Genomic DNA, 43326 nt, shown 5'->3' on the forward strand with positions numbered 1-43326 from the left:
GGACAGTAACTCATTAAAAAAGCAAAAAGTACAATAAGCTAAATAAGGGCGTATGGGGAATGCCTAGGCTCTCAGAGGCGAAGAAGGACGTGATAAGCTGCGAAAAGCCGCGGGGATCGGCACACACGAATCGATCCGCGGACATCCGAATGGGGCAACCCAGCATATTGAAGATATGTTATCCGAAAGGAGGCAAACCCGGGGAACTGAAACATCTAAGTACCCGGAGGAAGAGAAAACAAAAGTGATTCCGTTAGTAGTGGCGAGCGAACGCGGATTAGCCCAAACCGGTACTGTTACGGCAGTACCGGGGTTGTAGGACCACGACATTCGAAACACAATGAACTAGAACCCTTTGGAAAGAGGGGCCATAGACGGTGATAGCCCGGTATAGGCAAGGCGTGCGTAGATAGTGGTATCCTGAGTAGTGCGGGACACGAGTAATCCTGTATGAATCCACCGGGACCATCCGGTAAGGCTAAATACTCCTGAGAGACCGATAGTGAACTAGTACCGTGAGGGAAAGGTGAAAAGAACCCTGAATAAGGGAGTGAAATAGAACCTGAAACCATACGCTTACAAGCGGTCGGAGCCCTTCTGGGGTGACGGCGTGCCTTTTGCATAATGAGCCTACGAGTTACCGTTGCTGGCAAGGTTAAGTGATTAAGTCACGGATCCGTAGCGAAAGCGAGTCTGAATAGGGCGCTTTAGTCAGTAGTGGTAGACGCGAAACCGTGTGATCTACCCATGGGCAGGTTGAAGCTGTAGTAACATACAGTGGAGGACCGAACCGGTTGACGTTGAAAAGTCTTCGGATGACCTGTGGGTAGGGGTGAAAGGCCAATCAAACTCGGAAATAGCTCGTACTCCCCGAAATGCATTTAGGTGCAGCGTTGATCCATAGTTTTATAGAGGTAGAGCTACTGATTGGATGCGGGGGCTTCACCGCCTACCAATTCCTGACAAACTCCGAATGCTATAAAATGTTAATCAGCAGTGAGGGCATGGGTGCTAAGGTCCATGTCCGAGAGGGAAAGAACCCAGACCATCAGCTAAGGTCCCAAAATATATGTTAAGTTGAAATAACGAGGTTGGACTGCCCAGACAGCTAGGATGTTGGCTTGGAAGCAGCCATTCATTTAAAGAGTGCGTAACAGCTCACTAGTCGAGCGGTCCGGCATGGATAATAATCGGGCATAAACATATTACCGAAGCTATGGCATCGAAAGATGGGTAGGGGAGCATTGTAGTGTCGTCGAAGGTGTGATGTGAGTCATGCTGGAGAAGCTACAAAAGAAAATGTAGGCATAAGTAACGATAATGCGGGCGAGAAACCCGCACTCCGAAAAACCAAGGTTTCCTCAGCTATGCTAATCAGCTGAGGGTCAGTCGGGGCCTAACGCGAACCCGAAAGGGGTAGTGGATGGACAACAGGTTAATATTCCTGTACCTGCTCACGCTAAAAGTGACGGAGGCGTAAATTTGGTGCGAACTGACGGAATAGTTCGTTGAAGCCAGTGGCAACACGGCGATAGTACACTGAGGCCTCGGCCAAGGTGATAATCCAGAGTAGCGACTTCCAAGAAAAACAAGTGAAGCAGCCCGTACCCCAAACCGACACAGGTGGTTGGGATGAGAATTCTAAGGAGCTCGAGAGATTCATGGCTAAGGAATTAGGCAAAATAGACCCGTAACTTCGGGAGAAGGGTCGCCCATCCTCGGATGGGCCGCAGTGAAAAGGTCCAGGCGACTGTTTATCAAAAACACAGGGCTATGCTAAATCGAAAGATGACGTATATGGCCTGACACCTGCCCGGTGCTGGAAGGTTAAGTGGAGGGCTTAGGGGCAACCCGAAGGTCTTAAATGAAGCCCCAGTAAACGGCGGCCGTAACTATAACGGTCCTAAGGTAGCGAAATTCCTTGTCGGGTAAGTTCCGACCTGCACGAATGGTGCAACGATCTGGACACTGTCTCAGCCATGAGCTCGGTGAAATTGTAGTATCGGTGAAGATGCCGATTACCCGCTGTGGGACGAAAAGACCCCGTGCACCTTTACTATAGCTTAGTATTGGTTTTGGATAAGTAATGTGTAGGATAGGTGGGAGACTTCGATCCTGCGTCGCCAGGCGTAGGTTAGTCATTGTTGAAATACCACCCTTTGCTTATCTAGAGTCTAACCCTTGAGAAAGGGGACAGTGCTTGGTGGGTAGTTTGACTGGGGTGGTCGCCTCCAAAAGAGTAACGGAGGCTTCTAAAGGTACCCTCAGCACGCTTGGTAACCGTGCGCAGAGTGCAATGGCATAAGGGTGCTTGACTGAGAGACCTACAAGTCGATCAGGTTGGAAACAAGAGCATAGTGATCCGGTGGTTCCGCATGGAAGGGCCATCGCTCAAAGGATAAAAGGTACGCCGGGGATAACAGGCTGATCTCCCCCAAGAGCTCATATCGACGGGGGGGTTTGGCACCTCGATGTCGGCTCGTCACATCCTGGGGCTGGAGAAGGTCCCAAGGGTTGGGCTGTTCGCCCATTAAAGTGGCACGCGAGCTGGGTTCAGAACGTCGTGAGACAGTTCGGTCTCTATCTACAGTGGGCGTTAGAAATTTGAGTGGATCTGACTCTAGTACGAGAGGACCGAGTTGGACCAACCTCTGGTGTATCTGTTGTTCCGCCAGGAGCATTGCAGAGTAGCTACGTTGGGAAGGGATAAGCGCTGAAAGCATATAAGCGCGAAACCCACCACAAGATGAGATTTCTTTAAAGGGCCGTGGGAGATGACCACGTCGATAGGCCATAGGTGTAAGGGCAGCAATGTCGTAGCCGAGTGGTACTAATAGCCCATAGGCTTATTGTACGGCCCCCTCTAACTCCCCCATTGGGGGAGGACACTTGCCCGAGAGGGCAACGGGGGGGCGGATGTTTTTTTATAGGTTTAAAATAATTATTGTTGTGTTTCATGATCTTGTTTCAGTATGTTAAGATATTTGTCCATCGTTTGATGGACGCTGGATGCTAAAGGCCAAAAGCCAATAGCGGACAGCTATGACCTAAGGTGGTTATAGCGACGGGGCTCACCTCTTACCATTCCGAACAGAGTAGTTAAGCCCGTTAGCGCCGATGGTACTGCGAAAGTGGGAGAGTAGGTCGTTGCCTTTTTTGGAAGCCCTTCATAGAAATATGAAGGGCTTTTTTGTTTTTAGGGGGGTAAGGAAAAACTAAAAAGGTATTATATAGGATTAATCTCTTAAAATACTTCTAGAAATAACAATTTTTTGGATTTCAGAGGTGCCTTCATAGATTTGGGTGATTTTGGCATCACGCATTAAGCGTTCTACGTGATAATCTTTCACAAAACCATTACCACCATGAATTTGAACGGCTTCAACCGTATGTTCCATAGCCACTTTTGAAGCATATAATTTGGCTGTTGCGCTAGATATATCATAGTTGTTACCTTGATCTTTATCCCAAGCAGCTTTCATCACCATATGTCGGGCAGCAGAAATGTCTGTATACATATCTGCCAATTTGAAAGCAATGGATTGGTGATTAGAAATCTCTGTTCCAAAAGTTTTGCGTTCTTTAGCATATTTCAAGGCTAATTCATAAGCACCTTGGGCAATTCCTAATGCTTGTGATGCAATACCTATACGTCCGCCAGACAACGTTTTCATAGCAAATCTAAAACCAAACCCGTCTTCACCTATTCTGTTTTCTTTTGGGATTTTGACATCATTAAATTGCAACGTATGCGTGTCACTTCCGCGTATACCTAATTTATTTTCTTTAGGACCAATATGAAAGCCTTCCTTGCCTTTTTCAACAATAAAGGCATTGATACCGTGTGATCCTTTTTCTTTATCAGTTTGAGCTATCACTAAATATACATCGGCCCTACCTCCATTAGTAATCCAATTTTTTGTTCCATTAAGTAGATAATAATCACCTTTATCAATTGCTGATGTTTTTTGGGATGTCGCATCACTTCCAGCTTCTGGTTCACTCAAGCAAAAGGCTCCAACAAACTCACCAGTAGCTAATTTTGTTAGATATTTTTGTTTTTGCATATCATTACCAAATGATTCTATACCATAGCAAACCAATGAATTGTTTACGGAAACTATTACAGAAGCAGAAGCATCAATTTTAGATAATTCTTCCATAACTAATACATATGATATGGTATCCATACCACTTCCTCCATATTTCGGGTCAACCATAATACCCATAAATCCGAGTTCTCCCATTTTTTTTACTAATGTATCTGGGAAATGTTGATTTTCATCACGCTCGATAACACCCGGGAGTAGTTCATTTTGAGCAAAATCTCTAGCAGTATCTCGTATTATAATATGTTCTTCAGTAAGGTTAAAATCCATAATTTCTAGTTAGCTAATAAATTGGCATGAATAAACTCAAATATACCTTTTTATAAGGATATTATCAATGAGTATTATTATTTTTACCTCATATGACAAAAGCAAACTATAAAGTTATTGGTGTTATGTCTGGCACGTCGCTTGATGGTATCGATTTAATTTATGTGGAGTTTAGGAAGCGTTCTAAATGGGATTTTATTATTTTAAAAGCGGAGACTTTTGAATATGATGCCATTTGGAGAGAAAGACTCAGGAATTTGGTTGTGGCTTCTATTGAAGATTTGAAAACCATAGATAATGATTATACACATTATCTTGCTAATGTTATTAATAATTTTATTGAAACAAATCATATTAAAGATTTAGATGCTATTTGTTCTCATGGACATACAGCTTTACATCAACCACAAAATAAACTCACTTACCAAATAGGAAATAAATCCATTTTAGCTGCCTTAACAAAAAACACAGTAGTTTGTGATTTTAGAGTTCAAGACGTCGAGTTGGGCGGGCAAGGAGCGCCGCTTGTACCTATTGGAGACGAACTACTTTTTTCAGAATATGATTTTTGTTTGAATTTAGGAGGCTTTGCAAATATTTCAACAAAAATAAAAGATGAACGAATTGCCTATGATATTTGCCCAGTAAATATTGTTCTGAATTATTATATAAAAGCAACAGGGTTTAATTATGATGATAAAGGAAGCATGGCTTCTACAGGAATGTTAAACTATTCATTATTAAATAAATTGAATGATTTAGATTTTTATAAACTGCCATACCCTAAATCGTTAGGACTAGAATGGGTAAACGAATATGTTTTATCTTTAATTAATTCATATAATTTAGAGATAAAGGATGTTTTAAGAACTTTTGTAGAGCATATTGCTATTCAAATTTCAAAAGAGATCAACAGAACGAACAAAGCATCGGTATTGATATCTGGAGGTGGTGTTTATAATGAATTTCTTATAAACAGAATAAAATCTTTAACAGAAAATGGAATTATAATCCCTTCAAAAAATATAATAGAATTTAAAGAAGCATTAATTTTTGCTTTCTTAGGGGTGTTAAGGCTTAGAAATGAGGTAAATACCTTAAAAAGTGTTACTGGTGCTATGAAAAATCATAGTGCAGGTAACATTTTTCATTATTAAAAATAACCAAAAATTAATCTTTAAGGACTATAGTTTTTTATATTTGTTTAATCAATAAAAATATTAAACCAATCAATTTTATACAGTGGTAAAATACACCTATCTGAATCGGGTTACTGCCGATAAACAACATTAACTTTATGGAAACAGCAATTATTTTGGTATTTGTAATGGGGTATTTAGCCATTACGTTAGAGCATAATTTGAAAATAGATAAGTTGATTCCGGCTTTAGTCATGATGGCTATTTGTTGGGCATTAATAGCTCTAGGATTAGAAAGTTTTCCGCAATGGTTCGATTCTGCCAATCATAGTTTGATGGAAGGATTTGGTTTATTTACTCCAGACGAAAAATTGCACCTCATGGAGGAAACACTATTACATCACCTTGGGAAGACCGCTGAAATATTAGTGTTCCTTTTAGGTGCTATGACTATAGTTGAGATAATTGATTATTTTGATGGGTTTTCTACAATTAAAGACTTTGTAAAAACAAAAAAGAAAACAAAAATTTTATGGATTTTTTCTATTCTGGCATTTGTATTATCAGCAATTATTGATAATCTAACAGCTACTATTGTTTTAATATCCATTCTTCAAAAAATTGTTAAGGACAGAAATGTACGTTTGTATTATGCTGGGTTAATTATTATTGCAGCAAACGCAGGGGGGGCTTGGTCTCCTATTGGAGATGTGACAACTACCATGTTATGGATAGGTAAAAAAGTAAGCACGGGACACTTGGTAGGATACTTACTTCTTCCATCTTTCTTATGTATGGCTGTGCCCACGTTTATTGCTTCTTTTTTACCAATTTTCAAAGGAAACTTAGATATTGATGAAGTAGCCATAGAGCCAAAGAAATCTAAATACAGTGCTAGAATGCTTTATATTGGTCTTGGTGCTATTGTTTTTGTGCCTATTTTTAAAATGGTAACCCATTTACCTCCTTATGTTGGGATGATGTTATCTTTGGGTATTGTTGCTACTTTTGCGGAACTTTATAGTAAAACAAAGTTTAGTTTGACTGAATTTGGAGATGAGGAAAGCGAGGCTCATGCTAGCCATGGTCCCGTTCATCATTCACTATCAAAAATTGAATTACCAAGTATATTATTCTTTTTAGGAATATTGATGGCTGTGGCAGCATTAGAATCTCTTGGTATTTTGTTCAATTTTGCTGGAACATTAGAAAGAACGATGCCCATGTTAGGTACAGAGATACATGTAGGTGAAGGAGTTTCAGATTTGGTGGTTTTATTATTAGGCGTTGCTTCCGCAATTATTGATAATGTGCCACTAGTTGCAGCTAGTTTAGGAATGTTCCACGAACCTATGGATAATGAACTTTGGCATTTTGTAGCCTATTCCGCAGGAACGGGAGGCAGTATGCTTATTATTGGGTCGGCTGCAGGAGTAGTAGCTATGGGCATGGAGAAAATTGATTTTTTCTGGTACTTAAAAAAGATTTCTTGGTTAGCTCTTATTGGCTTTCTGGTAGGTGCAGTAGCCTTTATGTTTACAAGAACTTTATTTTAATATACTTTAACAAAAAAACATACGTTATACAATTCAAGAAATAATTTTATATGCTAAATACCTTAATACAAACTACCCAAGAAGGCCCAGAGTTACTTACAGATGTGGAACCTGTTGAAAAATCACTTTCAATAATAGAATTAATTAGTAGTGGAGGGCTTGCTGGACAACTCATAATTGCCGTATTATTTTTAATGCTTGTTTTGGCAATCTATATTTATTTTGAACGTTTGTTTGCCATTAAGGCAGCTTCAAAAGTAGATTCTAATTTCATGAATCAAATAAAAGACCATGTAACCCATGGAAAAATTGACGCAGCCCAAATACTTTGTGCCCAAGTTAATTCACCAGTATCAAGATTGATAGGGAAAGGCATATCTAGAATAGGAAAACCTCTTGCAGACATTAATACTGCTTTAGAAAATGCTGGAAGATTAGAGATTTACGGATTGGAGAAAAACGTTAGTATATTAGCTACCATTTCTGGCGCTGGACCTATGATAGGATTTCTTGGTACAGTAATTGGAATGATATTAGCCATATTTGAACTTGCAAATGCTGGAGGTACCATTCAAATGGATGTTTTAGCTAGCGGATTATATACCGCCATGACAACTACTGTTGCAGGACTTATTGTCGGTATTGTTGCTTTTATGGCATTTAATCATTTGGTAGTAAAAACAGATAAGGTAGTGTATCAAATGGAAGCAAACTCATTGGAGTTTCTGGATCATTTAAACGAACCATCATAGTATGAATATTAGAGGAAGAAATAAAGTATCGCCAGAATTCAATATGTCATCCATGACAGATATTGTTTTTCTGTTACTTATATTTTTTATGATAGCTTCTACATTGGTATCTACAAGTGCTATTGATATTTTATTACCAAAAGCTAGCGGTAAAACCGAAAATAAGAAGTCAATTGCTGTAAGTATTCAGAAAGATTTAACCTATTATATTGATGAAAAAAGAGTAGGGGAAAGTGTTTTAGAATCCGAATTGATTGCAGCACTTTCCAACGAAGAAAGCCCTACAGTTGTTTTACGTGCCGAAAAATCGGTACCAGTAGAAAATGTTGTGAAGGTAATGGACATTGCTAATAGAAACAAGTTCAAGATCATATTGGCGGTGAAGCCAAATAATTAATTCTAATTTTAGATTTTAATTTCCTAGGACAGCTGTTTGGTAATAATTATCATGCTAACGGCATCTCACAAATAAAAAACAATAAGCATTAACAGATGAAATTTTTAGAAACAAAACATGAAAGGGATTCTGCTAAATTAACCACGTTAATTACAGTGATATTAATTTTGTTATTGTTTGTTGTGGGGGCTCCTTACATGGATCCACCTATAGAATATGGAGTTGCTGTAAATTTCGGAACAACTGATTTTGGTAAAGGAGATGTCCAACCTTTAAAACCAATAAAATCTGAACCACAAGAAATAAACGAACCTTATCAACCGGATGTTTCAAAGGCAGAGCCAACAAAAGCTTCAGAATCAAAAGAAGAAGTGTTAACCCAGGACAACGAAGAAGCTATTGCCATAAAAAAGCAAAAACAAGCAGAAGCAAACGCCAAAGCCATTGCGGACGCCAAAGCTAAAGCAGAAGCGGATAGAATTGCTAAAGAAAAGCAAGAGCAAGACGATAAGAAACGGAAATTAGATGCTTTAATTGGAGGTGTTAGTAAATCTGAAGGCACTGCCACTGGAGGAGAAGGTAATGACAATAAAGCTGGTGATAAAGGCCAATTAGATGGAAATCCTTATGCACCAAGTTATTTTGGTTCTGGAGGTTCTGGAAGTGGTGGTGTTGGTTATGGATTAAATGGCAGAGGAAGACCAGAAAGAACAATTTTCAAACAAGATTGCAACGAATACGGGATGGTAGTTGTAGAAATTGAGGTTGATAGAAGCGGTAAGGTGATAAGTGCAAAACCAGGAATAAAAGGTACCACTAATACGGCTGCATGTTTGTTAGAACCTGCTAGAAAGATTGCGTTATCTCACAAATGGCCTGAAGAGCCTAAAGCACCTATTAGGCAAATTGGATACGTGAGTGTCAATTTTGAAAGTAACTAGAATGATTTATAGTGATACACTAAATTGGATGTTTTCACAACTGCCAATGTATCAAAGACAGGGTAAATCTGCTTTCAAAAAAGATTTATCAAATACTTTAAAACTATCAGAGCATTTACATTTTCCTGAAAAGCATTTTAAGTCTGTTCATGTGGCAGGCACTAATGGTAAAGGTTCTACAAGCCATATGTTAGCTTCCATTCTTCAAGAAGCAGGCTTTAAAGTTGGATTATACACCTCGCCGCATTTAAAAGACTTTAGAGAACGAATAAAGATTAATGGAACCGTTGTAAGCAAACAGTTTGTTATGGGTTTTATTAAACGAAATAAATCGTTTTTTGAAACCAATGATTTATCATTTTTTGAAATGACGGTAGGTATGGCATTCGAATATTTTTCAAACGAAAAGGTTGATATTGCTATTATTGAAGTTGGTCTCGGTGGGCGATTGGATTCCACAAATATCATAACCCCAGAAATTTCTGTTATTACTAACATAGGGTTTGATCACATGCAATTTTTAGGAAATACACTAGAAGAAATAGCTTTTGAAAAAGGAGGTATTATAAAACCAAACATCCCCGTAGTTATTGGTGAAACACAAACGGAAACACAACCTGTTTTTGTAAACTTAGCATCCAAAAATAATTCTGAAATCACTTTTGCAGATAAAGAAATTAAAGCTGTTCATGAAAGTGATTTAAAAGGTATATATCAAGAAAAAAATATTAAAACAGTTCTTCAAACGATAAAGAAACTTCAGGAAGTAGGTTATAAAATATCTCAAAACCATATTAAAGAAGGTTTATTAAACGTAGTAGGTAATACAGGTTTAATGGGACGTTGGCAAATTTTACAACAAAATCCTAAAATAATTTGTGATACGGCACATAACAAAGAAGGCCTCAGTTATGTTATGAAACAACTTTTGAACGAACCCTATAAGACACTCCATATTGTTTTTGGAGTAGTCAATGATAAAGATGTCACATCTATTTTACCGTTATTACCAAAAAAAGCGATCTATTATTTTTGTAAACCAGATATCCCAAGAGGTTTAGATGCTAATCAATTAAAGCAAATATTTATTGATTCTGGATTTAATGGAGAAGCTTATGGTTCTGTAAAAGAAGCATATATCGCATCAAAAAATAAAGCGACCGCTAATGATTGTATTTTTATTGGCGGAAGCACATTTGTAGTTGCAGAAATAGTTTGATTTTTTATTGAAAAAGTTTTTGCAGATTAAAAATCTAGCTTATATTTGCACACCTAATTAAAGGGCGACTAGCTCAGCTGGTTCAGAGCATTTGGTTTACACCCAAAGGGTCAGGGGTTCGAATCCCTTGTCGCCCACAAAGAAATCCTAAAGTGAAAGCTTTAGGATTTTTTATTTTTATAATAGTTTAGTTATAAAAATTAATATATTTATATAAAATGGGTCATTAACTCAGTTGGTTCAGAGTGTCACGTCGACAACGTGGAAGTCACTGGTTCGAATCCAGTATGACCCACATTTTTTTATAAAATATATAATATTCTTTCCATCGTCAGCATTTCAAAATCTAGAAAGATTTAATTTAATATTCATAATTTTAAAATGATTAGAAATAGCTAACTTGTGACTTATTCTTAACCGTTAAATTTATATAGATGAAACAGTTTTTCACCATTTTTTCAATAGTGTGTATTTGTAATATGTATGCCCAGAAAAAAGTAGATTCAACTCAAATATTTAAAATTAATAATCAAGAATATTTAGAAATGAGGGGTGCCAATGTCATGTTAGCTCACGATTTTTATCCAGAAAGCCATCAAGGTGGTGTGGGTATTATTCAAAATGGTTTAAGGGTTGCAACAAATGGAGACTTAAGACTAGAACCTACTCCCGGACAATGGCAGCCTGTTCCTAAAGTTGGTGAACGCAAAGTAGATCTTGGTAAACAGGAAATTAGTGTGCATATGGAATATCCAGATGCATCAATAAATGGTGTTGGTTTTAATCCCATTTTCTATCCAGATTTAAATATGTCCTATACGCTTAAAGTGATTCCGCAAGGAAAATCTTTTAAAATTGTGGTGGATTTAGATAAACCTATTCCACAGGAATGGGTTGGTAAAGTAGGGATGAATATCGAACTTTTTCCAGGTATATTATTTGGGAAATCTTATTATATGGATAATGAATTTGGGATTTTCAACCGTCAGGCAAATGGTCCAGGGTATAAAGACAGTGATAACGAATTTCAATTAACCCCAATGGCAGAAGGGAAGGTTCTAGTAATTGCTCCAGAAACGACTTCGCAAACTCTTACTATCAAGAACTTGAAAAATGGCAATTTACAATTAATAGATGGCCGTGCAAAACATTCTAACGGGTGGTTTGTTGTGCGCTCTCTAGTTCCTGCTGGTGCTACTAAAAATGCTATTGAATGGTTGGTAACCCCTAAAGTAGAGGAGAACTATACCTATAGCCCAGTGGTTCAAGTGTCGCAAGTAGGTTATCATACCAATCAACCCAAAGTTGCTATTATAGAAACAGATAAAAATGATGTTGATATTAAAAATATAAAACTGTTGAGAGTTAGTACAGAAGGCGGATTTAATGAAGTGATTTCTGAAACACCCAAAGAATGGGGTGCCTTTTTACGTTATAAGTATTATCAATTCGATTTTTCTAAAATTACTGAACCAGGCTTATATATCGTTGAGTATGGAAATTATAAAACAAATCCTTTTCAAATAAGCGATAATGTTTTTAAAAGAGACGTTTGGCAACCAACACTAGAGTATTTTTTGCCCGTACAAATGTGTCACATGCGCGTTAATGATAGATATAAAGTGTGGCATGGCCGTTGTCATTTAGATGATGCTCGAATGGCACCCATAAACACCAACCATTTTGATGGGTATTTGCAAGGTCCTGAAACACTAACAAAATATAAATCTGGAGAGCATGTGCCCAATATTAATGTTGGAGGATGGCATGATGCAGGTGATTATGACTTGCGTGTTGAATCTCAAGCATCAACAGTACAAGGATTATCTCAAATATATGAACTCTTTAATGTAGATTACGATAACACAACTATCGATCAAGCAACCAAGACGGTCGAAATATCACAGCCTGACGGAAAACCTGATATGCTGCAACAAATTGAGCATGGCGCATTATCGATTGTTGGAGGCTATAAATCAATGGGACGTTTTTACAGAGGCATTATCGTACCGCATAAAAGACAATATACATTATTAGGGGATCCTGTAAACCATAGTGATAATGAGATTTATTCACATGAAATGAAAACATCGGCAGTGGATACAGTTGGAATTGAAATGGGTAAACCCGGAATTGGTGATGATAGATGGGTTTTTACAGAGCAAAACCCTAACAGGGAACTAAATGCAGCAGCGGGATTAGCTGCAGCATCAAGAGTATTAAAAGGATATAATGATGCTTTGGCAAAAGACTGCCTTGAAATAGCCAAAGAAATTTGGGATATAACTAAAACAAGTAACCCAATAATTAAAACAAATTTGGCTGTAGAACTATTGAAAACAACCAATGATGAGAAATATGCAGAATTTTTGGTAGAGAATACAGATGCCATTGCAGAGAAAATTGAGCAAACTGGTTGGGTTGTAGGACCAATCATTCAGTTAATTAAAAATGAAAATTTTAAAATTAAAATCACAGCAGCGGCTAAATATTATTTTGAGAAAGTAAAAGAATTAGGGAAGAAAACACCCTATGGAATGCCTTACGAACCTAATATTTGGGGAGCTGGTTGGGGTATTCAAAATTTTGGAGTGCAACAATATTATTGGCATACTAGTTTCCCGGAAATATTCCCTAACACCTATATGCTTAATGCCATGAATTTTGTTCTTGGCGTGCACCCAGGTGTTAATACATCGTCATTTGCGTCGGGTGTTGGGTCAAGATCATTAACGCAGGCATATGGCGTAAATAGAGGGGAATTTTCATTTATTCCTGGAGGTATTGGTTCTGGTACAGCTTTAATACGACCAGATTTTCCTGAATTATTAGAATGGCCTTTTTTGTGGCAGCAAACAGAATATGTTTTAGGTGAAGGTACAACAGATTATATTTTTTTGATTCTAGCAGCAGACCAGCTATTGAATAAATAGTTAGATTTAAAAGAAACGAAGCAAACTTGTTTTTATATTAAATCTAAAACACGCTCTAAGGCCATGCCTCTAGAGCCTTTAATTAAAAGCGTGTAATTTTCTATAGATGAAGGCTTAAATGCCTCTTTAAAGTCTGAAAAAGATTTGTACTTACTTATTTTATCAGAATCCATTTTAGTTTGAAAAAAGTTTTCTCCAATAAAAATGAGTTTATTTATTTTTAATGAGTTTGCCAAATCCACAATATATTGGTGTTCTTGTTTGGCTTCAATGCCTAATTCAAACATATCACCTATAATAGCTACTTTATTTTCTGTTTGTTTTTCAAAATTATGTAAAGCGGCCGCCATACTAGTCGGATTAGCATTATAAGCATCTAAAATTATTTTATTTGAGTTTTTTTGAATAATCTGAGATCTATTATTAGCAGGGATATAGTTTTCAATAGCTTGTTTTATAGATTTATCATCTACTTTAAAATAGTTTGCTATGGCAATTGCCGCCGCTATATTGCTAAAATTATAATCTCCAATAAGTTGACTTTTAATAGAAAGATCATTATAAGAGCAAATTACAAAAGGTTGAGCTTCATTAAAATTGACACAAACATCAGGCGTTTGGTCTTTATTTCCAAAAGTAAAAGTGGTAGTTTTTTTTGTTTTTTCTAATTGAATGGGGTCGTTTGTATTAACAAATATGGTTTTATTATGTTCCATTAAATAATCATACATTTCACTTTTTCCTTTAATGACACCTTCAACACCACCAAACCCCTCTAAATGCGCTTTTCCAAAGTTTGTGATATAGCCATAATCTGGTTTTGCCATTTGGCATAAAAACGCTATTTCTTTTAAGTGATTGGCCCCCATTTCTACAATACCAATCTCTGTGTTTTTATCCATAAAAAGCAATGTTAATGGAACGCCTATATGATTGTTTAAATTGCCGACCGTAGCTGTGGTTTTATATTTTTTTGATAAGGTTGCATTAATTAACTCCTTAGTAGTTGTTTTTCCATTACTGCCCGTTAATGCAATAATTGGGATATTTAAAAAAGTTCGATGAAATGATGCTAATTCTTGGAGTGTTTCAAGTACATTATCCACTAGAATGGTCTGAGAATTTTTATAATACGCGGGTTCGTCAATAATAACATATTTTGCGCCAAGATTTATAGCTTGTGCAGCATAGGTGTTTCCATTGAAATTATCGCCTTTAAGAGCGAAAAACATATCATTTCCTTTGATTTTCCTAGTATCTGTGCTTGCTGAATGACATTCTAAGAATAAAGTGTGCAGTTGTTGAATTTTCAAGAGTAAAGTCTTTTTATTATAAAATTAAATGTATAAAAAAAGTCCTAACATTTGCTAGGACTTTTTAATATTATAAAAGATTATTAATTCTTCGTTTTATTTTTTTCTTTGCTTTTTGAACCTACTCGAGACATAGCACATCTAAACCCGATGTAATCGGTTGCCATATCTTGAGGGAAATAGCGTCTTTGAGCTGGGTCTAACCAATATTCCCTGTCTTTCCATGAACCACCTTTGTAAACTCTTACTTCATCATTAATTAAAGATGTTCTATTGTTGTCTTTGTCAAACTCTCTAACAATATTACCTAAAGAATCCCTTGTTACAGAATGTTTAGGAGCGTTGTACATTTTTCTAGTTTCGGCGTCTTCTTGATTTCCATCTTCTGTCTCATCATCGTTAAAACTTTCAAAGTATCTAGAAGAACGTTTGTCACCATCTCTAAAGTTAATCTGGTTACTTTTGTCAAAGTTTGTTCTTAAATAGGTTTCATTTTCATCAACAGGAACTTGCTTTATTTCTCCTGGAAGATTTCTTGCAACTAATTTACCAGTAGACAGCGTATCGTAAACAATATCTTCAGTGGTTACAATTTCTACGGTGCCATCATCATTAATGGCATTTTTTGTATAAACGTTACCTCTGTAGTAATTAAAATCATTAAATTCGTCATCTATAATAGGTCTGTATACATCGGCAACCCATTCAGCTACGTTACCCGCCATATCATATAAGCCATAATCATTAGGGCCATAAGACTTTACTTTGTTGGTAATATCAGCACCGTCATCAGACCATCCCGCAATTCCGCCGTAATCTCCTTTACCTTGCTTGAAATTAGCTAATTGATCACCACGGGTTTTACGTTTTCCAGAACGTGTATATTGTCCGTCCCATGGATATTTTTTACGGCCTCGGTATAAATTATAAGCTCTTATATCACTTAAGCCTAAAGCAGCATATTCCCATTCTGTTTCGGTTGGGAGTCTGTATTTTGGAGTAATGATACCAGTTTCTCTTGTAGCATATATGCCTACTGGATTTCCATCGGCATCTGTTTGCACATTTCTTCTTCCGCTATCAGGGTTGATAACTTCTTCATTGCCACCATACGTTAACGTTGGCGCAGTGATATAGGTATCTGTACTAAATGTAGCGTCTGCGTTAACATCTGTAGTTTTAGCATCACGTTTTAAATAACCTTCACTTTCAAGGTTATACTCATTAACACGATCTGTTCTCCAATTAGCAAATTCTACAGCTTGAATCCAACTAACACCAACAACAGGATATTCAGCATAACCAGGGTGACGTAGATAGTTTTCTGTCATAATTTCATTAAATCCTAAACGGTTTCTCCAAACCAATGTATCTGGCAACGCGCCGTGATAGATAGCTCTAAAATTTTCTTCGGAGGGTGGATAAACCCTCTTAATCCAATCTAGGTACTCTAAATACATTATATTGGTAACTTCTGTTTCATCCATGTAGAAAGATTGCACATGTTGCTGGGTTGGTGTATTATTCCAATCATGCATAACATCATCTTGAACTCTACCTTTTGTAAAAGTTCCACCTTCTACAAAAACTAAACCTGGTGAAGTTTCTTGTTCTTTAAAGCTAGTATTGTACTGAAAACCCCCTTCTTTGTTGTTAATTTGCCATCCTGTGGCCCTTGAACTATTCTTGGAACTGGATGATTTTTTACAACCAATCAAGACTACAGATAATGTCAGGATTAATAATACTTTGATTGTCACTACTTTTTTCATATCCATACGTTTAAGTAAGCTAATAATGTTTTTGGTGCTGCAATATAGTAATTAAACCGAACACAGCAAGCGATTTTTTGCATTTTGACCAAAAAAAAGTGCATTTCACCCTATTTTTAATGCATTACACCGATGTTTTTGAATTATTTCACGCTTATTTAGTGTTGCTATAACGACTATATTCCGATTAATATTGTATTTTTGAATCAGTTTTAAAAAAATGTTGATTATTTCCAGTAATAAGAGATGCGCAAATACGTTAATTAATCGATGAAAAGGAAATTTTTACTTTTATTTTTATTTTTTACTATTGTTTGTTTCTCTCAACAAAAAAATTATACTGTTAATTGGGATGGAAAACAAGCATTATCTGCTGGAAATCAAACTATAGAAATCCCTTCTTTTAATAAAGAATATTTTAGTTATGAGTTTGAGGAAGGATTGCAGTTTGTCGATCAATGGAAACTAACCAATCCAATTAATGAGTCTTCTTTAGTTGTGAATAATGTTTCTTATTCTAACATATCGAAAAGCGAATTAGGTGATTTCGATATTAGCAAATTGCCTAATGAATTAAAGTTTAGCTTAAAAAATTCCAAATCACGTGATAAACAATACGCCTTTTTTAAATTATCACCCATAATAAAAAGTGAGGATGGTACTTTAAAAAAGGTCACTTCGTTTCAAATTACCTATAATGAAACTACAAATACCAATAGAACAGCAGTAACTAGTAAAACATTTGGTTCTTTGGCTGTTTCCAATTCTGTGCTAAGCACGGGTAAATGGTTTAAATTTTATGTGGATAAGACAGGGGTTTTTCAATTGTCCAAAAATTTTATAAGGCAATTAGGAGTAGATGTAGATAATGTTGACCCACGTACTATCAAGATATATGGTAATGGCGGACAAATGATACCGTATTCCAATTCAATTACGCAGCCGTTTGATGTTATTGAAAATGCCATAAAATTTGTTGGAGAAGCAGATGGTGTGTTTAATAATGAAGATTATATATTATTTTATGCTCAAGGTCCTAAAGAATTTAATTTAGAAAGCAACACCAATATAAACTGCTACACAGATAAAACATACTATTATATAAATGTAGGAACTGGTAATGGTAAGCGCATCCAACCATTTATTCAACCCGTTGGTGTGGTAGATTTGGTTATTAATACGTTTGAAGATTATCAATTTCATGAAGTAGATGATTATAACTTAGCGTCTTTGGGAAGAAGATGGTTTGGGGATAGGTTTGATATTCAGAATCAAAAAGCATTTCAATTTGATGTCCCCAATTTGGTTACAACATCCCCAATAAGACTTAAGGTTTATTTTGCTTCAACGTCTACAACCCAAAGTTCTTTAAGGATTGATGTTAATGGAACCGCCGTTTCTACCTTATTAATAAGTGGCGTTTCCGGAACAAATTTAGCGAATGAAGCATCCTATATAGGAAATGTAAATGTAGCGTCTTCAGCAATTTCAGTAAATCTTAATTTTGATAACCAAGGAAATCCAAGTGGCATAGGGTATTTGGATTATGTTTCAATAGAAGCGCTTAGGAATTTGAATTTTTCAAATAAGCAATTTCAATTTAAAAACAATCTGGTAACAACCGCTTCTGGCATTGGTCAATATAATATTACCAATGCATCACAAATATCAGAAGTTTGGGATGTAACCGATAAATTTAACATTGCTAATGCGGAGAACACAAATGCCAGTTCTACCTATAGTTTCACATCCACATTAGGTACTTTAAAAACCTATGTGGCTTTAACACCAACAGATTATTTTGTGCCTAAAGCAGATGCTAACACATCATTAAGTAATCAAAATTTAAAAGGGACTTTGTTTTTAAATAGTTCTGGGCAATTTCAAGATGTAGATTATATCATAGTGTCTCCCAATAATATGCTTACACAAGCGGAACGTTTGGCTCAAATAAATAGAAATCAATATAATTTGAATGTTAAGGTTGTTGGCTTGAACGAGATTTATAATGAGTTTAGCACAGGAAATCAAGATATTGGTGCCATTAGAAATATGGTAAAATATGTTTATGATAATGCCAGTACACCAGAAAATAGGCTAAAGTATTTGTGCTTATTTGGTGATGGCTCTTTTGATTATAAGGATAGAATACAAAACAATACAAACATAATGCCTTCGTGGTATTCCTATAATAGTTTTAATCTTACCAGTTCGTTCGTTTCTGATGATTTTTATGGTATGATGGATGCTAATGAAGGCACCATGGGAACAAGTGATAGACTCGATATTGCTGTTGGAAGAATTATTGCCGATACGCCACAACAAGCAAAAGAAATGGTTGATAAAGTTGAAACATATTATACAAAAGAATCTTTTGGCAGCTGGCGTAATAATTATGTTGTGGTTTCAGATGATGTTGATCGAGATTGGGAGGGGATTTTACAACAAACCACCGACAATATTGGCAATTTAGTTACCCAAGAAAAATCGTTTATAAATGTTGTTAAAATACATTCTGATGCTTTTAAACAGGAATCTTCGGCTGGTGGAAATACCTATCCAAAAGTAAATGAGGCTTTTGTAAATGCTATTGATAATGGGGCGTTGGTGGTAAATTATTTTGGTCATGGTGGTGAAGATGGTTTAGCGGGCGAGCGTATTTTGTTAAAGCCAGACATACAAGGATTAAGAAATTTTAATAAGCTAAATTGTTTTGTTTCGGTTACTTGTGAGTTTACTAAGTTCGATAATCCATTTAGGCAAACAGCTGGCGAATTTACTTATTGGAGTAAGCAAGCAGGAGCTATCGGTCTCATTACAACTACCAGACAAATATTTGTAAATTTTGCTATCAATTTTAATAACCTCTTAGGACAGTATTTATTTTCATATAGTGATGATGATAATTATGGAGATTTTGAATATCCAACAATGGCCGAATCATTGCGATTGACAAAAAACGAACCTTCAATTTCATCGAACAGCCAAAATAGGTTGGTATTTTTTATAGGTGATCCCGCGATGAAGTTAGCGTTTCCTAAACCAAATATTCGTTTAACAAAAATTAATGATGTTGATATAACACAAGCTACAGATACCTTAAAGGCATTAAGCCATATAAAGCTATCGGGTGAAGTAACCGATTTGTCCGGAACTGTTTTAAATAATTACAATGGGATACTTTCAACCACGATTTATGATAAAGATATAAATAGGCAAACACTTGCTAATGATGGTACAAGAGATACAAATGGGCAAATAGTAAGATTGGATTTTACGACCCTTGGTGAAATTATTTTTAGAGGTCAGGCATCTGTTACAAACGGACAGTTTGAATTTAATTTTGTGGTTCCTAAAGATATTGGTATCCCAGTTGGTTTTGGTAAAGTGAGTTTTTATTCAGAAAGGGATGAACTCCTGGAAGACCAAACAGGTGCTGCCATCAATACGGTGAAAATAGGAGGTTTAAATGAAAATGCCGAAGAAGATAATATAGGCCCCATCATAACATTGTATATGAATGACGAGAATTTTGTATCAGGAGGTATTACTAATGAATCGCCCACACTATTGGTAAAACTGGAAGATATTAATGGTATTAATACGGCAAGTGGTATTGGTCATGATATTGTTGCTATTTTAGATGGTGATGAAACAAATCCGTTTATACTGAACGATTATTATCAAACCGAAGTAGATGATTATCAAAAAGGAGTGGCTACGTATCCGTTTAGGGATTTATCGCCGGGGCTTCATACTTTAACACTCAGAGCTTGGGATGTGTACAATAATTCTTCGACAGCTGAAATCCAGTTTATAGTATTTGATAAAGATCAAGAATTGGTCATAAATAATGTGTTGAACTATCCAAATCCGTTTGTGAATTACACGGAATTTTGGTTCAATCACAATAGTTCAGATGCTTTAGACGTTTCAATACAAATATTCACTGTATCAGGGAAGTTGGTTAGAACCCTTAATGGGCAAACCCTAGGCGGCGGTATTGTAAATAGTACATTGTCTAGAGATATAGTTTGGGATGGTAGGGACGATTTTGGCGATAGAATAGGAAAAGGCGTTTATATTTATAAGCTAACCGTTCATTCCAATTTATTAAATAAAAAAGTGGAAAAAATCGAGAAACTTGTAATACTATGACCTCACTTAGACTTTTTGGATTGAAGCGAAAATTATTCATTTTGTGTTCATTTGAAGGATTTTTTGATCCCGATTGCTATCGGGAGCATAGCAGAGCTATGGAGGGAAAAGAAGACGAAAAATGGGTGCAGAAGGGCAATTTTTTAGCCAATTGTAAAAGTTTAAATGAGTTCAATAATAAAAAATTATATTTGTTAAATAAAAATTGATACATGAAGAATAAAATATGCGTTTTAATTCTATTGGTAACTGTCTTTAATTTAAGTGCACAAACTACCATAATACCCAATGATAACGATTCTAGAGTAATAACCACAGGAATGCCTTTCGTTCTAATAGCAGCAGATGCACGTGCCGCTGCTATGGGTGATATGGGTGTCGCCACTTCGGTAGATGGTTTTTCGCAACAATGGAATTCATCAAAATATGTTTTTTCTGAAACTAAATCGGGAATAGCGGTTAGTTACACGCCCTATTTAAGCAAATTAGTAAATGATATTTTCTTAGGAAATGTTACTTATTTTAATCGTTTGGATGAACGTAGTGCGTTCGCCGCTAGTTTTAGATATTTTTCTTTGGGGGATATTGAATTTAGAGATAATGAAATTTCACAAGCATTGATACAAAGGCCTAATGAACTAACTATAGATGCCTCGTATGCCCTAAGATTAACTGATCAATTCGGTATGTCTGTTGCTATGCGATATCTGCGTTCGGATTTGAGATTGCCGGGTGTTGATGGCAATGTAACTGCGGCAAATACCTTTGGAGTAGATATTTCAGGATATTATCAAAGCGAAGAAGAAGCTTACTCCGATTTTAACGGACGATGGAGAGCAGGGTTTGCTATTCAAAATTTAGGTCCTAAATTTAAATATGATGAAGGTGGTACAGAAAATTTTCAACCAACAAACCTGCGTTTAGGGGCTGGTTTTGATTTCATTTTTGACGAGTATAATAAAGTAGCAGTTACTGCTGAAATTGCCAAACTCTTGGTACCAACGCCTCCAATATATGGAGATGAGTATAATTACGTTGATACAAATAATAATGGTGTATATGATGACGGAGAAGAAACGACTTTAGTGCAAGAAGGGGTTATATACAAAGGTCAAGATCCTAATGTAGGCTTTTTATCTGGTATTTTTCAATCCTTTGGAGATGCGCCAGGAGGTTTTAGTGAAGAGTTAAAAGAGTTTACTTGGGCGTTAGGAGCAGAATACACCTATCAAGACTCTTTTGCTTTCAGGGCAGGTTATTTTAATGAGAGTGAAGAAAAAGGCGCTAGAAAATTTTTAGCATTAGGCGCCGGTTTTAAGTATAATGTGGTCAATATAGATTTATCGTATTTATTTTCTACTTCAAAAGTGCAAAGTCCTTTAGAAAGTACGCTGCGTTTTGCATTAACATTTAATATAGGTGCAGGCGAGTACAGAGAATATTAATAAAAAAGGAACAATTAAATGATATCTAAAAAACTATTACAAAACGTAATGGTTTTTTTGTTTAAAATAGTATATTAACTTTATTGAAATAGTTTAGCACATGAAAGAACTCAAAATAGAATCTATCTTCCAAGTCTATAACGACTTAAATGAACTTCCTAGTGATATTTCTGTATTAATGAATAAAGCCATTATAGCTAGAACCAAGGCCTATGCGCCATATTCTAAATTTAAAGTGGGAGCTGCCATATTATTAGATAATGGAAAAATAGTAACAGGCAATAATCAAGAAAACGTCTCTTATCCGTCGGGGTTGTGTGCCGAACGTACTGCTATTTATTATGCAGGAGCCGAATATCCAGATTCCAAAATATTAAAAATGGCCATAACGGCAGCTTCAAGTAATCAAATAACTAAAAATCCTATTCCGCCCTGTGGAGCATGTAGACAAACAATAGCCGAATATGAAGTAAAACAAGACTCCCCCATAGAAATCTATTTCATGGGAGAAGTTGGCAGTATTATGAAATCTAATTCCCTGGGCAACTTGCTACCCTTGCTTTTTGATAAAACAGCGTTGTAATTATTGTGGTAATCATTTCAATAATGCATCAAATAATTAAAATTTCCCAAAAAGACATCAAATTCAATATTTTTTCTACTTTAATGAATTTACGTTTTTGCAATCCCTAGCAATGTATTACTTTTGTGTTTCGCTTAAGTAAAATCTAATATTATATTAGTCAATGCAAAAAATCACAAAAGAAGTTTACCTCAAATGGTACGAAGACATGTCATTCTGGAGAAAGTTTGAAGACAAACTAGCTGCAGTATATATACAACAAAAAGTAAGAGGGTTTCTTCACTTGTATAATGGTCAGGAAGCAGTGTTAGCAGGTGCTTTGCATGCTATGGACTTAACAAAAGATAAAATGATTACCGCCTATAGAAACCACGTACAGCCCATTGGTATGGGTGTAGATCCAAGACGTGTTATGGCAGAACTTTTTGGAAAAGGCACAGGAACGTCACAAGGTCTTGGGGGTTCTATGCACATTTTTTCTAAAGAATTCCGTTTTTATGGCGGACATGGTATTGTTGGTGGCCAAATTCCATTAGGTGCAGGTCTTGCATTTGGAGATAAATATCATGGTAGTGACGCCGTTACATTATGCTGTTTTGGTGATGGTGCTGCGCGTCAAGGGTCTTTGCACGAATCATTTAATTTAGCCATGCTTTGGAAACTACCTGTAGTATTTGTTTGTGAAAATAACGGATATGCCATGGGAACGTCTGTGGAGCGTACCGCCAACCATACTGAAATTTGGAAATTAGGATTAGGTTATGAAATGCCTTGCGGCCCTGTTGATGGGATGAATCCTATAAAAGTTGCTGAAGCTTTTGATGAAGCCATTCAACGTGCACGTCGTGGTGAAGGACCAACATTTTTAGAGTTAAAAACATACCGTTATAGAGGCCATTCCATGAGCGATGCCCAGCACTACAGAACAAAATCAGAGGTTGAAGAATATAAAAAAATTGATCCTATAACCCAGATTAGAGATATTATCCTTGAAAAGAAATATGCTTCCGAAGACGATTTAAAAATCATAGATAAGCGTGTTAAGGATTTGGTTGCAGAATGCGAGAAATTTGCAGATGAGTCACCGTATCCTGAGAAAAGCGTTATGTACGACGTTGTTTATGAACAAGAAGATTATCCATTTATTCAACATAAAATATAAGCTATGGCAGAAATAATAAATATGCCGCGTTTGAGCGATACCATGGAAGAAGGAACTGTTGCAACTTGGTTAAAAAAGGTTGGTGACAAAATAAGTGAAGGCGATATTTTAGCTGAAATTGAAACAGATAAAGCCACTATGGAATTTGAGTCTTTTCATGAAGGCACCTTGCTTCATATTGGTGTTAAAGAAGGTGAAACAACTAAAGTTGATGAATTGTTGGCTATTATTGGTGATGAAGGTGAAGATATTTCCGGTTTGTTAAACGGGGGTAGTAGCAAATCTACTCCTGAGGCGAAGCCTGAAGTTAAAAAAGAAGAAAAGGAATCCAATGAGCAAAAAGTTCCAGTAGAAGAAAAATCAAAAGAACAACCTGCTAATGCAAAAGCCGATTTACCAGATGGGGTTATTGTAGTTACCATGCCAAGATTAAGTGATACTATGGAAGAAGGTACTGTGGCAACTTGGTTGAAAAAAGTTGGAGATACCGTTAAAGAAGGTGATATTTTAGCAGAAATTGAAACAGATAAGGCGACCATGGAGTTTGAGTCATTCCAATCTGGTACCTTATTATACATTGGTTTAAAAGAAGGCGAATCTGCAAAAGTAGATTCATTATTGGCCATTATTGGTCCTGCAGGAACTGATGTTTCTGGAGTGGCATCTAATTTTAAATCTGGTACAACAACCGATAAAAGAGAAGAATCACCTAAAAAAGTTGAAGAGCCAAAAGCTGAAACTCCCAAAGAAACCCAAAAGCAGGAAGCACCTAAAGAATCTAAGCCAACGGCTAAAACATCTACTAATGGAAGGTTATTTGTATCTCCGTTAGCTAAAAGGATAGCAGAAGAAAAAGGGATTAATTTGCAACACGTACAAGGTTCTGGTGAAAACGGCCGTATTGTAAAAAGCGATATAGAAAATTATACACCTTCGGCGGCGGCGGCAGTTGGTAAATTTGTACCAGTGGGTCAAGAGGATTTTGAGGATGTTACAAATTCACAAATGCGTAAAGCCATTGCAAAAGCCTTAACAAATTCTAAGTTTACTGCACCTCATTATTATTTGAATGTTGAGTTCGACATGGATAATGCTATCTCATTCCGTGAGCAGTTTAATTCCATTCCAGATACTAAAATATCTTACAACGATATGGTTATCAAGGCATGTGCTTTGGCATTAAAACAACATCCACAAGTCAATTCACAATGGTTTCCAGACAAAATGCGCTTAAATAATCATGTGCATATAGGTGTGGCAGTAGCTGTGCCAGATGGTTTGGTTGTTCCTGTTGTAAAGTTTGCAAACGAGCAAACCTTACCACAAATAGGTGCCTTTGTTAAAGATCTTGCTGGAAAAGCTAGAAATAAAAAGCTAACGCCTCAAGAAATGGAAGGTAGTACGTTTACAGTTTCAAACTTGGGAATGTTTGGAATAGATACATTTACATCTATTATCAATCAACCAAATTCAGCTATTCTTTCCGTTGGAAATATTGTTGAAAAGCCAGTGGTTAAAAACGGACAAATAGTTGTTGGAAATACGATGAAATTGTCTTTAGCTTGCGACCATAGAACGGTTGACGGAGCAACGGGTGCTCAGTTCCTTCAAACTTTGAAAGGATATATTGAAAACCCTGTAACTATGTTGGTATAACAAATTCCTGCGAAGGCAGGAATCTTATCATATTAAAAACCTGTTTCAATTATTTGAGGCAGGTTTTTTTATTTGGATAGATGCCTTATTTGTCATCAGCTGTGGATGGATCAATGACAGTGGCAACTTTTGCGACTGAATTTGCTGGAAAACCACCTTGTTTCGCATGCTCTAAAACCATTTCTTCATTCGGTGCTGTATATACACAGTAAATTTTATCGCCTGTAACATAACTATGTAGCCATTTTATTTCAGACCCCATTTTTTCCAGTACCCCACATGAGCTTTGTGAAATTGCTTTCAATTCTTCTGAAGTTAAATTGCCTGCTCCAGGGATTTCCCGTTCAATAACATACATATTTTGATTTTGAGTAGTTGTTTCGTCTCTTAATGAGTCGGCAACGGATTTTTCGTTATTGGCACAGTTTATAAAAGTTAATGCCAATATAAAAACAGAAAATATTTTTAAAGTTTTCATATATAAAATGTTTAGTTGCTAGTTTGTAATTATTATCTAAGATACTGATTTTTATTTACTTGTATAAATATTTTTATTTAACATTGAAAAACCACCGTCTTTGACGGTGGTCATGTTTTAAAGGCTATGCCATTATTTAGGATTAATCGGTTTTGTGTTTTGATTGTGTAAATTTAACGTAGTGAGTTCTTAAATTAGGTTAAGTTGATAAACATGTCATGCCCCTTTGGGGCTAATCTGAAATCCAAAGCCACCGTTTTTAACGGTGGTTGTTTACTTGAGGCAGTTTTTTTTAATTTATCAGATAGATGTCTTATTTGTCATCAGCCGTAGATGGATCAATGACAGTGGCAACTTTTGCGACTGAATTTGCTGGAAAACCGCCTTGTTTCGCTTGCTCTAAAACCGCCATGGGGGTTTTTGTTTTTATTCAGTTGGATTCGCATCAAAAGGAGCTACCAAAGCTATAAATAGTACGCAGGGACCGCTGTCTAGACATTTTGCTTTGTGGGGTTTGCCTGCAGGACCATATAAATAGCTCCCTGCTTTTATTATTCGTGTTGGCTCACCTTCATAAGTTACTTCAAGTTCCCCTGTAATCAGTACCATTCGTTCGGGTGAATTATGGGTATGACTGATAATGTCGGTATTAGGTTCTATTTTAAAGAACAAATCTAAGTTGGGTTTAGAGATGTCTCCATTTAAAATAGTAAAGGAGCAATTAGGAAAAAAATCTGGAGCCTTATGCCATATAAGATCAGCATCACCAATAGTATTTGCAATTGACATTTCTGAATTGACCGTTGCTGCTGTTTGGGCGCAAAGGCTAAAACCATTCAGCACAAAAACAGCTAAACAGGAATAGATAAATTTAAATTTTGTAGTTTCCATGACAAGTTATTTTTTAGTTTTTAAATAATATATTATACCTACTAGGCAGGTTTGATATTCTGATTCACATTAAATAAATTGTTAGCATCATACTTTCTTTTAATTTTTGAAAGTCGCTCATAATTGTGTCTATAACTCGCTTTTACACGTTCTTGCCCTTCATCCATCATAAAGTTTGAATAGGCACCGCCAGATGAGTAAGGATGCAATGCTTCCCAATACGCTTTACACCAATTAGTGATTTTATCAGCGTCTTTTGGTTCTGGCGATACACCTACAATGACTCCTGCATATTTTGCATCCCGATATGCCCAAGGGGTTTCTTCTGCTCCAATACGACTTGCTGCACCACTTATGGGGTATAAATGCATTTGAGATAGTGGTGTTGGAATACCAGAACCAAATTTTAAATGCTGTGCACTGACCTCTGAGCCTAATTCATTAAAAAAATCGGCACGCCAGTACCATTGCAACCCTGGAGGCATTAAACCATCAAAGAGGGTTTGTATTGAAGGATAAGGCATTTCCCCTACATGTTCAAAAACAGGATTTAAATCCATAGCTGGTTTTATTAGTTTGTTGAATTCTTCCTGACTGCCAGTATAACACCATACAATACCACAATATTGATTTCCGTGTAAAAAATCGGGAAATGGAGGCCCAGGAATAATCATGGTGGCTATAAATCCATTTAACTCGTCTGGAGCGTTATTAATGAATTCATGGTACCATGTCATAATTTCTTCAGTCCGTTCTATAGGCCATAAAGTTGGTCCGCCAATAACCGTTTTAACTTTATGGGCTTGAAATTTAAAAGAAGTAACAATACCAAAATTTCCGCCTCCACCACGAATTGCCCAAAATAAATCGGCATTTTGGTTTTTATTAACCGTAACAAAAGAACCATCAGCTAGAACCATATCAGCTTCTAAAAGGTTGTCTATTGTTAGTCCATATTTTCGTGATAAATGGCCAACACCACCACCAAGGGTTAATCCGCCCACACCTGTAGTGGAAATTATGCCAGCAGGAATTGCTAAGCCAAAAGGATGTGTTGCATGATCTACTTCGCCCCAAAGGTTTCCGCCTCCAACCCTTACGGTATTATCTGATGTGTCTACACGAATAAATTTTAATCCCGATAAATCAATAACTAACCCATCGTCACATAAACCTAATCCGCCACCATTATGGCCGCCACCTCTTACGGCGATTATTAGATTGTTTTCTCGTCCAAAGTTTACAGAAGCCATAACGTCGGCTACATCTACGCACATAACAAACATGCCTGGGTGCTTATTTATCATGCCATTATAGACCTTTCGTGTTGCATCATAACTAACATCTTTAGGCATTACAATCTTTCCTCTCAATTTTGATGAGAAGGCTTCAATAATTGAAGGATCTAAACTTTTAGCTTGATTTTTCATTTTAAGTTGGTTTATTTTATTTAGAAATTATCATACCTTTTAAAGACCATAAAACGGAAAGAACGTCTTTTTTTGAGTCTTCATCAATACCGTTTTTATCTAAAGCAGCAAAAATATCATCCACCACATGCATATATTCAGCAGGGGTAATACCCATACCTGTATGCGCAGTTACCATATCTTTCCCTTTATAAGTTGCTGGGCCACCACTGCCCGCACTAAAAAAATCGATGGTGTGCTGTTTTATGATGGCTAAATGTTCGGGTCTATCTTTAAAAGGAAGAAACCGAGCGTTAACTTCTGGGTTGTTCATGTGGTTTTCAACGGTATCGTCGACGATGTTTGAAATGCCATCCCTGCCTCCTAAGCGTTCAAAAAGTGTTTTAGTCATAATATTGAATGTTGGTTATCTATCAAAATTAAGAATACTAAAAACTGAACACCTCTAGATTTAATTCAAAAAATGATAATTTTGAATCAATGTGTTAAACCACGTGTTGCTGAAGGTATTGAGAAGGCAGCATTCCAAATTTATTTTTAAAGCAAGTAGAAAAATAAGCGGGACTATTAAATCCGGTTTCAAAAGCAATTTCTGAGATGTTTCCTTGTTGATCATGCAGTGCTTTAAGTGCTTTTTGTAGCCTATAATCTACAATAAAGTTGTTTGGTGATTTTCCTGTCAGGCTTTTTAATTTCCTATTAAGTTGCGATTTGCTATAACCCATTATTGAACTAAAATCGTTAACATTAAAATCTGGTTTATTCCAAATAGTTGCTACAAAATCCATCAAATCTGTTAAGAATTTTTCTTCATTTTTATTTATCGATCTTATATGGTCTTTATTAATAAATTCATTTCTATTCTCACTTTCATAAAGCGATTTTATTTCAGAAGTAATAACTATATGGCCATCAACAATTTCACATAACCGTGTAGCTAATGTTATGGTTTCTTCAAAAAAGGAATCTTTATGGGTAACTGGAACTCCAGAGCTAATCCCAATGTTTAACGTTCTCATTGAAACGTCGTGTTTTGTGGTTATATATTTGAAATTATACTGAATTTTTAAAGCACATAAAATAGCATCAGAAACCGATACAAAAGAAACTAAATAACTACTGTTATCTTGTTTTACAATAGACCCTTCAAATTGTTTAAATGTTTTTGTAAGGCTGTTATGGAATTTCTGCGTGAATAAACTAAACTGATTTCCTTCAAGTCTGTGCAAATAATCGCTGGTTTCAATAAGCATTATAACCCTAAAGGCAGGATCGTTAATAATGTTCAATTCAGTGTTTTTCGATTTCTCAGGATCTTCAATACGTCCCAAAAAAGATTCTACAATCGTTTTATTCACTTCTATAATTCTATGGGGCACGTCACCATGAGCTTTATTGTGCATGTCTTTAATGGCCTTCTCATTAGGAGCTTCAATTAAACAAAAAGCGGTTCTTCTATGTTCATCACACCAATACGTGATGCCTTTACAACCATATAAATGTTGCACTTTTAAATCTTCCTGATGCATTAGAGCTACATGTTTGGCGGTGATTTCTTCCGGTATGTCATGGCGATCCATGTATATTGGCATAGTGAGTATTTTTAATCCAAGTTAATGATATTTAGTATAATAAGCTAATTTTAATGCATCTTGAAATGAAACAATGAAATGAAAAACAATATTCAATTTTTTTATTCCGAGGATTTTTTATCTTTAAAACATGAAATTGCTTGCAAACACCAATGAAGATAAACGATTGCTTCGCCAGTTCGCTATCGCTCGTGTCCATATGACCTTTTGAAAAAATAAATATCTACATATGAAAAAAATTTTTATAATCATTCCGTTTTTAATTTTAATAGGGTTTTTAGGTTTTAAGCTATTTAAAAACGATGATGTATCGCCCGAAGCCTTAGAAATGGTGACCTCATATTTGGCATCTGAAGAATTGGAAGGGCGTGAATTAGGGTCTGTTGGCATTGAAAAGGCAGCGATATACATTGAGGCCGTCTTTGAAAAAAATAATATAAAACCATATTTTGAAACGTATAGAAATAATTTTAAGTGGAGTGCAATAGATGCTTACAACATCGTTGGTTATATAGAAGGTAGCGATCCCAAACTTAAAAATGAAGTCGTTATTATTGGAGCGCATTACGATCATATTGGAATAGTGGAAAAAGTAGGTGATGATAACCTTGCGAATGGTGCAAACGACAACGCATCGGGTGTAAGTGGGGTTTTACTAATAGCACAGCATTTTGCGGCCAAAAAAAGTAATAAGCGTAGCATTTTAGTTGCCTTATTTTCTGCCGAAGAAAAAGGCATGTTAGGGTCGGCCCATTTAGCAAAAACCCTTAAAGAAGATAATATAGACCCGTACATCATGTTGAATTTTGAAATGATTGGCGTGCCTTTTCCCGATAGGGATTATATGGCATTCATTACGGGTCATGGATTATCAAACATGTCTGAAAAAATAAATGAATACAGCGATTACAACCTTACAGGGTTGTCTGAGATTTCAAAAGAGAGAGATTTATTCATACGCTCTGATAATTATCCTTTTTATGAAGCCTTTAAAATACCTAGCCAAACCATTTCATGTAGCGATTTGTCAAATTTTGATTATTATCACCATGTAGATGATGAGGCCGATAAGTTAGATTACGAGCATATGGCAGACTTAATAAATAAAACCATCCCTGCTATTGAAGCCATTTGCAACACGCCAACCAAAGAAATAAAACTTTACAATGAGTAACATAATTATAACAGGTACAAGCCGGGGTATTGGTTTTGAATTGGTTAAATTGTTTGCCAAAGCTGGACATCACGTTTTGGCGCTTTCGCGGAACGAAAAACCTTTAGAGATACTCAAGCTAAATAATGTCACGTCTTTTTCGTTCGATTTAAGCGATGTCGATGCCTATAAAAAGGTAGCGGATTTTATAATTACGAATTGGGAACAAGTAGATGTGTTGATTAATAATGCAGGTATGTTGATTAACAAACCGTTTTCCCAACTTTCCATGAAAGATTTTGAAACCGTCTACAAAACCAATGTTTTTGGGGTGGCGGAGTTAACCAAAACGGTGTTGCCGTTTCTAAAACAAGGAAGCCATGTTGTGACCATCAGTTCTATGGGTGGTGTACAAGGTAGTTTGAAGTTTCCAGGACTGGCAGCCTATAGTTCCAGTAAAGCAGCCGTTATTAATTTAACCGAATTATTGGCAGAAGAATATAAAGATTCTGGAATATCATTTAACGTGTTGGCATTGGGAGCTGTGCAAACCGAAATGTTGGAAGAAGCTTTTCCTGGGTATAAAGCCAATATGTCGGCTATAGCTATGGCACAGTATATATCTGATTTTGCTTTAACAGGACAAAAATATTACAATGGAAAACTGTTGCAGGTGTCTAATTCTACGCCTTAATTACTATTTAAAACATCTTCATAATTCACTTTCATTCACTTTATTCAAACTTATCGCTTAACAATGTGAAAACATATTTTACATTAAGTTAATTAATAGATTAATAAGAATAACACTAAGAAAATATCGATTGCAGGCACAAGTAATATCTTTATTTGCCCTAAAGTTACTGTGTTTCATGGAAATAAGTGATGGAATTTGTTTCTAATCAAATGCTAATCCTACATGTTTATATTATTACTAAATCATTTATAAAATGATGCGTTGGTATAAGTTTTTAAATTAATCAATAACCAATTATAATTATAAATCATGAAGAACATTTTATTAGTATTATTTGCATTATTTTTAGTTTCGGCTTGTGAAAACGATCAAGCAGTTGTTAGTGAAAACGCGGTGTCTTTAAGTCTAAGTAAAGAAGCTAAATTTAAATCAGTACCACCTCAAACTGTGTTAGATTATAACACACAGTATGTTTTGCCTTTTGAGTTATTAACAACGACTAGTGAAGGTGTAGAAATTAGAAATGGAGGGTACGGGTCTGCGACTACTGCTCACCCAACAAAAGCGGGTGAATTTTATGCTTTAACAGATAGAGGCCCAAATGTAGATTATGCAGATGGTAAAAAATTTCCTGTGGCGGATTACACTCCAAGAATAGGACATTTTGCAATTACCAAAGAAGGAAGTGTTGTACTATTAAATGAAACTTTATTTAAAGATCCTTTTGGCAACACAATTTCGGGACTTCCTAATCCAGTAGGTAAAGGTGCTACGGGTGAAATTCCTTATGATATAAATAATAATGTGCTTCCATATGATGATTATGGTTTAGATTCAGAAGGTTTAGTGGCTTTAAAAGATGGATCTTTTTGGGTGTCCGACGAATATGGACCACACATAGTTAATTATTCAGCAGAAGGAATAGAATTGGAAAGAATTTCACCATATGGCATTAACGATGGAAATGGAGGAAGAAAGTTACCAAAGGTTTTTGCGAAAAGAAGGGCAAATAGAGGTATGGAGGGGTTAGCCGTTACGCCAAACGAAAAAACCTTGGTTGGTATCATGCAGTCTACAATGTTCAATCCAAGTGGTGGAGCAGCCACCAATCGAACAGTAACGAGAATAGTAACTTTCGATTTGGAAACGGGAATAACCAAACAATATTTATACAAACAAGAAGCAAACAATTTATCAAATTCAGAAATTGTAGCACTTTCTGATAAGCAATTTTTAGTAGTTGAGCGTGATGGAAAATATTCAGGAGATGGAGTGGTTCAAAAATATATTTATAAAATTGATTTGGAAGGAGCTACAGACGTAAGTGGTAGTAATGTGGAAGCGGAGCTTGGCATGTTGATAAATGGAAAAACCCTTGAAGGATCTAGTTGGGATGAAATAACCAATGCTGGCATACAACCTGTTAAAAAAGAATTGGTAGCAGATTTGGCTGCTTTAACTGGGTATCCACATGACAAGTTGGAAGGATTATGGCTAATTAATCACAATACTTTGGGTTGTATAAACGATGATGATTTTGCGGTTATTGATAATGATGGAAATGGTGTTTTAGACCAAAAAATATTACCAGGAACTGGTGGCAGTATAGATTCCAGTTCGCTCTACATGATACATTTTTAAGTAAAGAAAATTGATTTAAAAAAGCACCTTTTGGGGTGCTTTTTTTGTTTTAATAATTAGTTTAACGACCGATACAAATTCGTTTTTAATGTTTTACATCAGAAGAGACACGAGTTTAGTTAAAAATTTCTAATAAATTAAAGTGTTTTTAATTATTTTCAATATCACTAATGTGGTGCTCTAAGGCCCTTACGGAAATTTGTATTTCCTTGATTAGTAATGTTAAAGAGATAATCAATAACACCAAAGCAGTACCAAACACCCAAACCGCAATGGTTTGTTGTTTTATATAAATAAGAAACATGGTTAATACACATAGCAATAAACTGCTAATGCCATAAATCTGCATCGCGCGTGTTAGGTACAACCGCCTCTTTATATTTTCTATTTGCTTGATAAGTTGCTTGTCTTTTTTCTTAAGGTATTTATCGTGCAGACTTCTTACTACGGCAGCATAAGCCAAAAATCGGTTGGTATAGGCAAGCATGATTAATGAAATAGCTGAAAATAAAACAGCAGGTGTTGTAAGCGTGAGTTCTTCCATAGTATAAAGTTAAATTAAAATGTCAATTCGAGTGTTTTTTGAACTAAGAAATAGGGCAAAAAATGTATCGAGAATCATTTTATTCCAAATTTAAAAGTTCTTTTCGATTCAATTATATTTATTTGTAATACTTTTTTTATATTAGTACTGTGCAAGAAGATTTTTTACATTATCTCTGGAAACACAAAAAATTTGATGTTTCCAATATTAAAACCACAGATAACGAAAGTATTCATGTGCTGTCCGTCGGGCAACATAATTTAAATGCTGGCCCCGATTTTTTTAATGCTCAATTAAAAATCGATCATCAGCTTTGGGCAGGGAATGTTGAGGTTCATATAAAATCATCCGACTGGTTTTTGCACAATCACGAATTGGATAAAGCGTACGATAATGTCATTTTGCATGTGGTTTGGGAACATGATACCGATGTATTCCGGAAAAATAATTCCAAGATTCCGACTTTGGAATTAAAAAGCTATGTTTCTAAATTAGCCCTAAATAATTATGAAAAATTATTTGCCAAATCTGGTAAATGGATTAATTGTGAACATGATTTTTCCAGTGTAAACAATTTTGAGATGTCCAATTGGCTGGAGCGTTTGTATTTGGAGCGTTTAGAACGAAAATCTGAAGATATAAATACCTTGTTGATGACTTCACAAAACGATTGGGAAGCCGTTTTGTTTAAAATGCTTGTCAAAAATTTTGGTTTAAAGGTAAATGGAGAAGCATTTTTAAGTTTGGCAAATAACATAGATTTTTCAATAATTAGAAAAACACTGACTAATAACACAACGTTAGAATCCTTACTTTTTGGCCAAGCTGGATTATTGGAGCAAGATATTGAAGATCCTTACTATTTAGAGTTGGTAAAAGAATATGAATTTTTAAAACAAAAATTTTCACTGTCTAACAAAAATGTAACGCCCATTCAGTTTTTTAGGTTACGCCCTCCCAATTTTCCAACCATCAGATTGTCCCAATTGGCAACATTATACCACCAAAATCAAAACTTATTTTCAAAAATTATAGAAATAAATACGTTGATTGGTTTTTATGATTTGTTTTCTGTTTCCACCTCACTGTTTTGGGAATCGCATTATACCTTTGGTAAATCTTCAAAAAAATCAAAGAAAGTGATAACCAAGGCATTTGTTAATTTACTATTAATCAATACCATCATACCGTTAAAATTCAGCTATGCTAAATTTAAGGGGCATAATATTGACGATTCCATAGTAAGTTTAATCGAGTCCATTGCTTCAGAAAAAAATAGTATTATAGAAAAATTCAATTCATTAAAATTAGTATCAACATCTGCGTTACAATCTCAAGGGCTACTTCAGCTTAAAAACGAGTATTGCAATAAAAATAAGTGCTTACAATGTGCCATAGGGAGTTCACTTTTACATAGTAATTGATTAAATTGCGGCATGAACATTTTTTATAAAGCATTACTATATTTTCAAAAACGCGGGTATTATGTATGTCAACGTATTGCCGATAGATTTGGAATTAGGGCAAAGGTGATCAGAACCACATTTATGTATTTAACATTTGTAACCTTGGGTTTTGGTTTTGCATTGTATTTATTTTTGGCTTTTTGGATGCGCATTAAGGATTTGCTTTATACAAAACGATCTTCGGTTTTTGATTTGTAGATTATATGATGACCCCCATTATAAATTTTTTTAGAACCAAAATCTATACAGCGATTTTCTTGTTGTTAGCGATTATGTTTATTGGTGTTGCTGGGTATATGTATTTATCCCATTATACATTTATAGACGCACTTTACATGACGGTTATTACTATGACAACCGTTGGATTTGGAGAAGTATCGCCACTAGATGAAACCGCTAGGATTTTCACTATATTTTTAATAATAGCGAGTGTGGTTATTGTAGGTTATGCGCTGTCTGTTATCACAGAGTATATTTTGAGTAAAAATAATATTGAAGAATTAAAACAAAAAAAGATGCAAAAACAAATTGATAACTTTAAAAACCATATCATTATTTGTGGCTATGGTAGAAATGGTAAGCAAGCTGCTAGAAAGCTTTTCGCTTATAAAAGACTATTTGTGGTTATTGAAAAAGATAAAGAAATAGAACAGCGACTTCAGTTTGATAATGTGCCTTACGTTATTGGTAATGCCAATGATGACGAGATTCTTATTAAAGCAGGCGTGCATAGGGCATCCAGTTTTATTTCGGCATTACCTAATGATGCCGATAACTTATTTGTAGTATTATCTGCAAGACAAATAAATAAAGATATTAATATTATAAGTCGTGCATCACACGAATCATCTTATGATAAGTTAAAATTTGCAGGAGCCAATAATGTGATTTTACCAGATAAAATAGGAGGGGATCATATGGCATCCCTGGTTGTTGTGCCGGGTTTAATGGAATTTATAGATAATTTATCCATTGTTGGAAAATCGAATATAAATATTGAAGAAATAGCTGTAGAGAAACTATACAACACTAAGGACGTTAAAACGATTAAGGACTTAGATCTTCGTAGAAAAACTGGCTGCACAGTCATTGGATATAAAAATGCTAATGGTGAATATATTGTTAACCCAGAGGCAGAGATTGAACTCGTACCACAATCAAAAATAATTGTTTTAGGAAGGCCAGAACAAATAGAAGCTTTAAATTCAGAATACAATATACATTAGTGGTTTTTATATTTTTATCAACAGATGTTTTAAAAAGCCATTTTTTTTTAGCATCTTGCCTGCTTTTAGTAACTATTATTCAATAAATAAACCAACATAGAATTCTTATGAAGAAATATCTTCTTTCAACGTTCACGTTATTATTACCATTTTTAACAATCGCACAAGAAGTAACTGAAAAAGGACTTGATGAAAAAGTAAATGATGCGTTCATGCCTTTTGCAACTTGGTGGGAAGGTTTTATTTTGACTACGGTTCCCATTGGGGAGTATCATATTCCTTTTGTCGTGCTTCTTTTGGTTTTAGGAGCGTCATTTTTCACCATCTATTTCAAGTTTCCTAGTATTACTAAATTTTGGACAGCCATAAGTACCGTAAGAGGTAAGTATGTTGATATTGAAAAACATGGCGTTGATAAACTTTATAAAAATGATGAAGCGTTGGCAGTTGAAGATATCCCGAATACCATAAGAGACGAAAGTGCTCATGGAGAAGTATCGCATTTTCAGGCATTGGCTACGGCTGTTTCTGGAACCGTTGGTCTTGGAAATATTGCGGGAGTTGCGGTGGCTATAGGCTTAGGTGGGCCAGGAGCTACTTTTTGGATGATTGTTTGTGGATTATTAGGTATGTCAACCAAATTCGTGGAATGTACCCTTGGGGTAAAGTATAGAGATATAGGTGTAGATGGCACTGTTTATGGCGGCCCTATGTATTATTTATCTAAAGGGATGAAGGAAATCGGTTTTGGAAACCTCGGAAAAGTATTAGGTGTTCTATTTGCGGTTCTTTGTGTAGGGGCATCGTTCGGTGGCGGTAATGCATTTCAATCCAATCAAGCAGCCGTTCAAATAAGCACCTTATTAAATTTAGAAGGCGGTTCTACAGGTGTTGTTATAGGCATTCTATTGGCCATTTTAGTTGGAATTGTTATTATAGGAGGCATAAAACGTATTGCTAAAATAACCGAAAAAATTGTGCCTTTTATGGCTGGGCTTTATATCTTGGCATCGTTAGTCATCATATTTGCTAATTTCAGTGATATTGGTATGGCTTTTTCATTAATTATTGATGGAGCCTTTTCACCTATGGCCGGTCTTGGTGGAGTGGTTGGTGTAATTATTGTCGGATTTCAAAGAGCGGCTTTTTCTAACGAAGCTGGAGCAGGCTCTGCAGCCATTGCCCACTCCGCAGTTCGTACTAAATACCCAGCTTCCGAAGGTGTTGTAGCACTTTTAGAACCTTTTATAGATACCGTTGTGATTTGTACCATGACTGCTTTGGTTATTATTTTCTTTAATATTAATGGCACGGAACCACAAGCTATATTTGATTATACGGCGCAACATGGTAGTAGCGTGATTTTAAAATCGACAGGCTTGCCCATCAGTGGTGTCGATTTAACCTCCTTGGCATTTGATTCGGTAATCCCTCATTTCTCATATGTATTAACCATAGCTATCGTTTTGTTTGCTTTTTCAACCATGATTTCTTGGTCGTACTATGGTTTGCAATCATGGAAATATTTATTTGGAAAAGGGAAAAGAGCCGACATGGTTTATAAAGTATTATTCTTATTTTTTGTGGTAGTTGGTGCTGCCGCAACTTTAGATGCCGTCATTAAATTCTCTGATGCCATGATTCTGGCATTGGTATTCCCTAACATGATAGGCTTATTTTTCTTATTTCCTAAGGTAAAACAGGAAATGAAACGTTATTTGGGTGCTATTATGATTAAAAAAGAAGCCATTCAAGAAGGTGCTGAAGATATTACCAAACACATGTAATTAAAAAAAATCTATATGAAATCCCATTTTACGTTTTCTAAAAGTCAGCGCAATGGGATTTTTTTATTGATAGTCACCATCATCGTGCTTCAGTGTGTTTATTTTTTTGTTGACTTACCATCCGAAAAGGTTAGTGTAAACCAAGCATTATTAGCCAAGTATAATGAAGAAATAGATTCATTACGTTTGGCGGAACTGGAAGCTAGAAAGCCAACTATTTATCCGTTTAATCCCAATTATATTACAGATTATAAAGGTGCTTCGTTAGGGATGACCAACGAAGAAATCGATCGGCTATTAGCTTTTAGAAAACAAAATCTATGGATTAATTCAGCAAAGCAATTTCAGGAAGTTACGAAAGTCTCCGATTCACTTTTAAATACCATATCGCCCTATTTTAAATTCCCAGATTGGGTGGAGAATCCAGTGTCCAAACCCATTTCAACTTACAGTAATAGTCCTAAAACCTTTGCTCAAAAGCAAGATTTAAACACTGCTACGGCGCAACAACTTCAAAAAGTATATGGTATAGGTGAAGCCTTATCCCAGCGCATCATAAAATATAGAAGTAAGTTTATGGGCGGTTTTATTGCCGATGTCCAACTTCAAGAGGTTTATGGTTTAAATTCGGAAACTATTGAAAACATAACCAAAGAATTCACTGTTAAAACCCCTAGACCTATTACAATAATCAATTTAAACAAGGCGACTGTTGAAGAACTTGTAACCCTACCATATATAGATTACGATTTAGCATACCATATTACAGAGCAAAGACAATTGAGAGAGGGGTTTAAGGCGATTGATGATTTAACAAAAGTTAAGGATTTTCCAATCGATAAATTAGATATAATTAAATTATATTTGTCCCTCGATTAAAAAAATTGTAAATGAATAGTATGTACTTCACTGAAGAACATCATCTTTTTAGAAAAAGTCTTCAAGATTTTTTAAAAAAAGAAGTCGTTCCAAATGTAGATAAATGGGAGGAAACAGGTGTCATTGACACCGGTATCTGGAAAAAATTTGGCGATATGGGCTTTTTTGGGATTAATTATCCAGAAGCTTATGGCGGACTAAATCTGGATCTTTTTTATACCGTTATTCTTCTGGAAGAACTTCAAAAAGTAAACTCAGGCGGTTTTGCAGCTGCCATATGGGCGCACGTGTATTTGTCAATGACGCATCTCAATGCCGAAGGAAGTGAAGACATTAAGCAAAAATATTTAGTACCTAGTATTACGGGAGACAAAGTAGGCTGTTTATGCATTACCGAACCATTTGGAGGCAGTGATGTGGCAGGATTGCGGACAACGGCCGTAAAGGAAGGCGACTTTTATATCATTAACGGGTCTAAAACATTTATTACCAACGGTGTGTACAGCGATTATTTAATTGTTACTGCAAAAACAAAACCACAATCAGGGAATAAAGGCATTAGTATTTTTGTCATTGATAGAGAAACACCAGGGATAACGGCAACTAAGTTGAATAAATTAGGTTGGCGAGCGTCCGATACGGGCGAGATTGCATTTAATAATGTTAAGATCCCAGCTAGCAATTTAATGGGAGAAGAAAACAAAGGGTTTGCTTATATATTACAGCATTTTGCTTTAGAAAGATTGGTTATGGGAATAAATGCCCATGCCCGCGCAGAATATGCCCTGGAATATACGTTGGAATATATGTCGCAACGAGAAGCCTTTGGTAAGTCTATAGATAAATTTCAGGCACTAAGACATACCATGGTCGATTTATATGCCGATATGGAAATCTGTAAAGAGTTTAATTATTCGGTTGCCTATAGATTGAATAAAGGCGAATACGTGGTAAAACAAGCCACCATGTCTAAATTAAAGTCCACTAAAATGGCCGATGAGGTTATTTACCAATGTCTTCAATTTTTAGGAGGCTATGGGTATATGGAAGATTATCCGTTGGCAAGACTTTTTAGAGATAGCCGATTGGGACCCATTGGTGGAGGAACCTCAGAAATTCTTAGGGAAATATTAGCTAAAATTATAATTGATAAAAAGGATTATAAGCCTATTATTTAATATTTGGGCGTTACCCAAGGGTCGGGCTTTCCATTTCAATCTTTTGCCCAAAAGCAAAAGGATTTCCACTGCAATCCCTAACGCGAGATAGAATCAAAAATTGGATATTTTCCAATTATACCTGTATCTAGCAATGAATTCTAGCCATTGTTAGGAAAATGTTTTTTTCTTTCTTCTATCCAATCACCAATAAATATTCTGATTCCCTTTGAAGCTTGTTGCATATAATACGTTCCAGCAATTTTTTCTTTTTCGGGAACATATTCATCAGTTTTCCTAATTCCACTTTCGATTGTGTCAGGGCCAACTATTTTAACAGATGAATAGAAGTGTTGGTTGCTAAGATGTATGTATCCACTACCAGCATCATAAATTTGCTCAGTCCATTTAAACCCTTTGATTTCTTTTATAAGCTCAACAAGTTTAGAATCCGTTAATCTCTCTTTATGATTTTTGAAATATTTCATTTTTCTAATTATTTCGCCTTTTCTAACTTTTTTGGCAAAAGTTTCAACGTCAAATTCCGATTGAGTAGAAGCGAATAATCTTAATAAACTATCTAAATTTAATCTTACTAATGGTGCTGCTGCGATATAATTATTATCGTTGATTAATGTTATGTAACCTCTATTTAGATTAATAGTGCGGTTTAAAATTGAATGGCAAAAAAATGTAAATTCTGTCATTCCATTAATTTCAATTAAGTTTTTTCCCATCTCAATAAGTTTTGAGTCTTCATTTTCTAATTCAATTAATAGATCATCTAATTCTTTCGACATCTTTTACATTTTGTCAACTAATATGATATAAAATCGTTTTAATACTGAAACAAGTTCAGCACAGTTTTTTTTAATCAAAAGCCAAACTAAAATAGCTGAATTTATTCACAAAATAAAGGTATACTCAATTTTAAATAAAATATTTTTAATAAGTAATTATAAATTAATAATTGTTTTTATATTTGCACACTGAAATTCTAAAAGAGAGGAGGTTAAGACATTATGTTAATAATACCAATTAAAGAAGGAGAAAATATAGATAGAGCGCTAAAGCGTTTTAAGCGTAAGTTTGATAAAACAGGCGTAAAACGTCAGTTACAAACTAGAAAGCAGTTTACAAAGCCTTCCGTAGAACGTAGAGCACAAATACAAAAAGCGCAATACATTCAAGGTTTAAGAGATGCAGAAGATAATATATAATTAGCTTCTAAATCGTATACAATCCAATTCCCGCAACTCGCGGGAATTTTTTTTATCCTAAATTTCAGCATATAATCAGTTAAAAACTTTGTACTTTTAAGGTTGGTCTTCGACAAGCTCAGACTGACAAATGTTTAATATTTAAGTTTTTTAATTTTTAATTTTGTTCTGCTGGGCCTGTCGAAGCTCCTATTAATATAAACTAGTTTTAACTTTTAACTTTGAACTTTTAACTTTAAAGGATGCCTCTAAAAAAATTTACGGATTATTTATTACTAGAGAAAAAATATTCGGCCCTTACAGTTAAGGCATACCAAACCGATTTGGAAAGTTTTGTGGCATTTGTAAAAAGTGAGTTTGATGAAGATACCATCCAACACGTTAACTATTCCCAAATACGGAGTTGGATTGTATCGTTGGTGGAGAAAAAAGTGTCCAATAGAAGCATCAACCGAAAAGTATCGGCTTTAAACACCTATTTTAAGTTTCTTCAAAAAGTAGGCGACATTAAATTAAATCCGTTAACCAAACACAAGGCATTAAAAACCAGTAAAAAAATTCAAATCCCTTTTTCGGAAACCGAAATCAATACAGCCATAGACGATTTGCATTATGAAGATAATTTTGAGGGCATTAGAGATAAATTAATCATTGAGCTATTTTATTCAACAGGCATACGGCGAATTGAATTGGTGGAGTTGAAGCTGGCTAGCATCGATTTTCAAAATAACACATTAAAAGTATTAGGAAAAAGAAATAAAGAACGATTGGTGCCGTTATTAAATTCAGTGGTTCAATCATTACATCATTATTTAAAAACAAGAAGTGAATTAAAAACCGTTGTCGATACTGAGAACTTATTTTTAACAAAAAATGGCGTTAAAGTATATGAAACTCTTGTGTACAGAATAATAAATGATTATTTTAGTAAGGCATCTTCAAAAGTAAAAAAGAGTCCGCATATTTTGCGTCATTCTTTTGCCACACATTTACTTAACCAAGGTGCAGATTTAAATGCTGTTAAAGAGCTTTTAGGACATTCCAGTTTAGCGGCGACTCAAGTTTATACACATAATAGTATTGCAGAGTTGAAAAAAGTGCACATCAATGCACATCCTAGAAGTAAAAAGTAGAATATTGTCTAACCCAAAACATGTAAGTATGAAAGTAAACACCCAGTCAGTGAATTTCAACGCAGACAAAAAGTTGATTAATTTTATCCAAAAGCGTATGGATAAATTAGATTTGTTTTATGATAAAGTCATACAATCCGACGTATATTTAAAATTAGAAAACACAAGTGATAAGCAAAATAAAATTTTTGAAGCCAGAGTAAGTGTGCCTGGAGATAGCTTTGTAGTAAAAAAACAGTGTAAATCCTTTGAAGAAGGGGCTGATATGGCAGCGGCTTCGCTTGAAAGACAACTTAAAAAGAGAAAAGAAAAATTAAGAGCAAAATTGTGACAAAATTTATCAAAAAATGTTTTGATTAACTAAATAAATCTATACATTTGCAGTCCGTTAGAAATAGCGGGCTTTTTTTATGCTAAAAAAGTAAGAAAAAGGCCGATGTAGCTCAGTTGGCTAGAGCAGCTGATTTGTAATCAGCAGGTCGTGGGTTCGAGCCCCTCCATCGGCTCTTTTAAAAAGCCGGTTCCTTTTGGGGTTTGGATTTTAAAAATTGAAATTTTGAAAAATTGGGGAGATACTCAAGCGGCCAACGAGGGCAGACTGTAAATCTGCTGACTACGTCTTCGCAG

General features: G+C 35.4%; 34 protein-coding genes, 3 tRNA genes and 2 rRNA genes. 29 read left to right on the plus strand and 10 right to left on the minus strand.

All coding sequences use genetic code 11. The features are described from left to right. Window positions 1-31 precede the first annotated feature (31 nt). Both CSW08_RS11240 and rrf read left to right on the plus strand, forming a co-directional pair. A 23S ribosomal RNA gene (locus tag CSW08_RS11240) occupies window positions 32-2854 on the plus strand. Window positions 2855-3048: 194 nt separating this feature from the next. After that, a 5S ribosomal RNA gene (gene rrf / locus CSW08_RS11245) occupies window positions 3049-3156 on the plus strand. Between the two features lie 80 nt (window positions 3157-3236). Here rrf and CSW08_RS11250 read toward each other — a convergent pair. Beyond that, window positions 3237-4379 (minus strand): acyl-CoA dehydrogenase, encoded by a 1143-nt coding sequence (locus CSW08_RS11250; RefSeq protein ID WP_106659986.1) that lies wholly within the window; start codon window positions 4377-4379, stop codon window positions 3237-3239. A 92-nt stretch (window positions 4380-4471) separates the two neighbouring features. Between CSW08_RS11250 and CSW08_RS11255 the strand changes: the two genes are divergently transcribed. From CSW08_RS11255 to CSW08_RS11295, 9 genes are all read left to right on the plus strand, one after another. Beyond that, window positions 4472-5536: an anhydro-N-acetylmuramic acid kinase gene (locus tag CSW08_RS11255; RefSeq protein ID WP_106659987.1), complete on the plus strand. Its 1065-nt coding sequence runs from the start codon at window positions 4472-4474 to the stop codon at window positions 5534-5536. A gap of 140 nt (window positions 5537-5676) precedes the next feature. After that, on the plus strand, window positions 5677-7074 hold the full coding sequence (gene nhaD / locus CSW08_RS11260; RefSeq protein ID WP_106659988.1) for a sodium:proton antiporter NhaD: 1398 nt from the start codon (window positions 5677-5679) through the stop codon (window positions 7072-7074). Window positions 7075-7124: 50 nt separating this feature from the next. Beyond that, the gene (locus tag CSW08_RS11265; RefSeq protein WP_106659989.1) at window positions 7125-7826 is read left to right on the plus strand and encodes a MotA/TolQ/ExbB proton channel family protein; all 702 of its coding nucleotides are present in this window, start codon (window positions 7125-7127) and stop codon (window positions 7824-7826) included. Window position 7827: 1 nt separating this feature from the next. Beyond that, window positions 7828-8223, plus strand: coding sequence for an ExbD/TolR family protein (locus CSW08_RS11270; protein WP_106659990.1), 396 nt, complete (start codon window positions 7828-7830; stop codon window positions 8221-8223). Window positions 8224-8318: 95 nt separating this feature from the next. Beyond that, window positions 8319-9164, plus strand: a complete 846-nt coding sequence (locus CSW08_RS11275; protein WP_106659991.1) for an energy transducer TonB — start codon at window positions 8319-8321, stop codon at window positions 9162-9164. Between the two features lies 1 nt (window position 9165). Then, entirely contained in the window at window positions 9166-10383 is a 1218-nt protein-coding gene (locus CSW08_RS11280) for a bifunctional folylpolyglutamate synthase/dihydrofolate synthase (protein WP_106659992.1), read from the plus strand. 62 nt (window positions 10384-10445) lie between these two features. Continuing rightward, window positions 10446-10520, plus strand: a tRNA-Val gene (locus CSW08_RS11285). A gap of 83 nt (window positions 10521-10603) precedes the next feature. Next, window positions 10604-10678 (plus strand) — tRNA-Val (locus CSW08_RS11290). Window positions 10679-10817: 139 nt separating this feature from the next. Continuing rightward, window positions 10818-13316 (plus strand): glycoside hydrolase family 9 protein, encoded by a 2499-nt coding sequence (locus tag CSW08_RS11295; RefSeq protein WP_203226882.1) that lies wholly within the window; start codon window positions 10818-10820, stop codon window positions 13314-13316. A gap of 32 nt (window positions 13317-13348) precedes the next feature. On the opposite strand, the gene CSW08_RS11300 is transcribed toward CSW08_RS11295, so the two are convergent. Together CSW08_RS11300 and gldJ are read right to left on the minus strand one after the other, a co-directional pair. Continuing rightward, window positions 13349-14629, minus strand: coding sequence for a UDP-N-acetylmuramoyl-tripeptide--D-alanyl-D-alanine ligase (locus CSW08_RS11300; protein WP_106659994.1), 1281 nt, complete (start codon window positions 14627-14629; stop codon window positions 13349-13351). A gap of 83 nt (window positions 14630-14712) precedes the next feature. Then, a complete protein-coding gene (gldJ, locus tag CSW08_RS11305; protein ID WP_203226883.1) occupies window positions 14713-16407 on the minus strand; it encodes a gliding motility lipoprotein GldJ in 1695 nt (564 codons plus the stop codon). Window positions 16408-16671: 264 nt separating this feature from the next. Between gldJ and porU the strand changes: the two genes are divergently transcribed. The 5 genes from porU (at window position 16672) to CSW08_RS11335 (ending at window position 25405) form a co-directional block, all read left to right on the plus strand. Next, window positions 16672-20559 (plus strand): type IX secretion system sortase PorU, encoded by a 3888-nt coding sequence (porU, locus tag CSW08_RS11310; protein WP_106659995.1) that lies wholly within the window; start codon window positions 16672-16674, stop codon window positions 20557-20559. A 212-nt stretch (window positions 20560-20771) separates the two neighbouring features. Further along, window positions 20772-22004 carry a type IX secretion system outer membrane channel protein PorV gene (gene porV, locus CSW08_RS11320; RefSeq protein ID WP_106659997.1) on the plus strand — a complete coding sequence of 411 codons (1233 nt, stop codon included), beginning with the start codon at window positions 20772-20774 and terminating at the stop codon, window positions 22002-22004. A gap of 100 nt (window positions 22005-22104) precedes the next feature. Further along, window positions 22105-22587 carry a cytidine deaminase gene (locus CSW08_RS11325; protein ID WP_106659998.1) on the plus strand — a complete coding sequence of 161 codons (483 nt, stop codon included), beginning with the start codon at window positions 22105-22107 and terminating at the stop codon, window positions 22585-22587. A 163-nt stretch (window positions 22588-22750) separates the two neighbouring features. Then, entirely contained in the window at window positions 22751-23749 is a 999-nt protein-coding gene (gene pdhA, locus CSW08_RS11330; RefSeq protein WP_106659999.1) for a pyruvate dehydrogenase (acetyl-transferring) E1 component subunit alpha, read from the plus strand. Window positions 23750-23752: 3 nt separating this feature from the next. Beyond that, window positions 23753-25405, plus strand: a complete 1653-nt coding sequence (locus tag CSW08_RS11335; RefSeq protein WP_106660000.1) for a pyruvate dehydrogenase complex dihydrolipoamide acetyltransferase — start codon at window positions 23753-23755, stop codon at window positions 25403-25405. 85 nt (window positions 25406-25490) lie between these two features. On the opposite strand, the gene CSW08_RS11340 is transcribed toward CSW08_RS11335, so the two are convergent. The 5 genes from CSW08_RS11340 to CSW08_RS11365 all read right to left on the minus strand — a co-directional run bounded on the left by CSW08_RS11340 (window position 25491) and on the right by CSW08_RS11365 (window position 29796). Next, the gene (locus CSW08_RS11340; protein WP_238987252.1) at window positions 25491-25883 is read right to left on the minus strand and encodes a DUF4242 domain-containing protein; all 393 of its coding nucleotides are present in this window, start codon (window positions 25881-25883) and stop codon (window positions 25491-25493) included. 426 nt (window positions 25884-26309) lie between these two features. After that, window positions 26310-26774 (minus strand): cupin domain-containing protein, encoded by a 465-nt coding sequence (locus tag CSW08_RS11350; protein WP_106660001.1) that lies wholly within the window; start codon window positions 26772-26774, stop codon window positions 26310-26312. 41 nt (window positions 26775-26815) lie between these two features. Next, window positions 26816-28204: an FAD-binding oxidoreductase gene (locus tag CSW08_RS11355; protein WP_106660002.1), complete on the minus strand. Its 1389-nt coding sequence runs from the start codon at window positions 28202-28204 to the stop codon at window positions 26816-26818. 16 nt (window positions 28205-28220) lie between these two features. Further along, window positions 28221-28595 (minus strand): group I truncated hemoglobin, encoded by a 375-nt coding sequence (locus tag CSW08_RS11360; protein WP_106660003.1) that lies wholly within the window; start codon window positions 28593-28595, stop codon window positions 28221-28223. Between the two features lie 94 nt (window positions 28596-28689). Next, a complete protein-coding gene (locus tag CSW08_RS11365) occupies window positions 28690-29796 on the minus strand; it encodes a nickel-binding protein (protein WP_106660004.1) in 1107 nt (368 codons plus the stop codon). Between the two features lie 229 nt (window positions 29797-30025). Here CSW08_RS11365 and CSW08_RS11370 point away from each other — a divergent pair, with 229 nt between their 5' ends. The 3 genes from CSW08_RS11370 to CSW08_RS11380 all read left to right on the plus strand — a co-directional run bounded on the left by CSW08_RS11370 (window position 30026) and on the right by CSW08_RS11380 (window position 33287). Beyond that, on the plus strand, window positions 30026-30970 hold the full coding sequence (locus CSW08_RS11370) for a M20/M25/M40 family metallo-hydrolase (RefSeq protein WP_106660005.1): 945 nt from the start codon (window positions 30026-30028) through the stop codon (window positions 30968-30970). Continuing rightward, window positions 30963-31643 (plus strand): SDR family NAD(P)-dependent oxidoreductase, encoded by a 681-nt coding sequence (locus CSW08_RS11375; protein ID WP_106660006.1) that lies wholly within the window; start codon window positions 30963-30965, stop codon window positions 31641-31643. Before CSW08_RS11370 ends, CSW08_RS11375 begins: the two co-directional genes overlap by 8 nt. 312 nt (window positions 31644-31955) lie before the next feature. Beyond that, window positions 31956-33287, plus strand: a complete 1332-nt coding sequence (locus tag CSW08_RS11380) for an esterase-like activity of phytase family protein (protein ID WP_106660007.1) — start codon at window positions 31956-31958, stop codon at window positions 33285-33287. A 148-nt stretch (window positions 33288-33435) separates the two neighbouring features. On the opposite strand, the gene CSW08_RS11385 is transcribed toward CSW08_RS11380, so the two are convergent. Then, on the minus strand, window positions 33436-33831 hold the full coding sequence (locus CSW08_RS11385) for a DUF2721 domain-containing protein (protein WP_106660008.1): 396 nt from the start codon (window positions 33829-33831) through the stop codon (window positions 33436-33438). A 149-nt stretch (window positions 33832-33980) separates the two neighbouring features. On the opposite strand from CSW08_RS11385, the gene CSW08_RS11390 reads away from it, so the two are divergent. The 6 genes from CSW08_RS11390 (at window position 33981) to CSW08_RS11415 (ending at window position 40367) form a co-directional block, all read left to right on the plus strand. After that, complete coding sequence (locus tag CSW08_RS11390; protein WP_106660009.1) at window positions 33981-35255, plus strand: DUF2851 family protein; 1275 nt, start codon at window positions 33981-33983, stop codon at window positions 35253-35255. Window positions 35256-35267: 12 nt separating this feature from the next. Then, on the plus strand, window positions 35268-35495 hold the full coding sequence (locus tag CSW08_RS11395) for a PspC domain-containing protein (RefSeq protein ID WP_106660010.1): 228 nt from the start codon (window positions 35268-35270) through the stop codon (window positions 35493-35495). 5 nt (window positions 35496-35500) lie between these two features. Then, window positions 35501-36523, plus strand: coding sequence for a potassium channel family protein (locus tag CSW08_RS11400; RefSeq protein ID WP_106660011.1), 1023 nt, complete (start codon window positions 35501-35503; stop codon window positions 36521-36523). Between the two features lie 107 nt (window positions 36524-36630). Beyond that, window positions 36631-38310, plus strand: a complete 1680-nt coding sequence (locus CSW08_RS11405) for an alanine/glycine:cation symporter family protein (protein WP_106660012.1) — start codon at window positions 36631-36633, stop codon at window positions 38308-38310. Between the two features lie 15 nt (window positions 38311-38325). Next, window positions 38326-39189 (plus strand): ComEA family DNA-binding protein, encoded by an 864-nt coding sequence (locus CSW08_RS11410; protein ID WP_106660013.1) that lies wholly within the window; start codon window positions 38326-38328, stop codon window positions 39187-39189. Window positions 39190-39200: 11 nt separating this feature from the next. Then, the gene (locus CSW08_RS11415) at window positions 39201-40367 is read left to right on the plus strand and encodes an acyl-CoA dehydrogenase family protein (protein WP_106660014.1); all 1167 of its coding nucleotides are present in this window, start codon (window positions 39201-39203) and stop codon (window positions 40365-40367) included. Window positions 40368-40507: 140 nt separating this feature from the next. On the opposite strand, the gene CSW08_RS11420 is transcribed toward CSW08_RS11415, so the two are convergent. After that, window positions 40508-41146 carry a hypothetical protein gene (locus CSW08_RS11420; protein WP_106660015.1) on the minus strand — a complete coding sequence of 213 codons (639 nt, stop codon included), beginning with the start codon at window positions 41144-41146 and terminating at the stop codon, window positions 40508-40510. 222 nt (window positions 41147-41368) lie between these two features. Here CSW08_RS11420 and rpsU point away from each other — a divergent pair, with 222 nt between their 5' ends. From rpsU to CSW08_RS11440, 4 genes are all read left to right on the plus strand, one after another. Beyond that, window positions 41369-41566 (plus strand): 30S ribosomal protein S21, encoded by a 198-nt coding sequence (rpsU, locus tag CSW08_RS11425; protein WP_106660016.1) that lies wholly within the window; start codon window positions 41369-41371, stop codon window positions 41564-41566. Between the two features lie 242 nt (window positions 41567-41808). Beyond that, window positions 41809-42699: a tyrosine-type recombinase/integrase gene (locus CSW08_RS11430; protein WP_106660017.1), complete on the plus strand. Its 891-nt coding sequence runs from the start codon at window positions 41809-41811 to the stop codon at window positions 42697-42699. Window positions 42700-42727: 28 nt separating this feature from the next. Further along, complete coding sequence (gene hpf / locus CSW08_RS11435; RefSeq protein ID WP_106660020.1) at window positions 42728-43030, plus strand: ribosome hibernation-promoting factor, HPF/YfiA family; 303 nt, start codon at window positions 42728-42730, stop codon at window positions 43028-43030. A gap of 101 nt (window positions 43031-43131) precedes the next feature. Next, window positions 43132-43205, plus strand: a tRNA-Thr gene (locus CSW08_RS11440). Window positions 43206-43326 lie beyond the last annotated feature (121 nt).

Source organism: Confluentibacter flavum (assembly GCF_002843175.1).
GTDB lineage: Bacteria > Bacteroidota > Bacteroidia > Flavobacteriales > Flavobacteriaceae > Confluentibacter > Confluentibacter flavum.

Excerpts from the sequence above, each read along its gene's own strand:
- CSW08_RS11250 (WP_106659986.1), bottom strand. The coding sequence starts at position 4,379 with ATGGATTTTAACCTTACTGAAGAACATATTATAATACGAGATACTGCT.
- CSW08_RS11255 (WP_106659987.1), top strand. The coding sequence starts at position 4,472 with ATGACAAAAGCAAACTATAAAGTTATTGGTGTTATGTCTGGCACGTCG.
- nhaD (WP_106659988.1), top strand. The coding sequence starts at position 5,677 with ATGGAAACAGCAATTATTTTGGTATTTGTAATGGGGTATTTAGCCATT.
- CSW08_RS11265 (WP_106659989.1), top strand. The coding sequence starts at position 7,125 with ATGCTAAATACCTTAATACAAACTACCCAAGAAGGCCCAGAGTTACTT.
- CSW08_RS11270 (WP_106659990.1), top strand. The coding sequence starts at position 7,828 with ATGAATATTAGAGGAAGAAATAAAGTATCGCCAGAATTCAATATGTCA.
- CSW08_RS11275 (WP_106659991.1), top strand. The coding sequence starts at position 8,319 with ATGAAATTTTTAGAAACAAAACATGAAAGGGATTCTGCTAAATTAACC.
- CSW08_RS11280 (WP_106659992.1), top strand. The coding sequence starts at position 9,166 with ATGATTTATAGTGATACACTAAATTGGATGTTTTCACAACTGCCAATG.
- CSW08_RS11295 (WP_203226882.1), top strand. The coding sequence starts at position 10,818 with ATGAAACAGTTTTTCACCATTTTTTCAATAGTGTGTATTTGTAATATG.
- gldJ (WP_203226883.1), bottom strand. The coding sequence starts at position 16,407 with ATGGATATGAAAAAAGTAGTGACAATCAAAGTATTATTAATCCTGACA.
- porU (WP_106659995.1), top strand. The coding sequence starts at position 16,672 with ATGAAAAGGAAATTTTTACTTTTATTTTTATTTTTTACTATTGTTTGT.
- porV (WP_106659997.1), top strand. The coding sequence starts at position 20,772 with ATGAAGAATAAAATATGCGTTTTAATTCTATTGGTAACTGTCTTTAAT.
- CSW08_RS11325 (WP_106659998.1), top strand. The coding sequence starts at position 22,105 with ATGAAAGAACTCAAAATAGAATCTATCTTCCAAGTCTATAACGACTTA.
- pdhA (WP_106659999.1), top strand. The coding sequence starts at position 22,751 with ATGCAAAAAATCACAAAAGAAGTTTACCTCAAATGGTACGAAGACATG.
- CSW08_RS11335 (WP_106660000.1), top strand. The coding sequence starts at position 23,753 with ATGGCAGAAATAATAAATATGCCGCGTTTGAGCGATACCATGGAAGAA.
- CSW08_RS11340 (WP_238987252.1), bottom strand. The coding sequence starts at position 25,883 with ATGAAAACTTTAAAAATATTTTCTGTTTTTATATTGGCATTAACTTTT.
- CSW08_RS11350 (WP_106660001.1), bottom strand. The coding sequence starts at position 26,774 with ATGGAAACTACAAAATTTAAATTTATCTATTCCTGTTTAGCTGTTTTT.
- CSW08_RS11355 (WP_106660002.1), bottom strand. The coding sequence starts at position 28,204 with ATGAAAAATCAAGCTAAAAGTTTAGATCCTTCAATTATTGAAGCCTTC.
- CSW08_RS11360 (WP_106660003.1), bottom strand. The coding sequence starts at position 28,595 with ATGACTAAAACACTTTTTGAACGCTTAGGAGGCAGGGATGGCATTTCA.
- CSW08_RS11365 (WP_106660004.1), bottom strand. The coding sequence starts at position 29,796 with ATGCCAATATACATGGATCGCCATGACATACCGGAAGAAATCACCGCC.
- CSW08_RS11370 (WP_106660005.1), top strand. The coding sequence starts at position 30,026 with ATGAAAAAAATTTTTATAATCATTCCGTTTTTAATTTTAATAGGGTTT.
- CSW08_RS11375 (WP_106660006.1), top strand. The coding sequence starts at position 30,963 with ATGAGTAACATAATTATAACAGGTACAAGCCGGGGTATTGGTTTTGAA.
- CSW08_RS11380 (WP_106660007.1), top strand. The coding sequence starts at position 31,956 with ATGAAGAACATTTTATTAGTATTATTTGCATTATTTTTAGTTTCGGCT.
- CSW08_RS11385 (WP_106660008.1), bottom strand. The coding sequence starts at position 33,831 with ATGGAAGAACTCACGCTTACAACACCTGCTGTTTTATTTTCAGCTATT.
- CSW08_RS11395 (WP_106660010.1), top strand. The coding sequence starts at position 35,268 with ATGAACATTTTTTATAAAGCATTACTATATTTTCAAAAACGCGGGTAT.
- CSW08_RS11400 (WP_106660011.1), top strand. The coding sequence starts at position 35,501 with ATGATGACCCCCATTATAAATTTTTTTAGAACCAAAATCTATACAGCG.
- CSW08_RS11405 (WP_106660012.1), top strand. The coding sequence starts at position 36,631 with ATGAAGAAATATCTTCTTTCAACGTTCACGTTATTATTACCATTTTTA.
- CSW08_RS11410 (WP_106660013.1), top strand. The coding sequence starts at position 38,326 with ATGAAATCCCATTTTACGTTTTCTAAAAGTCAGCGCAATGGGATTTTT.
- CSW08_RS11415 (WP_106660014.1), top strand. The coding sequence starts at position 39,201 with ATGAATAGTATGTACTTCACTGAAGAACATCATCTTTTTAGAAAAAGT.
- CSW08_RS11420 (WP_106660015.1), bottom strand. The coding sequence starts at position 41,146 with ATGTCGAAAGAATTAGATGATCTATTAATTGAATTAGAAAATGAAGAC.
- rpsU (WP_106660016.1), top strand. The coding sequence starts at position 41,369 with ATGTTAATAATACCAATTAAAGAAGGAGAAAATATAGATAGAGCGCTA.
- CSW08_RS11430 (WP_106660017.1), top strand. The coding sequence starts at position 41,809 with ATGCCTCTAAAAAAATTTACGGATTATTTATTACTAGAGAAAAAATAT.
- hpf (WP_106660020.1), top strand. The coding sequence starts at position 42,728 with ATGAAAGTAAACACCCAGTCAGTGAATTTCAACGCAGACAAAAAGTTG.